The sequence below is a fragment of the Bacteroides sp. K03 genome, from assembly GCF_019734355.1.
Classification (GTDB): Bacteria; Bacteroidota; Bacteroidia; order Bacteroidales; family Bacteroidaceae; genus Bacteroides; species Bacteroides nordii.
The window spans coordinates 115,343-173,013 of the sequence record NZ_JAASHC010000007.1 but is presented as its reverse complement, the minus strand read 5'-3'; the positions used below and the strand labels follow the sequence as shown (position 1 = coordinate 173,013).

37 protein-coding genes and 1 riboswitch (2 of these 38 running past the window's edge) are annotated in these 57,671 nt (G+C 40.4%); of the genes, 19 read left to right on the top strand and 18 right to left on the bottom strand.

All coding sequences use genetic code 11. The features are described from left to right. From HCG69_RS07830 to HCG69_RS07805, 6 genes are all read left to right on the top strand, one after another. A protein-coding gene (locus HCG69_RS07830) for a DUF3857 domain-containing protein (RefSeq protein WP_221649589.1) crosses the window boundary here: on the top strand, nt 1-748 show its 3' portion. Its footprint begins 1,244 nt before the window's first position; only the last 748 of its 1,992 coding nucleotides appear in the window; its start codon lies off the left edge, out of view; the stop codon is at nt 746-748. Between the two features lie 7 nt (nt 749-755). Further along, nucleotides 756-2,666 (top strand): transglutaminase domain-containing protein, encoded by a 1,911-nt coding sequence (locus HCG69_RS07825; RefSeq protein ID WP_221649588.1) that lies wholly within the window; start codon nt 756-758, stop codon nt 2,664-2,666. Between the two features lie 702 nt (nt 2,667-3,368). Further along, a complete protein-coding gene (locus HCG69_RS07820) occupies nt 3,369-4,019 on the top strand; it encodes a hemolysin III family protein (RefSeq protein ID WP_221649587.1) in 651 nt (216 codons plus the stop codon). 102 nt (nt 4,020-4,121) lie between these two features. Beyond that, nucleotides 4,122-4,306: riboswitch (cobalamin riboswitch) on the top strand. A 190-nt stretch (nt 4,307-4,496) separates the two neighbouring features. After that, the gene (locus tag HCG69_RS07815) at nt 4,497-6,890 is read left to right on the top strand and encodes an anaerobic ribonucleoside triphosphate reductase (protein ID WP_221649586.1); all 2,394 of its coding nucleotides are present in this window, start codon (nt 4,497-4,499) and stop codon (nt 6,888-6,890) included. 106 nt (nt 6,891-6,996) lie between these two features. Beyond that, on the top strand, nt 6,997-7,467 hold the full coding sequence (gene nrdG / locus HCG69_RS07810) for an anaerobic ribonucleoside-triphosphate reductase activating protein (protein WP_221649585.1): 471 nt from the start codon (nt 6,997-6,999) through the stop codon (nt 7,465-7,467). An 81-nt stretch (nt 7,468-7,548) separates the two neighbouring features. Continuing rightward, a complete protein-coding gene (locus tag HCG69_RS07805) occupies nt 7,549-8,949 on the top strand; it encodes an MFS transporter (protein ID WP_221649584.1) in 1,401 nt (466 codons plus the stop codon). A gap of 139 nt (nt 8,950-9,088) precedes the next feature. Here HCG69_RS07805 and HCG69_RS07800 read toward each other — a convergent pair whose 3' ends face one another. Further along, a complete protein-coding gene (locus HCG69_RS07800) occupies nt 9,089-9,712 on the bottom strand; it encodes an HAD family phosphatase (RefSeq protein WP_221649583.1) in 624 nt (207 codons plus the stop codon). A 365-nt stretch (nt 9,713-10,077) separates the two neighbouring features. Here HCG69_RS07800 and HCG69_RS07795 point away from each other — a divergent pair, with 365 nt between their 5' ends. Beyond that, on the top strand, nt 10,078-10,962 hold the full coding sequence (locus tag HCG69_RS07795; protein ID WP_002562450.1) for an FkbM family methyltransferase: 885 nt from the start codon (nt 10,078-10,080) through the stop codon (nt 10,960-10,962). A 67-nt stretch (nt 10,963-11,029) separates the two neighbouring features. Here the strand turns inward: HCG69_RS07795 and rseP are convergent, their stop codons facing one another. The 7 genes from rseP to tsaB form a co-directional block, all read right to left on the bottom strand. Continuing rightward, on the bottom strand, nt 11,030-12,382 hold the full coding sequence (gene rseP / locus HCG69_RS07790) for an RIP metalloprotease RseP (RefSeq protein ID WP_221649582.1): 1,353 nt from the start codon (nt 12,380-12,382) through the stop codon (nt 11,030-11,032). A gap of 19 nt (nt 12,383-12,401) precedes the next feature. Continuing rightward, nucleotides 12,402-13,577: a 1-deoxy-D-xylulose-5-phosphate reductoisomerase gene (locus tag HCG69_RS07785; RefSeq protein WP_221649581.1), complete on the bottom strand. Its 1,176-nt coding sequence runs from the start codon at nt 13,575-13,577 to the stop codon at nt 12,402-12,404. A gap of 3 nt (nt 13,578-13,580) precedes the next feature. Continuing rightward, nucleotides 13,581-14,441: a M23 family metallopeptidase gene (locus HCG69_RS07780; protein WP_002562453.1), complete on the bottom strand. Its 861-nt coding sequence runs from the start codon at nt 14,439-14,441 to the stop codon at nt 13,581-13,583. 76 nt (nt 14,442-14,517) lie between these two features. Continuing rightward, nucleotides 14,518-15,057, bottom strand: coding sequence for a ribosome maturation factor RimM (gene rimM / locus HCG69_RS07775; RefSeq protein ID WP_221649580.1), 540 nt, complete (start codon nt 15,055-15,057; stop codon nt 14,518-14,520). Next, complete coding sequence (gene murA / locus HCG69_RS07770) at nt 15,054-16,358, bottom strand: UDP-N-acetylglucosamine 1-carboxyvinyltransferase (protein ID WP_221649579.1); 1,305 nt, start codon at nt 16,356-16,358, stop codon at nt 15,054-15,056. The genes rimM and murA overlap by 4 nt, the downstream gene beginning before the upstream one ends. Before the next feature lie 145 nt (nt 16,359-16,503). After that, nucleotides 16,504-17,118 carry a DUF4290 domain-containing protein gene (locus tag HCG69_RS07765; protein WP_221649578.1) on the bottom strand — a complete coding sequence of 205 codons (615 nt, stop codon included), beginning with the start codon at nt 17,116-17,118 and terminating at the stop codon, nt 16,504-16,506. Nucleotides 17,119-17,166: 48 nt separating this feature from the next. Continuing rightward, a complete protein-coding gene (tsaB, locus tag HCG69_RS07760; RefSeq protein WP_221649577.1) occupies nt 17,167-17,856 on the bottom strand; it encodes a tRNA (adenosine(37)-N6)-threonylcarbamoyltransferase complex dimerization subunit type 1 TsaB in 690 nt (229 codons plus the stop codon). 172 nt (nt 17,857-18,028) lie between these two features. Here tsaB and HCG69_RS07755 point away from each other — a divergent pair, with 172 nt between their 5' ends. The 5 genes from HCG69_RS07755 to nadD all read left to right on the top strand — a co-directional run bounded on the left by HCG69_RS07755 (nt 18,029) and on the right by nadD (nt 23,946). After that, nucleotides 18,029-20,158 carry a sensor histidine kinase KdpD gene (locus HCG69_RS07755; protein ID WP_221649576.1) on the top strand — a complete coding sequence of 710 codons (2,130 nt, stop codon included), beginning with the start codon at nt 18,029-18,031 and terminating at the stop codon, nt 20,156-20,158. Further along, nucleotides 20,155-21,753 carry a histidine kinase gene (locus tag HCG69_RS07750; protein WP_221649575.1) on the top strand — a complete coding sequence of 533 codons (1,599 nt, stop codon included), beginning with the start codon at nt 20,155-20,157 and terminating at the stop codon, nt 21,751-21,753. Before HCG69_RS07755 ends, HCG69_RS07750 begins: the two co-directional genes overlap by 4 nt. Nucleotides 21,754-21,877: 124 nt before the next feature. Continuing rightward, on the top strand, nt 21,878-22,756 hold the full coding sequence (locus HCG69_RS07745; protein ID WP_221649574.1) for a YicC/YloC family endoribonuclease: 879 nt from the start codon (nt 21,878-21,880) through the stop codon (nt 22,754-22,756). A gap of 54 nt (nt 22,757-22,810) precedes the next feature. Then, a complete protein-coding gene (gmk, locus tag HCG69_RS07740; protein ID WP_221649573.1) occupies nt 22,811-23,377 on the top strand; it encodes a guanylate kinase in 567 nt (188 codons plus the stop codon). Next, a complete protein-coding gene (gene nadD, locus HCG69_RS07735) occupies nt 23,374-23,946 on the top strand; it encodes a nicotinate (nicotinamide) nucleotide adenylyltransferase (protein WP_221649572.1) in 573 nt (190 codons plus the stop codon). Before gmk ends, nadD begins: the two co-directional genes overlap by 4 nt. A 187-nt stretch (nt 23,947-24,133) precedes the next feature. Here nadD and HCG69_RS07730 read toward each other — a convergent pair whose 3' ends face one another. Continuing rightward, nucleotides 24,134-25,180: a metallophosphoesterase gene (locus HCG69_RS07730; protein WP_221649571.1), complete on the bottom strand. Its 1,047-nt coding sequence runs from the start codon at nt 25,178-25,180 to the stop codon at nt 24,134-24,136. 121 nt (nt 25,181-25,301) lie between these two features. On the opposite strand from HCG69_RS07730, the gene HCG69_RS07725 reads away from it, so the two are divergent. Next, nucleotides 25,302-26,198: a 1,4-dihydroxy-2-naphthoate polyprenyltransferase gene (locus tag HCG69_RS07725; protein ID WP_221649570.1), complete on the top strand. Its 897-nt coding sequence runs from the start codon at nt 25,302-25,304 to the stop codon at nt 26,196-26,198. Nucleotides 26,199-26,259: 61 nt separating this feature from the next. Here HCG69_RS07725 and rfbB read toward each other — a convergent pair whose 3' ends face one another. Together rfbB and rfbA are read right to left on the bottom strand one after the other, a co-directional pair. After that, a complete protein-coding gene (rfbB, locus tag HCG69_RS07720) occupies nt 26,260-27,393 on the bottom strand; it encodes a dTDP-glucose 4,6-dehydratase (protein WP_221649569.1) in 1,134 nt (377 codons plus the stop codon). Between the two features lie 21 nt (nt 27,394-27,414). Beyond that, nucleotides 27,415-28,281: a glucose-1-phosphate thymidylyltransferase RfbA gene (rfbA, locus tag HCG69_RS07715; RefSeq protein ID WP_221649568.1), complete on the bottom strand. Its 867-nt coding sequence runs from the start codon at nt 28,279-28,281 to the stop codon at nt 27,415-27,417. 152 nt (nt 28,282-28,433) lie between these two features. Between rfbA and HCG69_RS07710 the strand changes: the two genes are divergently transcribed. Both HCG69_RS07710 and HCG69_RS07705 read left to right on the top strand, forming a co-directional pair. Next, nucleotides 28,434-28,994: a DUF5034 domain-containing protein gene (locus HCG69_RS07710; protein ID WP_221649567.1), complete on the top strand. Its 561-nt coding sequence runs from the start codon at nt 28,434-28,436 to the stop codon at nt 28,992-28,994. Nucleotides 28,995-29,007: 13 nt separating this feature from the next. Next, nucleotides 29,008-29,889 carry a hypothetical protein gene (locus HCG69_RS07705; RefSeq protein WP_221649566.1) on the top strand — a complete coding sequence of 294 codons (882 nt, stop codon included), beginning with the start codon at nt 29,008-29,010 and terminating at the stop codon, nt 29,887-29,889. Between the two features lie 113 nt (nt 29,890-30,002). Here the strand turns inward: HCG69_RS07705 and HCG69_RS07700 are convergent, their stop codons facing one another. Genes HCG69_RS07700 through HCG69_RS07670 form a run of 7 tightly spaced genes read right to left on the bottom strand, consistent with a single transcriptional unit; the run spans nt 30,003 to nt 45,911 of the window. Further along, nucleotides 30,003-31,709, bottom strand: a complete 1,707-nt coding sequence (locus HCG69_RS07700) for a RagB/SusD family nutrient uptake outer membrane protein (RefSeq protein ID WP_221649565.1) — start codon at nt 31,707-31,709, stop codon at nt 30,003-30,005. A 32-nt stretch (nt 31,710-31,741) separates the two neighbouring features. Then, nucleotides 31,742-34,933 (bottom strand): SusC/RagA family TonB-linked outer membrane protein, encoded by a 3,192-nt coding sequence (locus HCG69_RS07695; protein ID WP_255585537.1) that lies wholly within the window; start codon nt 34,931-34,933, stop codon nt 31,742-31,744. Between the two features lie 12 nt (nt 34,934-34,945). Beyond that, a complete protein-coding gene (locus tag HCG69_RS07690; RefSeq protein WP_221649564.1) occupies nt 34,946-36,505 on the bottom strand; it encodes a fasciclin domain-containing protein in 1,560 nt (519 codons plus the stop codon). Nucleotides 36,506-36,540: 35 nt separating this feature from the next. Further along, complete coding sequence (locus tag HCG69_RS07685) at nt 36,541-38,358, bottom strand: fasciclin domain-containing protein (RefSeq protein ID WP_221649563.1); 1,818 nt, start codon at nt 38,356-38,358, stop codon at nt 36,541-36,543. A gap of 12 nt (nt 38,359-38,370) precedes the next feature. Beyond that, nucleotides 38,371-39,927, bottom strand: a complete 1,557-nt coding sequence (locus tag HCG69_RS07680; RefSeq protein WP_221649562.1) for a RagB/SusD family nutrient uptake outer membrane protein — start codon at nt 39,925-39,927, stop codon at nt 38,371-38,373. Between the two features lie 44 nt (nt 39,928-39,971). Continuing rightward, nucleotides 39,972-43,286, bottom strand: a complete 3,315-nt coding sequence (locus tag HCG69_RS07675) for a TonB-dependent receptor (protein ID WP_221649561.1) — start codon at nt 43,284-43,286, stop codon at nt 39,972-39,974. 24 nt (nt 43,287-43,310) lie between these two features. Next, a complete protein-coding gene (locus tag HCG69_RS07670; RefSeq protein WP_221649560.1) occupies nt 43,311-45,911 on the bottom strand; it encodes a fasciclin domain-containing protein in 2,601 nt (866 codons plus the stop codon). A 538-nt stretch (nt 45,912-46,449) separates the two neighbouring features. On the opposite strand from HCG69_RS07670, the gene HCG69_RS07665 reads away from it, so the two are divergent. The 4 genes from HCG69_RS07665 to HCG69_RS07650 all read left to right on the top strand — a co-directional run. Next, on the top strand, nt 46,450-50,499 hold the full coding sequence (locus HCG69_RS07665; protein ID WP_221649559.1) for a hybrid sensor histidine kinase/response regulator transcription factor: 4,050 nt from the start codon (nt 46,450-46,452) through the stop codon (nt 50,497-50,499). A gap of 930 nt (nt 50,500-51,429) precedes the next feature. Beyond that, entirely contained in the window at nt 51,430-53,460 is a 2,031-nt protein-coding gene (locus HCG69_RS07660) for a VCBS repeat-containing protein (protein ID WP_221649558.1), read from the top strand. Nucleotides 53,461-53,561: 101 nt separating this feature from the next. Further along, nucleotides 53,562-56,030 carry a glycoside hydrolase N-terminal domain-containing protein gene (locus tag HCG69_RS07655; RefSeq protein WP_255585527.1) on the top strand — a complete coding sequence of 823 codons (2,469 nt, stop codon included), beginning with the start codon at nt 53,562-53,564 and terminating at the stop codon, nt 56,028-56,030. A 112-nt stretch (nt 56,031-56,142) separates the two neighbouring features. After that, on the top strand, nt 56,143-57,671 hold the 5' portion of the coding sequence (locus tag HCG69_RS07650) for an alpha-galactosidase (protein WP_221649557.1). 463 nt of this gene lie beyond the right edge of the window; the window shows 1,529 of its 1,992 coding nt (coding positions 1-1,529); the start codon lies at nt 56,143-56,145; the stop codon falls past the right edge of the window.

Genomic DNA, 57,671 nt, shown 5'->3' with positions numbered 1-57,671 from the left:
CTATCTGGATGGTTCAGTAACCAATGGCTACCTGAATGTACTCCCTCCCGTGCTAATGGTAAACCGGGCACGGGCAATAATAGGAGGCCGCCAAAGCAGATGGGTCGATTTGAGTCAAACCTGTAAGAATCAATTACGCTCCATGGTAAGTGCAGTAATCAGTCCGGATGGCAAAATATACGGTAGCCGTAACACAAGCTATATGGGACAATATGCCTCTGCCTTCAGAAAAAAATATCAGACAGCCAAAGACAGTACCGAATTTGTAAACGGACTGGCATCGAAAGAAGACGTGAAAATAAGTGTATTCAATGCACAAGGTATCAACAAATTCTCTCCGCAGGTCAAAGAGACTATCATATTTGAAAAACAGGCTACCGTTAACGATAACTTCATTTATTTGAATCCGCTTGTATTTCTGCACACAGAAAAGAATCCCTTCACTCAAACCGAACGAAAGCTTCCTGTGGAATATCCCCATGCAGAACAAATCACATTGTCCGTTAATCTGACCATACCCGAAGGATATGCAGTAGATGAACTGCCGGAGGCACTACAGGTAAAAACAGAAGACGGCCAAGGCATGTGTCGTTACAATATTGCCGTACAAGGCAATAAGCTAATAATCAATTACATCTTCAATTCCAACAAATTGCTTTATCTACCAACGGAGTATCCCGGGCTACATCACTTCTGGAAAGTAATAGCAGAAAAGAATAATGAAACAGTAGTACTAAAAAAATTGTAAAGCGATCATGACAAGAAACAAATTATACAGTAGTATTCTGTTACTCTTGCTTGTACCATTTGCCATGCGGGCGCAGGTAAACATTACTCGTGACGCCTACTCCGTTGTACAAAATGCCTCCACAGAGATCATCTGCGAATCGGCTACAAGTGCTCTGCAAAAAGAAAGTTATACTATCACCATTCTTAATGAAAAGGGACGGGATGCTGCACACTTCTTCTGCATGTGTGACAAGTTTCGTTCTCTGCGAAAATTCTCCGGAGAGATTACAGACCCGACCGGTAAGGTCATCCGTAAAATTAAGAAATCGGATTTACAAATGACCGAATACTCTTCGGGGCTAACCAGTGATGACTATACCTATTATTACGAGTGTAACCTCCCACGCTATCCGCTTACGATAAAATATGAATGGGAAGTGAAATGCAAAGATGGGCTAATAGCCTATCCGAATTTTGTTCCTCAAAAAATGTACAATCAATCGGTAGTGAAGGCTGTATATAGCCTCCGGACTCCTCAAAATATGATTACCCGTTACCGGACAATCAATACTCAGGCAAATGTTACACAAAAAACAATGCCGGATGGAAACACCCTCACAGAGGTATCTATGGGACCGATAGCCGCCCTCGAATATGAACCATTCGGTGCATCACTATCCGAGCGTATCCCCCGGATTTATTTTTCGCCAGGGCAATTTACCTTTGATGGCACACAAGGAGATATGAGTACCTGGCAATCATACGGTGCATGGCAAAACGGGTTACTCACGGGACGTGACCAACTGGCCGAACCTATAAAAACAAAACTGCACGAATTAACAGTCCATTGTACAACTCCCCGCGAAAAGGTACAAGCCATCTATAACTACCTGGCTACCACAACGCGCTATGTGAGTATCCAGTTAGGTATCGGAGGATTGCAGCCCATTGCAGCAGCTGATGTCTGCCGTGCAGGTTTCGGCGACTGCAAAGGATTATCCAACTACACCCGTGCTATGCTAAATGAGCTGGGAATCCCTTCTGTATATACTGCCATCAGCACGGATAATGAACGGTTACTGCCCGACTTTTCCAGTGCCAATCAGATGAACCATGTCATCCTGCAAGTTCCACTCCCCGGAGATACGCTTTGGCTGGAGTGTACCAATCCGCAATTACCTTTTGGATATATACACAGTGACATTGCCGGACACGATGCTCTCCTCGTTACACCGGACGGAGGTAAACTTTACCGGTTACCCTCCTATCCCGATTCACTTAATACACAAACAACAATTGCCCGAATCACGCTTACCCCCACCGGAGGGGCCAAAGTAAAGGCTTGTGAAACCTCCTGTCTTTTCCAATATGAAAGCATGATAGGCATTACCCGACTTGACCCCGCCCGACAAAAAGATCATTTGCGCTCTAATATCAATCTGGTACAGGCAAACATAAGTGATGTACAGATAACCGAGAAAAAAGATGCAATCCCCCAGATTGATCTGCAATACGTGGTGGATACCGAGCAATATGGAAATAAGACAGGCAACCGACTATTTATTCCTGCCAATATCTTTCGTAAGGGTTTCACCACGCCCGAACTCAAACAACGTATTCAGGACGTTCATATCAACTACGGTTATCTGGATACAGACAGTATTCTTTTGCAGATACCGGAAGGATATGCCATAGAATCTCTTCCCAAAAGCTATAAAGCGAAAAACAAATTCGGCACCTTTAGCTCTTCTTTACAGGTGAAGGGTAAGGTAATATATATTGTACACCGTTTATTAATGCACAAAGGCGTTTACCCTAAAGAATCTTATAAAGATTTTCTTGAATTTCGCAAGCAGATAGCAGGACAATACAATAGCAAGATTATCTTAAAAAAAGAGGTGCTTCCCGCACAGGGAGGTGCGCCAAGCGATGGTTAATTGAAACTCTGTGAAATTCTGTGATTCTATGGTGAGTTTAGTTCATTAGAATCTATTTTGTGCAAAATGGTGTTTGTCATTACCATCAGTTTCTTTTTCCGGTATCAATAAAGCTCTGTCTCATAGAGGAACGTATGATGCCTCGGTGGGCAACGTTGTTTTAGATGTACATGTAAAGCAGTACGACATGTACATGTGGGACAGTACGACATGTACATGTGGAGCAGTGAAACATGTACATGTAAAACAATACTGCTCATCGGGAAAAGGAACGTTCCTTTCTGAGAAAAACAAAGTACGACACCGGGCAACGGTGACGATGTCGTTTAGGGACACTTCCGCTACCGAAAAGATATACCCATAATCTTCGTTACTGTACGGTTTTGAGTGTATTTCACCACAGAGTAACACAGAGTTCCACAGAGTAGTATTTATCTGATGAAACGCGGATTAACACAGATGAACGCAAATTAAAAAACTGTAGTTCTTTATCATACATTTGTTCCCCTTTGCGAAAATCTGCGTTTATGCGTTTCAAGAAAGATTTAAACTCTGTGGAACTCTGTGTTACTCTGTGGTGAGTTTCGCTCGTTTCTTTTCAGATATGAACAAGTGCTCTTATTATCCATTTTTAAACTGCCACAGGAAAATGTTTTAGAAAAATAGAGTACCTTTACGGCCGAAAGCTAAAAATGTACAGCATTGGATAATCATCGATATACTCATGGCGAAGAACTCGCTAATACACTCAGTCACGCTGCCGGAATTTTGCTGGGAGTTATAGCCGGATACCTCCTGCTGGTAAAAGCGGCTACCGGTAGTGAGCCGAACTGGGCAGTTACCTGCATTGCAGTCTATCTGGCAGGTATGTTATCGTCCTATATCAGTTCAACCTGGTATCATGCTTCCAGGCCGGGACCGAGAAAAGAATTGTTACGTAAATTTGATCACGGAGCTATCTACCTGCATATCGCAGGCACTTACACCCCATTCACACTATTAGTGATGCGGCATGCCGGCGGATGGGGATGGGGAATCTTCACCTTCGTATGGCTCTCTGCACTTGCAGGTTTTATTCTGAGTTTCAAGAAACTGAAAGAACACAGTAATCTCGAAACATGTTGTTACATTGGAATGGGTGCTTCCATCCTAATAGCCCTGAAACCATTAATGAACTGTCTTTCGGAGATAGGAGCCTCACCTGCTTTCTGGTGGTTGATAGGTGGAGGTGCTTCTTACATCATCGGCGCAGTATTCTATTCTCTTCGTAAACCTTATATGCATTCAGTATTTCATCTCTTCTGCCTGGGAGGTAGCGTAGGGCATATTATAGCAATCTGGACAATCTTATAAATCTTAAAAGTTTTCCATTTTGGAAAACTTTCTGTATCAGGAAGAAAGAAAAGTTTCCCGAAATTTAATGTTAAAAGCCTTTATACCTATAAGTAAATCTCTTATCTTTGTCCCGGTTCCGGAACTAAAAAGAGGTTTAGTCACAAGGGAACGCTGTGCAAATCGGCGACAGTACCCGCTGCTGTAATTCTCTGAGAATCCGCACATTATGCCACTGTGCTTTATACATGGGAAGGCGTGCGAAGGAGGGATAAGTCAGAAGACCGGCCGGAACCAATGGACAATTAACAATGGACAGTTGACAATTGACAATTGACAGTTGGCAGTGAGCGATTACTGTTTATCCGATTTTAATTGCCGCCTATTTTTTTTATTAACCACTCAGTTGTCAAACATCAACTGCCTTTTGGTCAGCCAAAAACTGTCAATTGTCAATTGTCCACTGTCAACTGAACAAAGCTTTCGGGAGTTAAAGTTATGAACTACGCTGAAATTTGTATCATCAAACGTGATGGTAAAAGAGAAGATTTCTCTATTAGTAAAATTAAGAACGCTATAACCAAAGCGTTCAATGCCTCCGGCATCACCGAAGAGCAGCAGCTCGTGGCTGACATTACCATGAATGTCATCAGCCGTTTTTCCAATCCCACTATTACTGTAGAAGAGATTCAGGATCTGGTAGAAAAAGAATTGATGAAAGTACGGCCCGAAGTAGCCAAAAAGTACATTATCTACCGCGAATGGCGTAATACGGAACGTGATAAAAAAACTCAAATGAAACACGTAATGGATGGTATTGTAGCCATTGACAAGAACGATATAAATTTGAGTAATGCAAATATGAGTAGTCACACACCGGCTGGTCAGATGATGACTTTTGCATCTGAAGTGACCAAAGACTATACGTATAAATACCTGTTACCCAAACGTTTTGCAGAAGCACATCAGTTGGGCGACATTCACATCCACGATCTGGATTATTATCCGACAAAGACGACGACTTGTATTCAGTATGATATGGACGATCTCTTCGAACGTGGGTTCCGTACCAAGAACGGAAGTATCCGTACTCCACAAAGCATACAAAGCTATGCAACACTCGCCACTATCATCTTCCAGACCAACCAGAATGAGCAGCATGGCGGACAAGCAATCCCTGCATTCGACTTCTTCATGGCGAAGGGAGTAAGTAAGTCATTCCGCAAACATCTGAGTTCATTCATCAGTTTCTACGTTGCAATGGAAAGTAACACAGCTGTAGAAGAAAAAGCGATCCGCGCATTAATAGAAGAACACCTTCCTTCTATCAAAACCAGCGAACTGGAACGCGAAACACTACGTATGGCACTGACTGCCTTGCAGATCAATATAGACAAAGAACATCTGGCACGGATCATAGAGAAAGCCTACTTTCAGACTCGTAAAGATACGCACCAAGCTATGGAAGGCTTTATCCATAACCTCAACACAATGCATTCGCGTGGAGGCAACCAGGTGGTATTCAGTTCTATAAATTACGGAACAGATACTTCCGCCGAAGGACGTATGGTGATTGAAGAACTACTGACAGCCACTATCGAAGGGCTCGGTACCCGCGGAGAAGTACCTGTATTTCCCATTCAAATATTTAAGGTGAAAAACGGAGTATCTTACTCAGAAGAAGATTATCAAAAGGCAATGAGTGATTTTGAAGCAGCAGAGGAAGGGCGCATGACCTTCAGTGCTCCCAACTTCGATCTTTTTCTGAAAGCCTGTCGTACAACAGCCAAGGCACTGTTCCCCAATTTCATGTTCCTGGATGCACCGTTCAACCAAAACGAAAAATGGGATGCCAACGATCCGAAACGTTATCGCTATGAATTGGCAACAATGGGCTGCCGTACACGTGTATTTGAAAACGTTGCCGGAGAAAAGTCTTCATTAGGACGCGGAAATCTCTCATTCACCACTTTGAATATGCCCCGTCTGGCTATTGAGGCACGCATTAAAGCGGAAAGCATCATTGAAGACAAGCGCAATACGGATGCCATCGAGATGAAAGCCAAAGAGATTTTCCTGGAATCAGTACGTGAAATGGCCACTCTGGTGGCAGATCAGCTTTACGCCCGATATCAATATCAACGTACTGCACTGGCACGTCAGTTCCCATTTATGATGGGTAATAACGTATGGAAAGGAGGCGGTAGCCTGAATCCAAATGAAGAGGTAGGCGATGTATTGCGCAGCGGTACACTGGGTATTGGCTTCATCGGCGGACACAATGCCATGGTAGCACTCTATGGCAAAGGACATGGTCACAGCGATAAAGCATGGAATACTTTGTATGAGACTGTGATGGAAATGAATAAAGTAGTAGACGAATATAAAGCTAAATATAACCTTAACTATTCTGTGCTGGCAACTCCAGCCGAAGGCCTTTCCGGACGTTTCACCCGGATGGACCGCCGTAAATATGGTAAAATTGAAGGGGTAACTGATAATGATTACTACGTAAACTCTTTCCATGTAGATGTAAAAGAGCCTATCAGCATCGTAGAAAAAATTAAACGTGAGGCCCCCTTCCATGCCATTACACGCGGAGGGCACATCACTTATGTAGAGCTGGATGGTGAAGCACAGAAGAATATACGTGCTATCGCTAAAATCGTAAAGGTTATGTATGACGAAGGTATCGGCTATGGCTCTATTAATCATCCGGTAGATACCTGTCACAACTGTGGATACAAGGGGGTCATTTATGACAAATGCCCAGTATGCCGAAGTGAGAATATTTTGCGTATGCGCCGCATCACCGGCTATCTGACAGGTGATTTAAGTTCATGGAATTCAGCCAAGCGGGCGGAAGAAAAAGACAGAGTGAAACACTTGTAGAGTTGAAAATTGAAAGTTGAAAATGAAAAATTACTATTCAGCATGACAACGCACGCAGCTAATTTTCCATTTTCAACTTTCAATTTTCCATTTTCAATTAAATCAAATGAAGACTCTCAACTTACTATACACTTATCCGGAAACGATAGTAGATGGTGAAGGCATCCGGTACTCCATTTATCTGGCAGGATGCCGCCATTGTTGTCCGGGATGTCACAACCCGGAGAGCTGGAACCCATGTGCCGGTGAAGAGCTGACAGAAGAACGAATCATGGATATGATCCGTGAAATAAAAGCGAATCCACTATTGGATGGAGTAACCTTCTCGGGAGGTGATCCGTTTTTCAATCCTGAAGCTTTTCTCTTATTAGTGAAACGGATAAAGGAAGAAACCCGGCAAAACATCTGGTGTTACACCGGATATACCTATGAAGAGATACAGGCACAGCCCCGGTTAGCAGCAGCCTTACCTTATATTGATGTGCTTGTAGAAGGGCGTTTCATACAAGCACTCTATTCGCCTCATCTGGAATTCAGAGGAAGTAGCAACCAACGGGTGATTCGCCTGCACCGCTAAAAAAACTTATATTCAACTGACCACAACAACTGAAAATGTTTTTGTTTTGTTTAATTGGCAAGACTAAAGCATTTTTCGTTTATGAACCAAACACTTACTCCAAAAGCTTCTGACAAAGAAGAAACAGACGGTCTGCCCCTTCCGCGACGGATATGGGCGGTAGTAGCCATATCTTTTGCGCTTTGTATGTCGGTACTTGATATTAATATTGTAAATATCGTGTTGCCCACTCTTTCACACGACTTCGATGTATCTCCTTCCGTTATCACATGGATTATGAACGGATACCAGCTGGCAATCGTAATTTCATTATTATCTTTTTCTTCGTTGGGAGAAATATACGGATACCGACGTGTTTATCTCTCGGGAATAGCGCTCTTTTGCATCACCTCATTAATCTGCGCACTGTCTACTTCATTCTGGACACTGACACTTGCACGTATCTTTCAGGGATTCAGTGCTTCTGCCATTACCAGCGTGAACACAGCCCAATTACGTACCATCTATCCACGCAACCAGATTGGACGCGGAATGGGAATCAATGCAATGGTAGTTGCCATATCCGCAGCTGCAGGACCTTCCATAGCAAGCGCCATACTTGCCGTCAGTTCATGGCACTGGCTATTTGCCATCAACATACCTTTAGGATTAACAGCCCTGATACTCGGACACAAATATCTACCCCGGAAAGAAGAACGTTCCAAACGTAAGTTTGATATAAAAAGTGCTATTACCAACGCAGTTACATTCGGGCTACTTATCTATACAATGGACGGATTTGCTCACCACGAGCGAATGGACTACATTGTCATTCAAATAGTTATATTGGTTATAGTGGGCATCTACTACGTTCGCCGGCAATTGGGACAATCCTCTCCGCTTTTGCCGTTGGATTTACTAAAAATACCCATTTTCACTTTATCCATCAGCACTTCCATCTGTTCGTTTACCGCACAGATGCTGGCGATGGTTTCCCTGCCTTTTTTCCTACAAAACACGTTGGGACACAGTGAGGTTATGACTGGTTTACTACTGACCCCATGGCCTATTGCCACTCTGATTACCGCACCTACAGCCGGATACCTTGTTGAACGCATCCATCCGGGAATCCTGGGAAGTATCGGTATGATACTTTTCGCAACCGGACTCTTTTCACTGTCTACACTCACCGCAGAATCAACCGATCTCAGCATTATCTGGCGATTGGCACTATGTGGTGCAGGCTTCGGTCTGTTTCAAACACCCAATAACAGCACGATCATATCCTCCGCACCTACCGCACGGTCGGGAGGAGCCAGCGGAATGTTGGGAATGGCAAGGTTATTGGGACAAACATTCGGAACAACACTTGTTGCATTGCTATTCAGCTTCATAGCACATGAAAAGAGTACTTCCGTCTGCTTGCTCGTAGGAAGTGGATTTGCAGTGGTAGCAGCTATTATCAGCGGATTACGGATTTCTCAACCTTCAACGGTAAAGTAATATCATGTATTTCCTCCATATACCTCAACAAAAGCGATACACAGAGTATATATATTGCCTGCATGCAGGATACGCCCGGCGTACATACAGCCAAGGCGTACTCTGCATGCAGGCAAAGTAGTTCTCACATACCGGTACTTTACAGACCCGCTAACAGCTGTGACAATTCTTTCCGCCAGTCCATACCATTCTCCGGTTGATAAGTATGTAGCCCAAATTCTTTGCCGATATATATATTCGAAGCTCCATCGTCAACAAAAAGTGTTTCGGAAGGAAGCATACCACTATCTTTCAACATATAGTTAAATATTTCCGGTTCAGGCTTGGTGCAACCTATCTGATAAGACAGATACAATTTATCACAATAATCCGTCAAAGGCTTTCCCTGAGAAGAAAATCCGGGACTGCATGCCCACGACATTACATAGGGGTTCGTATTACTTAAAATATATACATGATAAGACTTTCTGAGTTCCAGCATATAATCAAGCTTGCGTATATCTACCCCCGTGAAGAATCCCAGCCATGCCTGTCTGGTCTCCTCCATTGTCAGCTCACGTCTGCACAACTCTCCCAGCTTATCCCGAAATCCTTCTGCTGTCAGTTTACCCTCTTCCAGCTCCTGGAAAATACCAGTCTGATGATACTTATCCAAACGTGTTTCTGCATCTTTCAGTCCTAACTTAATAAAGGCTTGAACCGCTTTATCACGATCTATGTCAGCAATGACACCCCCAAAGTCAAATACGATGTTCTTTACCATAATACTCGATGTTATATTTAGGGCAAAGATAAGTCTTATCCTCCTATGAGACAGTGTATAAGTGCTTGATCTTCATCAAAAAGAAGAACTCATTGTACAATCTGAGATTTGGCATCAATGCCGTAAAAACAAAATCCGACCTATGACAACGATCAAACCAACTGCAAGAATAATAAACAAGGCCTTTTTTCGTATAAAGACAACTACAAAAGAAGAAGAATCATAACTCTATACAAACTAAACAATTATGGTTATCTACATAAAATTCTCTATAAATAGAATAATTATCAATAAAACATATATAATTACTATCTAAATTATACCAGAAAAAGTCGTTATTTGTAAAATCAAGTAAAACAACATCTATGACTCTACTTAACAAACTCAGTTACAAAGTAAAATGTACTTATAATAATTACTTCTGGAAACAAACCCTCAAGAATATGAAGCAGGAAATCTGCGTATATTATTCAACACATCCTTCTGAAGACGATGAAATAAACAAAGCACTTTCATACATGAAGCAACATACACTATGTACTTTCCTTTCTCCTTTTATTGAGAAATACGACAGTAAAAATATAGCAGTGTACAAAGATCCTAAAAACGGATTACTTTATGTTATGCACGAAAAGAAAAAACTCTATTTTAAACGATCTTATAATCCTACAACCGTAAGATTCTGCTACTGTGGACTTATCACGGAACAGGACCCCGATTCTCCTCACTGTTATACGGATAGCAAATTTAAGGTAGAAAATAAAGAAGTTCTATTCGATATCGGGAGTGCAGAAGGCATATTTGTACTTTCAAATATAGAGAAAGTCAGCCATGCAGTCTTATTTGAAAAAGACCGGGAATGGGTAGAAGCACTCGAAGCTACCTTCGCACCATGGGCAGAAAAGATAACCATATTTCCCCAATATGTATCAGATCATAATGATGAAGAAAATATAAGCATCGATACGTTTTGTACAACATATGCTCACCGACCCGATTTTATCAAGATAGATGTGGAAGGAGCAGAACAGACCGTTCTGAATGGAATGGAAAATCATCTGAACACCATCCCGCTAAAGATAGCTTTATGCACTTATCACAAAGCCGGAGACTATGATCAATTCTATGAATGGCTTTCCGAAAAAAAATTCAAAATCACTCCTTCAAAAGGGGTGATGATATTCCTGAATAATATCCGGTTACTCACTCCACCTTATTTTAGAAAGGGATTAATAAGAGCTTATAAATAAAAAGAAGGTACAGAGGTTTTATAATATAATCCTCTGTACCTCCTATATGTTCTGTACTGAAATTATCTTAAAAGAAGAATCTCAATATATCATTAAAGTTAGCCCATATCAACAATCCGAAAAGCAGGAACATACCTACCATCTGTGCATACTCCATAAACTTATCACTCGGTTTGCGACGCGCAATGATTTCGTAGAAAAGGAATAATACATGTCCGCCATCTAATGCAGGGATAGGCAAAATATTCATAAAGGCAAGAATAATAGAGAGAAATGCCGTCATATACCAGAACTGATGCCAGTCCCAGGTAGCGGGGAAAATACTTCCGATTGTTCCGAAACCACCCAACTGCTTAGCTCCTTCTTTTGAGAAGAGATATTTCATATTGCCAACATAGCCTTTCAATGTTTTCACTCCTAAGTGCACACCGGCAGGGAAAGATTCAAAGAAGCCATATTCCTTAGTAACCATCGGCATCACCCGATTCATAGGCTGCGCATAAACACCGATACGGAAAGCAGAATCTGTACCTAAAGTTACAGTATCCATCTCTCCGGCACGAACATAAGTCAACGTGATCTGATGCAGATCTACAGTATCGTTACTCAAAGTTGATGCCTTCTGTTTACGTGCCGCCATCTCTTCAAGATAATCAAAATAAGAAACAGGTTTGCCATCAAGTGCTATAATACTATCACCCGGCATAAGGCCAGCCTGAGCTGCATGTGAATTAGCTATTATACTATCTACCACATAAGGCACTCGGAAAGAAGCAAAACGCACACTATCAGCCATCAAACGCTGCATCATATCTTCGGGAATATAAACTGAAGCTTTCTGTCCTCCACGAAGTACAGTCACTTCACGTGCATCAGCAACCTGGCTCAACACATCAGCATCATAACGCAGAAACTCCACACCATCAGCTGATAACAGCACATCACCATCCTGAAAACCTACAGCCTTAGCAGTCTCATTGAACTGCATACCCAACGGTGCTTCCTGAATTTTAATATATTGATCACCCCAGGTGAAAAGAATCATAGAATAGATGAACAATGCCAACAGGAAATTGAACAATACGCCACCTACCATTATCAACAATCGTTGCCAAGCCGGTTTAGAGCGAAACTCCCATGGTTGTTCAGGCTGTTTCATCTGATCAGTATCCATTGACTCGTCTATCATCCCGGAGATCTTGACATAACCACCCAAAGGCAACCAGCCTACGGCATATTCTGTATCACTCTTCTTTGGCTTAAACTTGAAAAGAGTGAACCAGGGATCAAAGAATAAACAAAACTTTTCGACCCGCACTTTGAATAGACGGGCAAAGAGAAAATGTCCCCCTTCGTGTATAATAACAAGCAACGAAAGGCTCATTATCAACTGGAGGGCACGGATTAAGAATGTTTCCATCGGTTTATTTACAATTTTACTATTTACTATTTACTATTAGTTCAGTGGCTATGCGGCGGGCTTCGGCATCAGTTGCCACATAGTCATCATACGTAGGAACCTGTACGAACGAAGCACGTTCCATCGTCTGCTCTATTACATTACTCATTGCAAGGAAGCCTATCTCATCACGCAGAAAAGCAGCAACCACCACTTCATTGGCAGCATTAACGATACAAGGCATATTGCCTCCGCGATACATAGCTTCATAAGCCAGAGCCAGATTGCGGAAACGTTTGGTATCAGGCTGTTCAAAGGTGAGACTGGTACACTTGGCAAAATCCAAACGATCAAACGAAGAAGCAACGCGGTCGGGATAAGAAAATGCATACTGAATAGGCAAACGCATATCAGGCATACCTAATTGTGCCTTTACAGCACCATCTTCAAACTGCACCATCGAGTGAATAACTGATTGAGGATGCACCACCACTTCTATCTGACTTGGCTGCACGCCGAACAACCATTTAGCTTCAATCACCTCAAAACCTTTATTCATCATAGAAGCAGAGTCGATTGTAATCTTAGCCCCCATCTCCCAGTTAGGATGCTTCAACGCCTGTACTTTGGTGACAGTTTGCAACTGTTCCAGAGTATAGGTACGAAACGGACCACCAGAAGCAGTCAGTATTACTTTTTCAATAGGGTTTCCCACCTCACCGGAAAGACATTGAAAGACTGCTGAATGTTCCGAGTCTACAGGTAAAATAGGAGTACGGTATTGCTGCGCCAATACATTAATTAATTTTCCGGCAACAACCAGCGTTTCCTTGTTTGCCAAAGCAATGGCCTTGCGGGCACGAATAGCATTAATCGTAGGTTTCAGACCAGCATATCCCACCATAGCGGTCAACACAATATCTATGGGTCCGGACTCTACAATCTGGCACAAGGCTTCGACACCGGCATATACTTTAATAGGTAATTCGCTCAGTGCCTCTTTCAGTTGATCATATTTCTCTTCGTTAGCTATAACTACGGCCTCAGGCTGAAACTTTCGTGCCTGGGCTATAAGCATATCTACTTTATTATTGGCTGTCAGGGCATATACCTCATACAATTCGGGATGTTCTTCAATCACCTGTAGAGCTTGCGTACCAATAGAGCCTGTAGAGCCCAGTATAGCTATTTGTTTCTTTTTAATCTCTTTATTCATGATTTAGAATACAATGTACTTTTCGGGATTCACCGGACGTCCTTTATTCCACAATTCAAAATGCAAATGAGGACCTGTAGTAAGTGTTCCACTATTTCCAACCAAGGCAATGGCTTCTCCTGCCTGTACCTTATCACCTTCACGTTTCAATAATGAACCACAATGTTTATATATAGAGACGAAGTCCTGATTGTGCTGTACTTCTATCAAATAACCGGTTTCGGCTGTATAGGTACTCAGAATAACCGTACCATCCAACGTAGCGAGTACACTCTCGTTGGGATTGGCAGCTATATCTGTTCCGTAGTGCTTCTTCTCAGCATCGAAGTGAGCAGAAATCATACCACGCGTAGGACGATAAAAAATCAGTCCGTTCACATTAGGCTGCGAAGTGATAGAGGTAAGGTTGTACTTCTCTGCTTCCTCATACTGGCGGCGGAATTCCTCTTCACGTTTGGTACGTTCCATCAGAGAGTCCTTACGCAAAGTTGTCAGTGTATCCATACTTTGTACGGAGTCAACACGGACTTTTCCGCTAAAGATATCCTGAATATTCATAATATACAGATTCTGCCGTTCTACCAGTTGTTGCAGAGAATCCACACGTAAAGCGTTAGCCACTATCTGGTTACGAACCTCACTATTCATATATCCGGGAAGATAGTTGCGCAAAGGAGTGAAAGCAATAATAATGGCAGCAATCAAAAAAAGAATAGTCAACACAGAAAGCAAAACAGAAAGACCATTCAATTTTGATACACGAATCCCCACCACCTCTTCGAGTGTATTCTCGTTGATAATAGTGAGTTTATACTTGAACTTTATATTGTTCCAAAAGGCTTTACTGCGTTTCTTCTTTGGCATTATTTTATCGTATTGCGTACAAATGTAAGCATTTCGCTAATTCTTTCTACTACTGATTACACAGATTAACACTGATTCATTCTTCTTCAAGTTCATCAAGATTCAGTAACCCTTCGGGCAAATCAACCACAATGAGTTTCCGTTCCTGATCAATACCTTTAATAAACTCTTCCTGTGCAGGTACCAACAGTTCTTCACCATCCGGACGTTCTACCACAAAAAGCGTGTTAACAGTAGATGTGTCTACATCTGTCACTTCTCCCAAATCGCCGTGAGTGTCATCCTTCATACGGAAACCAACAAAGAAATCCCAGGAGAGTTCTCCCGGTTCCGCTTCGTTCACATGCTCTATAGGGAAATATACATCTACATTGGTAAACATACGGGCACGCTCGGCAGTATCTACTCCTTCAAGTTTCACCAAAGCTGTGGAGTCAGAACGAAAACGGTACTCTTCTATAAAAAAAGGAACAAAAATACCGTCGAGCAGACAAATAAAGTAGTCACAATCAACACGGTCGAAGATGTCATCTGTAAAAGTGAACGACAACTCACCATGTATACCATGAGGTTTATTAAAAAATCCTATTTTATATACTTCTTCTTTTCTTATCATATTCGTGTAATTCGCGCACCAATAGCATTCAACCGACCCTCAATATTCTGGTAACCACGATCTATCTGCTCTATATTATGAATACGACTAATCCCTTCGGCACTCATTGCAGCAATCAGCAAAGCAATACCGGCACGAATATCAGGTGAAGTCATATTACCACCACGCAATTTGAAACCGTGATTATGTCCGATTACAACAGCACGGTGCGGATCACAAAGTATTATCTGCGCTCCCATATCTATCAGTTTATCTACAAAGAACAGGCGGCTTTCAAACATCTTCTGATGTATCAGCACACTTCCCTTGGCTTGTGTGGCTACTACAAGCAGTACACTAAGCAAGTCGGGGGTAAGTCCGGGCCAGGGCGCATCGGCAATAGTCATAATAGAACCGTCAATAAATGATTCTATCTGGAAGTTTTCCTGTGCAGGAACATAAATATCATCTCCACGCTGTTCCAGTTTAATACCAAGACGACGAAAACTTTCAGGAATAATACCCAGGTTTTCGTAAGAGACGTTCTTTATAGTGATTTCACTCTTTGTCATAGCCGCCATACCGATAAAACTACCTACCTCAATCATATCAGGCAGTACTGTATGTTGTGTGCCATGCAACTCTTCCACCCCTTCAATAGTCAGAAGATTAGATGCAATACCACTGATCTTAGCCCCCATCCGGTTGAGCATCTTACAGAGCTGTTGTAAATAAGGTTCACAGGCAGCGTTGTAAATGGTAGTGGTTCCTTTCGCCAGAACAGCAGCCATCACAATGTTGGCAGTTCCGGTTACGGAAGCTTCATCCAACAACATGTAAGTACCATGCAGGTTATCTGCAGTAATTTCATAAACACCACGTTCATCGTTGTATCTGAAATCAGCTCCCAGACTCTGAATACCGATAAAGTGGGTATCCAAACGGCGACGACCAATCTTATCACCACCGGGTTTGGAAATCATAGCTTTACCAAAACGAGCTACCATAGGCCCTATCAGCATCACAGATCCCCGCAGGCTGGAACATTTCTTCAGAAACTCATCACTTTCCAAATAGGCCATATCTACATTTTCAGCTTTGAAACTATACGTATCAACACCTTGCTTTGCAACTGTCACCCCCATATCTCTCATCAGCTGAATAAGATTATTAACGTCCAGAATGTCGGGAATGTTATTTACTATTACTTCCTCAGCAGTAAGCAATGTAGCGCAGATAATCTGCAACACTTCGTTTTTAGCACCCTGCGGATGAATCTCTCCACACAGTTTGTGCCCTCCTTCGATTACAAATGAAGCCATATGATTAGTAGTTAGTAGTTAGAATTTAGTAGCTAGTAGCTGGAATTCAGTAGTAAGTAGTTAATAGTCAGATTTTAGTAGTTGGTAGCTCAAACAACACGTCACATGGATTCTAGCGACTTACTACTAGCTACTTACTACTTAATCAATATTTTCTTCTCTGATTATTATTCCGGTTATTGGTATAATTCGTTTTCGGACGATAGTTCTGTGCCAGACGCTCTGCCATCAAACGAACAATATCATCATCCATCTGTAGTTTTCCACCGGAAAGTTCAGACAGATCCTCAGCAATCTTACGATCATCTACCGTATCCTTATTCCAGGCCATATAATCTTTCTTCATATGGTTACAAATAAGAGCGATCAGATTTTTCTTTTCATCTCCTTCCGGAAATTCACATGCTTTATTAATAAGTATCTCAAGCGTACGTCCGTAATGGCGATAGCGAATTTTAGTACTTGGATAAGGGATAGGTTCCGGTTTTGTCCCTAAGTTCTCCTCGCGGATGATCTCGTATGGATATTTAATATCCAACTTGAAGTTGGCCATAATAGCCAAATGATCCCACAGTTTATGTTTAAAATCGGGTACATCTCTTAGATGAGGAAACATATTTCCCATAATATTGATGATAGTATTTGCACAACGTTGGCGTTCGGCCGGATCTTGGATAGTAAGTGCATGATCTACCATATTCTGGATACTTCGCCCATATTCGGGAAGGGGCATTCTCTTCTGTTGGGTGTTATACTGCATAAAATAATAATTAAAAATTAAAAGTTAAAAATAGGAACAAAGCACTTGTTACAATACCTTTTTAGGAAGGGAAGCAACAAACTCTTTCAAATAAAAAGGCTCAAAATAGGCTACATCTTTATAATCCTCTTTTGCTACAGCTTTCTCGGCAAGCGGAAACATCATCTTAGCCAAAGGATGTATATCGTCAATAAAATGTGCATTCGGATGTGTTATCTTCTCTCTACATTTGGCTGCACCATTACCAAAGAAATAAACCGGATGTTCATCCAAAATATCAAGATAGGAATTCTCATCGATAATATCCGCAGAAATAGGACGTATCACATTCAGGCTGCGATCATAAACAGCTGCATATACCTCCATACGGCGTGCATCAATCATCGGACAGAGAAGAACGTTTTCCGGCAACTCATGATACAACAATACCGGTACACACAATACTTCAAGTGTAGGAATACCAATCAGCGGTATATTACGTCCATAGCAAATCCCTTTAGCCATTGAAACCCCGATACGAAGCCCGGTATACGACCCTGGTCCACAACTTACAGCCACCGCATCCAAAGGAATTGCATGACTATCGATAAACGACAAAGCCTCATCAACAAAAACTCCCAACGACACGGCGTGTGAAGGACCTTTCATATCTTCCTGCACAAAAATCGTCTGTCCGTCTTCACTCACCGCTACCGAACACACTGCGGTAGAGGTTTCAATATGTAAGATACACGACATAATTTTCAGATTATTAAACTGACGCAAATTTAACTGATTATTTTCAGATTACCACACGGTAGCATGAATTAAAGCAGATTTCAGTTAAAATTCATTGTTAAAATGTTTTTTTTGCTTACTTTAGCAGACTATTTTATACAAGCAAAAGGCATAAATAAACAACAAACATGACATGAGCTATCTCCGCTGTATCCTATATACCCTTCTCTGCTGTCTGGGGACTAACATTTCTCTAGCACAATCTTTCCAAGAGAACAAACCCGGTATCCCTTTAATTTCTGTCCAGGTAATTCGCGGAGACAGCCTGAAATCATTGCTCAACCAAACTACAAATCCTCATAAACGTATCGATTTGCTTCTCAATCTAAAAGACATTAATGAAGGAAATGTGATTGAAACACAATATACAAGACAATTGTTCGAAGAAGGTAAAAAAGCGAAAGATTCCTATGCAACCTTTGTGGCAGTAACTCATATGGTCACCAAGTACGCCAATCAGCAAGAAAGATCGGATTCTTTACACAACTATTATATCAAAACGCTGGAAGAAATAGAAAAAGGGACTCCTGCCGAAGGAGCAGCCACCTTCTTCAGAATGAATATCTACCACAGATTAATCGGTGCTACAACCGGCAAGCAGGAACGTACAAAAATCTTCCGGAAGATACGTAAAGAATTCAAAACCAGGCAAGTTACTGAAGATAAATATCAGAAAGTGGAGCGTTTGTTTCTTGAAGGATTGATGCAACTGTGGGAGCTCAACGACCAAGGAAAATCTAAAATCTATGTACCTGAAATTCCACTTTGGGAAGAAGCCTGGAAGACAGCACAGGATTTTCCGGGAGAATATGTCCGCAGATATTATTTGGGCTCCATCCACTCCCTTCTGAGTGGTGCTTACAATCAGAAGCAAGATTACGAGAACCAAAAAAGAATCACCTGGCAAGTAATTGATGAATGTAAAGCTTACTACAAACTTTCAGAGGAAGTGTATCCACGTCCTTTTCTCTATAAAGACAATACATACGTGAGATATTACACACAGTTGATACGTGGTGCTATGTATATCAGCGACGAAGAAGCCTACAAGATTTATAACCTTTTCCGCCAGCATATGCTGTCTGCCCAAGAAGAGTTTTTGGACCGGAACAAAATATATCTTTTTGAAACAGCTTATCTCTTCCTGGGAAATATGCATCGGGTAGATGAAGCCCTTGCTAATTGTGACTCACTCATCCACATGATTGAAACCAACCATGCCCCCGGATTCACCCGGGTATTGGAAACCTATAAAAATAAAGCCTACCTTTTCCGCCGTGCCAATCGCCCGGAAGATGCTTGTATCGCTTATGAGCGTGCGATGCAGGTTTCTGATTCTTTAATTAAGAAAGAATATATTGAACGCGTTGAAACATTACGTCTCAAAAATGATATCGACAAACTCAAACTGGAAAAAACGGTACTGACTGCCCAAAACCGACTGATAGAATTTATCTTCACCATCTGTATTTTGATCGTAGTGGTTTCTATCAGTATGTATTACTACAAAAGCCTTAAAAAGACGCGTAAACTTCAAAAGGAAATTTACCGGCAAAGCATCAAAGCACAAGAAAGCGAACAAATGAAGTCTGCTTTCATAAACTCTATTTGCCATGAGATACGTACTCCTCTAAACTCTATAAATGGTTTCTCTGAGATACTAATTGACGAATCGACCCCTTTAGAAGATAAAAAAGAATATCAAGACATCATACAAGAAAATACGCGAATACTGACCTCACTACTCGATAGCCTGATAGAGGTAGCCAATCTGGACAGCCTTACCGAAGCACTCCCTCTGGAGGATATAGAAGTTACCTCAATTTGCCGTATGGAAATGGAATTTCTACAAAAGACAGAAGGTAAAGAAGGCATACAATATTTACTTGATCTTCCTGCGAAAGAGTGCATAGCCCATACCCACGCACAATACCTCTCATTGTTATTACGCTCCTTACTGAACAATGCAAATAAGTTCACCCAAAAAGGTAGCATTTGTTTATCTTGTAGTTGTGACAAAGAAAATAAAAAAATCATTATTAATGTAACAGATACCGGCTGTGGCATTTCGGCAGACAAACACGAATATGTATTCCAGCGTTTCACCAAGCTGAATACGTTTACTCTTGGTAACGGATTGGGACTATACTTATGTCGTCTTATTGCAAGGCATATGAATGGAAACATAAAAATAGATCCAAACTGGTCTAAAGGAAGTAAATTCATCTTCACAATCCCTATGGGAAACAACAAAACAGAATGAACACTACAAAGTATTACATATTATTACTTTTTCTTTTCTGTACACCGTTCGCTTTATCTGCCGAAAACACGTTGAAAGATAGTTTACAGAACGTACTGAAACATACCGTTGATGCCCCTCAACGGGTCACACTATTAATTAATATATTAGACCTGTCCGACTCTGATCCTGATGAAATTTCTATTGCACGCGAATTATATAAAGAAGCACAGCAGGTCAATGATAAGTTTGCTTTATCTGCATCATTGGGGCCAATCACAATCGGTATGATAAACAATCCGGAAAAACGAGACTCTCTGTCGATGATTCTCAACCAGGCAGAAAGCTTTATGAAAAATTCTACCGAAGATGGTATACCGGAATATTATAAGATGACACATAAAGCACGAATCCTGCAAATGGCTTCACGAGATGAGCGGGCAGAAATTTGCGACCGCATTCAAGAAGAGATCAATGCACAAAAGCCTTCTGAGAACAGATATCAGAAAGCTTCCCGACTCTTTCTCACAGGAGTAATACGCTACTTATTTATTTCGTTGACAGAGAGTTCTGACTTTAGCGAAGCATTACCATACTGGGAAGAAGCCTGGAGGCTGGTAGATGAATTTCCACTCCCTGCCCGTAAGAACTTCACAGCCAATATTTACGTCATGCTAAGTTTTTCGTACAAAAACACCGGAAACAGCGATAAACTAATCAGAATCTCAGAGGAATATCTGAAAAGAATGGATGAATACTTCACCCAGAAAGAAGTTATCAACCGCCGTCCTTATATCTACAAAGATAATGCTTATCTGATATGCTATCAACAATTAATGCTTAGCCATAAGCTTATAGGTAAGGTAAAAACAAATGAATATTACACTAAATATTGTAAATTTGCAAGAGACGGAAAAGGGGACGCTCTTTTACGTAACAAACTCTATTTCTACCTGGCCAGTCAACAATATTATGAGAGTCTGGAAAGCAAGGAACAAGCACTGGCTTTCTGTGATTCAGTAATAAACCTTATCGAAAGTGGAAAAGCAATCAACGTGAATTATACTACCCATTATCAGAAAAAGGCAAGATTACTGAGAGAGCTAAAACGACAGGAAGAAGCCTGCCTGGTGTACGAACGAGCTCTCCACGTAACAGACTCATTGGTACGAAAAGAGTTGTTGCAACAGATCGGTGAAATGCAAGTGACCAACGAAGCATCCGAACTTAAACTGGAAAAAGCAGCAATCAGCAGTAATATCCACAGTATTGCATTTTATTGTACTACAGGATTAGTAATCATTTCTATCCTCTTCAGTATTTACTTTTATATTAATCTGCAACGTACTAAAAAGCTTCAGCAAGAATTAATCCGACATACCCGGAAAGCGCAGGAAAGTGAACGTATGAAATCAGTCTTTGTCAAATCCATTTGCCGGGAAGTACGTGCACCATTGGATAACATTAACACCTTCACCAAACAGATAACGGACGATTCGTTAAGTTCCGAAAAACGGGCTCGATACTCCAGTATCATTACTGACAATTGTAAAGAACTAACCTCCTCATTGGACAATATGCTGGAAACTGCTTATAAAGAAAGTTCTTCTCAATAGCACATATAACAACACATTCCCCTTCAATAAAAGGTATAACAGAGGGATATATCGCCATATTTTTTCGGTTTTGAAGCAATAATCTTAAAATATTCCTGTACTTTTGCAAAAAACAATTGATTATATGATACAATCTATGACGGGATATGGCAAAGCGACTGCTGAGCTGACCGAAAAGAAAATAAATGTAGAGATTAAATCGCTCAACAGTAAAGCAATGGATTTATCTGTTCGTATTGCTCCGGCATACCGTGAAAAAGAGATGGAAATCCGTAATGAAATCTCACGGACGCTGGAACGCGGTAAGGTAGATTTTAGCCTTTGGGTAGAGAAAAAGGAAAGTGCCGAAAGTGCTACGCCTATCAATCAAGTGCTGATAGAAGGATATTATAAACAGATAAAAGATATTGCAGACAATTTGAGCATTCCGGTTCCTGTAGATTGGTTTCAAACACTACTTCGTATGCCGGACGTAATGACAAAAACAGAAATACAAGAACTGACTGAAGAAGAATGGGAAACCGTGCACGTCGCTATTGAAGAGGCTATAAAACATCTGGTTGATTTCCGCAAACAAGAAGGTGCAGCACTGGAAAAGAAGTTTCGCGAAAAGATAGCAAATATCTCTCACCTGCTGGAATCTATTACTCCATACGAAAAAGAACGCGTTGAGAAGATCAAGGAACGTATTACAGACGCCCTCGAAAAAACTCTAAGCGTGGATTATGATAAAAACCGCCTGGAACAAGAGCTTATCTATTATATAGAAAAACTCGATGTCAATGAAGAAAAACAACGCCTCAGCAATCATCTGAAATACTTTATCAGTACCATGGAAAGTGGTAGCGGTCAAGGTAAGAAACTCGGATTTATTGCCCAGGAGATGGGACGTGAAATCAACACATTGGGTAGTAAATCCAATCATGCAGAGATGCAAAAGATTGTAGTCCAGATGAAAGATGAACTGGAACAGATAAAGGAACAGGTACTTAACATTATGTAGTGCTTCCCGCACGGGGAAGTGCGGCAAGCCTTGTTTTACTAACACAAATTGTGTATGAAAGGGAAACTTATTATTTTTTCCGCTCCTTCGGGTTCGGGTAAATCTACAATTATAAATTATCTGCTAACGCAAGATTTAAACCTTGCATTCTCCATTTCGGCTACAAGCCGTCCGCCACGTGGTGAAGAGAAGCACGGAGTAGAATACTTCTTCCTCTCTCCGGATGAATTCCGCCAGCGCATTGCGAACAATGAATTTCTGGAATATGAAGAAGTATACAAGGATCGTTACTACGGCACCTTGAAAGCACAGGTGGAACAACAATTGGAAGCCGGACAAAATGTAGTGTTCGATGTAGATGTCGTAGGTGGATGTAATATAAAGAAATTCTACGGAGAACGAGCCTTATCCTTGTTTATCCAACCACCCTGCGTGGACGAGCTTCGTCGTCGTCTTGTGGGTCGGGGCACAGATGCTCCCGAAGTCATAGAACATCGTATAGCTAAAGCCGAATATGAATTGGGCTTTGCCCCCAAATTTGATAAAGTGATTATCAACGATGATCTGGAAACAGCCAAAGCGGAAGCGTTGAAAGTAATCAGAGAGTTTCTGACATTATGAGTAAATTGAAAACCGGAATATTCAGCGGCTCTTTCAATCCGATACACATTGGACATCTTGCATTAGCTAATTATCTTTGTGAATTCTGCGGGTTAGATGAGGTCTGGTTTGTAGTAAGCCCACACAATCCATTGAAAGAGCAAGCTGATTTATGGCCCGACGAATTGCGCCTCCAATTGGTACAGCTTGCCATCGGAGACTATCCACATTTCCGTGCTTCTGATTTTGAATTTCATCTTCCCCGCCCCTCGTATACAGTCCACACATTGGACTGCCTGAAAAGCAGCTATCCCGAACGGGAATTCCATCTGATCATTGGTTCGGATAACTGGCTGACATTCAACCGTTGGCGCGAGCCAGAACGAATTATTGCAGAGAACCAAATACTCATCTATCCACGTCCCGGATATCCCGTAAACAAAGACGAATTACCCGGAACAGTCCGTATCGTCGACTCTCCTACCTTCGAAATAAGCTCCACATTTATCCGTCGTGCTCTGACCGAAGGAAAAGATGTACGCTACTTCCTCCATCCGGCTGTCTATCGCCTGTTGCGTGCTGAATTATAGGGATACTCCTTATCTCAATAAGGGTTGTTGTACGACATGTACATGTCGTACATCCCCAGATGTACATGTGGAACAGTACGAGATGTGCATCTCGTACTGCATGACATGCACATCTCGTACATCGTTAGACTACGCCCTCCCATGCATTCCAATACAATAAACGATACGAAAGGAAGTATGAGCCGTACTACTGCTTCTGTTGATGTAACGTAATAACCACCACTTCTGTCGGAGCACCAATACGTATATTCCTGTTAGAAGTACCCAGGCCATTGGTAACAATCATTGGTATATTAGCCGTATTATACTTTAATCCTGTAAGAAAGCGGCTTCCATAGTGAGAGGGGATAATAGGGGCATAACCAAAGATACGCACTTGCCCACCATGAGTATGCCCGGCAAGAGCAAGATCAGTATTTGCAACAGAAACATCTTCGACGTAATCAGGAGTATGAACAAGCAAAATGACAAAGTCCTCAGGAGAAAGATCAAGCGTAGGCGATTTAGCATTCTGTTTCAAATCAAAAGGGTTGCGCACACCGGCAATAAGTATCTGTTGTCCTTCGCGTTTTAGTGTGTCCACCCGATGTTCAAGAACACGCATACCATAGCGTTGCATTTCACGAACAATGTCATCATGGCAACGCTCGTAATCATTGTTACCCATCACGCCATACGTTCCCATCGGAGTTTTCACCTGAGACAAAGCAGCAAACAATTCGGGTACATATTCACAACCTTCCTGATAGTCCCCTCCCATCAGCAGTACATCCGTCCGTTCAGCTATCAACAAACGAACGAGACCAGCCAGTTCCTTTTCTTTAAAAAGACTCTTATAATGAAGATCGGAGATAAAAGCAATACGGAAACCATCAAAAGCTTCGGGCACATCCCGATGAGTAAAGTCATACTTCACCACTCGGTCCACTCCTTTATAAGCGGAGGACGTACTTACTGCAGAATGCGTAATTAATGTACCGGGAGCCGTTCCTGCCGGAACAGAAGGACGAGCCACAACAGATTTAGATTGCTTCTGATGCTTTTTGTTACGTTCCGGTTTCTTTAGTGTCGAATAATCCGGAGCAAAAAGCGTAGAAGACAGAGTGGAAGTATCAGAATGAAGAGAATCCACATTCAGTATAGGATAGGACGGAGATACTACCAGATTTTTCTTCGATTTACAAGAAGAAAAGAGAAAAGAAAGTAAAAACAGGAAGTATATTAACTTCTTCATATGTCAAAATAATAAGTGAATGAGCAATTTTCTAATTTGTTACCCAAAAGATACCACGAAGACGGGCTGCAAATTATTTTTCGAGAAGCAAAGATACGGATTTTTGAAGTATCTTTGCAGTATGGAAGAGATAAAACAAAATTCGTTGCGTGCATGGATACTTGCTGCACGCCCTAAAACACTGGCAGGGGCAGCTACACCTGTACTTGTAGGTACTGCTCTGGCTTATGCCGACGGACAGTTTCACTGGCTGCCTGCACTGGTATGTTTTCTTTTCGCCGGACTGATGCAGATTGCAGCTAATTTTATCAATGATTTATTCGACTTTCTGAAAGGTACAGACCGGGAAGATCGCTTGGGACCGGAACGGGCTTGCGCACAAGGCTGGATTTCTCCCAGTGCTATGAAACGGGGAATATTATTCACCATAGTCATAGCATGTCTTATCGGATGCATACTGCTGTTTTATGCAGGTTGGCAGTTGATACTCGTGGGGATATTATGCGTAATGTTCGCCTTCTTCTATACCACAGGACCTTATCCCCTTTCGTACAACGGCTGGGGAGATGCACTGGTAATCCTGTTTTTCGGATTCGTTCCGGTAGGTGGTACCTACTACGTACAAGCACTTACATGGACTTCGAATGTAACAATAGCTTCATTCATTTGCGGATTGATCGTAGATACTCTATTAGTAGTAAACAACTACCGTGACAGGGAAGCGGATGCACAAAGCGGAAAGCGAACGGTAGTAGTCCGTTTCGGAGAACCCTTCGGCAGATATCTATATCTGATATTGGGAATTATTGCCGCAATATTGAGCCTGTGGCTATTGTCGGAGACACTCATTCCAGCCATCATAACAGCAGTTATTTATCTTACACTACACATCGCCACCTGGCGCAAAATGGTAAAGATACATAGTGGTAAAAAGCTAAACAGCATACTGGGCGAAACTTCGCGCAATATGCTGCTTATGGGGATACTTCTATCACTGTCATTAGTAATTAGTAATTAGTGATTAGTACCATGCGGCATAATAGCGCAGCCACTAATCACTTATCACTAATCATTAATCACTATTTATACATCCTTTCGTAGTATTTCTGATAATCGCCACTGGTTACTTCTTCCACCCATTCCTGATTATTCAGATACCACTCAATGGTTTTCACAATGCCCACTTCAAACTTTGTTTCAGGATACCAGCCTAACGCATCGGTAATCTTTGTTGGGTCAATAGCATAACGTTGGTCATGTCCCAAACGATCTTTCACGAAAGTAATCAAACTCTCGTTCATCCAATCGATCGTTATTTCACCATTAGCATTCTTTTCCTGCTTTTTCAGTACCTTACGATATTCCGGATGCTCAGTCATCAAACGATGTATAGTAGCAATGGTCAATTTAACAATTTCGAGGTTGGTCTTTTCGTTATGTCCACCCACATTGTACACTTCGCCTTCTACTCCCTGGCGCACTACCAGATCAATAGCTTTACAATGGTCTTCCACGTACAGCCAATCGCGTACATTACTACCGTCACCATATACAGGAAGTTTCTTTCCTTCAATAATATTCTTGATAATCAATGGAATCAGTTTTTCCGGGAAATGATACGGACCATAGTTATTAGAGCAACGAGTGATAGTAACCGGCATTTTATACGTATCATGGTAAGCCATTACCACCATATCCGCACTTGTTTTTGAAGCACTGTACGGACTATGCGGGCAGAGCGGAGTTGTTTCATGAAAATACCCTTCAGCCCCTAACGAGCCATACACCTCGTCAGTAGATACCTGGTGATAACGTACTCCCTTACGCCAGGTTGGATATCCGTTCTCATCTTTTCCTGTCACCCAGGCACGACGGGCAGCGTCAAGCAGGTTCTGTGTACCCAAAATATTAGTAATAAGGAATAACTGAGGGTTCTCAATACTACGGTCAACGTGACTTTCAGCCGCGAAGTTCACAACATAGTCGAACTTATATTCAGCAAAAAGCCGATCAGCCAAATCACGATCGCAGATATCTCCTTTCACAAAAAAGCAACGTTCATTGTCAATGTCTTTTGCAATGGTGCCAAGGTTTCCGGCATAAGTCAGTGCATCGAGCACCACTACACGAATATCATCATGTTTGGCCAGAATGTACTTCAGATAATTAGCGCCAATAAATCCGGCAGCACCGGTTACAAGATAAGTTTTCATATTATTTCTGTTATGTTGATTTTATTGTTCAGCCAGTTCCAAAAGATATTTACCATACTCTGTCTTTTGTAGTTTTTCGCCTAGTACACGAAGTTGCGCTGTTGTGATCCAACCGTTACGCCAAGCTATCTCTTCAATACAACTGACATAAAATCCCTGTCGGTTCTGAATAGTAGCTACAAAATTAGCGGCTTCAAGCAAACTATCACAGTTTCCTGTATCCAACCAGGCAAAACCACGGCCAAAAAGCTCAACCTGCAACGTACCTTCATCGAGATAAAGCTTATTCAGATCAGTAATTTCATATTCACCCCGGGCAGAAGGTTGAAGCGATGCAGCCTTTTCAGTAACAGTAGCATCGTAAAAATAAAGACCGGGAACAGCATAATTACTTTTAGGGATAACCGGCTTCTCTTCAAGAGAAATGACCTTTCCTGACTCATCAAACTCAACTACTCCATACGCACGGGGATCTTTCACATAATAGCCAAAGACACAAGCCCCCTTCTCTATCATAGCCGCCCGACGAAGCATAGCCGAGAATCCTTGTCCATAGAACATGTTATCTCCAAGTATCAAACATCCCGGTTCTCCATTCAGAAAATCAGCACCCAGTACAAATGCCTGTGCCAACCCATTAGGTTGTTCTTGTATCTTATACTGAAAAGACATACCCAGCTCTTCACCCGTTCCTAAAAGATCACGAAACATAGGTAGATCACGGGGAGTAGAAATTATCAATACTTCACGAATACCCGCCAGCATCAATGTAGAGAGTGGATAATAAATCATCGGTTTGTCATATACCGGCATGATTTGTTTCGATATGGCTTTAGACAATGGATAGAGGCGCGTAGCACTTCCACCGGCAAGAATAATCCCTTTCATAAGTAGTTCTTTGTAATTACGAGGACAAAGAACGGAAAGAATTTTGAAATGACAAAATAAAAAGACAATAGTATAAGCAGTATTCTGCTTTTTATTACATTTATAGAGTAGATTGAATCCTATTTGTAATCACCTTCAAGAAATAAAGACTTATGAAAAAACACTCCCTGCAACTACTGATACTTTGTGTATTCTTGGCCGTAACAGCCATGACCTGCGATGACTATGACATCGAATCTAAACAAATTCCCTGTGTTTTGACAGGAATAGAAGTATATTCCTGGGATAATGCAGGAGATACCCCGCAAGTCCCAACAGAACAAAAAATAAAGAAAGAGGCCTATATACTGGAGATACGATTGACTTCGGACGCAGGAACACAGCCTGATAAAGAAATATATGACAGCAATTATAAACTGGAAGACGGTATTGTGAAAATCAATATCTATACAGAAGAACCGTTCAACAATGATTTTCAAAAAGATGCAGACGTGACTTCCTGCTTTCAGGATTATCCGGCCCGACTCACTAAATATCAGATCAAAGATTATACCAACCAAGGAGATACCATTCAGTATGTAACTCCCGTCAATCAGATTTTCAAAGCACTATTGGTAACACCACAAGCAGGGACACATAGCTTCCGCGTAGTTCTGACAACGGCAAACGGAGACAAGATAGAACGTAAGATCACCCCTGTTACATTGTACTAAAAAAACACAACTTATGAATAGAATTTATCTACTACTATTGCTATCGGTGTTTTGTGTAACCACACAAGCACAAAGCAGCTTGAAAGAAATAAATAGAATAATTCAGATAGACTTATCCGGCGGAGCCAATTTCGATCTGAGTCACCGTACAGAAAGAAACATGATGACTACACTTACCGATCGTAGAAAAGTAGTTCCGGCATTAGATATGCGTATACTACATTTTCCTTCCCAAAGATGGGGATGGTATATCAACCTGGAGCTAAAAATGATAGGAGAACAGATAAGAAACTGTTACCAGGAGATATGTCAGCCCCTTGAAGCAAATTATTACATAAAGAACAATATTCCCTATATAAATTCAGAACTCAATAAAACAACTTTCAACATGAGCACAGGGGTTGCTTATCGGATTGAAAACAAAAGATGGGCTTTCTACCCAAGATTGGGTATTGGCATAAACAACCATACCTGCCAGACAATAGATATTGAACTAAAAGGTAAAGGTAACAATGAATTATACAGCATAAACACATATCTCCCGGACAAATACGATAACTACGTAAATATATTTATGGCAACTTTAGGAATCAGTACTAATTACAAGCTTAGCAAAAGATGCTATTTATTCCTTGATATGGCTTATGTACAACCTTTGGAAAATGTCCACGTAACTTATACAAAAAGTAATCTTTATGACAAACTACCAGAAAAACAAACCTATAAAAGCAGCACTATCGGACGTGACTTTACTGTAAGTATCGGTTTAGGATTTCCTATTTATCTGAATAGAGCCCAAAAAACAGCCCAAAAGAAAACCACTCAAAAAGAACGAATGAAAAGGATTATGGAACATAAACGAAAAGCATTCGGACTATTCCCCGGTAACAAATAAGTCCCCATCCACTTTGTACTAATTGAAATTCTAACTTATCAAATATAAAAATGACCGCTGGATTTTATTATCTATAAATAAAATCCAGCGGTCATCTCATCTTCCTTCGTTTTCTATTTCAAAAACCATGCATTTATATCCATCAGTTTACTTTTCATAGCTTCCGGATTCCCATATTTTACAGCAACCTTTTCAGCCATAAATGCCGGATGATCTGCTCTATGATGCGATATACGTAGTAAGTCAAAGAAACGGTTACCTTCATAGGCCGTTTCCGCAGCCATCTCTTCAAGGATTTTTTGCTCAACCCAATCGATAGAATCCTGTAACGCTACAGCAGGAGGGTTCTGTGAGAAATCAGGAATTACGAAGTCAGACATATCTTTCGAAATACCCATCCCGCGCCCACGGCAAGCCGTACCTACATTATAAGACGTAAACGAGAAATCAAGATACGATTCTCCACCAGCCAATTCGGCAGGATTTACCCTTTCCGGATTGGCAATTGTTTCTTCCGTCAACCCATATTTCAACACTGCAAAGGCAAATGTAGGTTTTCCGGCACGGTTTACAGCTTCAGCAAAGCGTAAATAAAGATGAGGATGACGATAAAGAGGAATCGATCTCAGAATATATGCATTCTCCAGCAATCCATTGTTATCCTCAACAGGTATTGTAAATTCCTCTTGTGCACCATTCACAAACTTTTTAATAAGTATCTTCGGACCCACACCTGCAATATTCGCCGATTCAAACGCATCTCCCAATTCTTCATTGGTAGACGGAATTTTTATGTTTCCACGCAAATCGCCTGTAAAGTAAGCCGTAATCGTTCCGTCCAAACGGGTAGCAAAGAAGTGTGTTTTCAATGACATTTCGTCAATAAAGTTTTGTGTGGGCAGCAGACTTGTTACATTATTGAAAGACATGTTAACCAAATCAGTGTGATAGTCTTTCGGTACAGAACTATACGCTATTTTAGTAATCACTTCATCAATATAAGAATTGATATGTTCACCGGTAGCACCGTCTCGAGCCTGAGAATTCCAATAACTAATATAGCCTGATGAGATAGAATAGTTTTTATCGACCATCAATTTATAATACATACCAGCCGCTTCATTATACTGATTCTGATAGAGATATAAATCTCCCAGCAACATCGGAATGGGAATAAAGAACAACGGCGAGTACAGACCGTCAATAGAGCCATAATTCAGACCACGTACATCAATATAAGGAAGCAAATCGGTAATCAACTTTGATGCCAGATCGTCCATCCCGATCACCGGATATTCTTTTAAAGCCGTATCATAATCTAAAATAGGCTCAGTAATGTAACTTACCTTTCCATAAATCTGAGCCAACTGAAAATAGGTCCATGCCCGTATCGCTTTTATCGCTGCAAACTCAGGTAACATCACTTTCTCATTACGAATGGTGATTGCAGTATCCATCCGGGCAATCGCATAGTTGCAATTATTGATGATCGTATAATAATTCCGCTTATTCAAATAGGTATTCTCTGAAGTAATATCGAAGTTATTAATCTCTTTCAAAGAAAAAGACGCATTATCAGACACAGTCATCAAATCACCACGCAACTCACCAAGTAACACATAGGGCTCTCCCACCTTTTGAAGCTGTGAGAGTATACCTATCACAGAATAAATTGAATCGTTGGGCGACTTGAGCTGATTATCATCTTCAAAGGCAACCCTTGAAGAATCCGTATTCAACATATCCTCACAACTCCCTAAAAAGAATAATACTGTGATCAAAGTGAGTAATGCTCCTGTATGTTTGATTTTAGTTTTCATATCTCTTATGTTTTTTTACAGACTAAAGGTTATTATAAATTAACTCTAACTCCTATCAGGAAAGAGCGGGATTGGGGTGTAAGACCTGCATCTATACCTTGATACAATACCGAATTACCATAAGAGAATTCAGGATCCGCACCTTTATATTTTGTGAGAGTAAACAGGTTGTTGACGGTTCCCCACACTGTAATTTCCTGAAGATAAGACAAATTCAGTGGTACTTTGTAAGATACAGACAAGGTCTTGAATTTCAAGAAAGAGGCATCCTCAATCCAACGATCCGAGAAACGTGAGTTCCCCATAGGGTCCTTGTATACAGCACGAGGAATATCGGTCTTCTGCCCATTGGCTACCCAACGGTTTTGCATACTTGTTGCCTGATTATAGATATTACTACCAGACTCCAAATTAGCCCGAAGTCCGTTATAAGCGTCATTGCCATAAGAGTAGGTAAACAGCGTTTCAAGAGTCAGATTCTTATACCGCAGATTGAAATTGAAGTTTCCGTATAAGTCCGGATTAGGATCACCAATCACCTGCAGATCTTTCTCATTGATGATATGATCTTCCACTACCTCCTCAAAACGCATATCACCGGCACTAAACGGAATAAGCTCTCCCGATTCGGAACGAAGACTTAATCCTGCTGCAGCTGCTTCTTCACTGTTACTGAAAACACCTTTAGTCTTGTATCCGTAAAATACTCCCGCAGGACTATTCTCGGCAGTAAGAATCCGGGCTCCCTGAAAATCTGTGGTGTATGAACCACCTGCCAGTGAAACTATTTTATTCTTATAATGTCCCAACATCGCACCGAAGTCAAGTTGCCAATTACGCAAATTAAGCAAACGCACATTCGTCATAATCTCAAATCCTTTATTCTTCAACTTACCATCGTTAGTCAATGAATACTCAAGGCTCGATGTTTCAGGAAGCTGCTTACGTATCAGCAAGTCTTTGGTAGTAGAGGTGAAAAAGTCTGCTCTAACTGACCAACGGTTATTGAACATGCTGAGATCCACACCGAATTTTGCTTTTCCCGTGGTTTCCCATTTCAGTTTGTCATTCTTGTAATTAGCAAGAATTAGGCCGTTGGCACTTCCCATAAAGTTTATAGAGTTGAAGTACGAACGAGTTGCATAATTCTGCAGGTCATCATTCCCGGAAAGTCCATAGCTAACATCCAGCTTCAAGAAATCCAGAAAACGGATATCTTTCATAAACTCTTCGGACGAAACAATCCATCCGGCAGACACAGAAGGGAAAATCCCCCATGCAAGCCCACCCATTTTGAGGGCACCTTCGGCTTCTTTACCAAAACGTGAAGAAGCATCCATAGCAGCAACTACATTTAGCAAATAACGGTTCTGATATTTATAATCCGCATTAAAGTACCAAGACATAGATCGCCAATTCTCTGTTGTACCAGAAGTACTACGCAAGCTGGAAGTTGTATTCGACAAGCTGTTCATACGATCTGAACTGGTATTATGCCCTTCACCGTAGTTTGACTCCAAATTATCAGAGAAAAAGCGATACCCACCGGTCAAATCTAAATTATGAACACTGTTACGTATCGGAGACCAATCAACAAAGGCGTTCCAATGAATCGAAGTCTGCTTTGCCATGGAGTTTTTAACCATATTGCGCGAGTAGGCATATATTTCTCCGTTCTCATTCACCAATGGCTGCTCAGCCAAACCTTCCGACGGCTTGAAATACTCTTCGTTCAGTTTATCCCACGTATAACTGAACATCAATCCTACCTTCAGTTTATCCGTAAAAGAATAAGACGGAAGAGCGTTGATATTAAAACGATACTTCTTAGAAAGCCCTACACTCAAATCGACCAAAGAGATCGGGTTACCAACACCCAACTCATCTACATTACTCAATTTTGTGCTTTGTGAACCATCGCGGTTATATTGATAAGGACTATACACCGGCGACTTGATCAGTGACAGGTAAGACGGTGAAGCAATCTCATCAATACCATCGTTACGCATGTTATTTTCAGACTGCGCGAAAGCAATGTCAAAAAGGAACTTCAATTTATCAGTCAGATGAATATCCGAATTAAAACGTACGTTCAAACGGTTAAAATCTGTATTTTCAATATTCCCTTCACTCTTATTATATCCTACAGAGAAAGCATACAATGCAATTGCATCTCCACCTTTCACGCTGATACCATAGTTCTGGCTCATTGCTCCCTTGTTTATCAGCTTCAGCCAATCCGTGTTATTATGGCTCGCTTTATAGTAAGACTTCGTTTGATCATCATCCAGAAAATGCAAATTATTAACCAGCGAACTGTTATCATACACATCGCTTAATACATCGGATGCATACAACCGGTAATCTGCCGCTCCCATCACGGGAATCGTCTTGTAAGGAGACTGATACCCCAAAGACATAAAGGCGGAGATATCAGTAGCCATACTCTTACTACGCTTTGTATTAATGATCACTACACCGTTACCACCTTTACTGCCATAGATAGACGTTCCGTCTTTCAACACTGTAATATCTTCCACATCGTTGGGATCAATCAATGCAAGCGGATTATTAAAGAATCCAGCATGAATGGAAGCCATTCCTTCCTGCATCTGCCATATCGCCCCATCAACGATATATAAAGGCTGAGCCTTCATATTCAGAGAATTCAATCCACGAATAAAAACAGCCGCCCCATTTCCCGTTGCTCCGGAATGTGATACAGAACGCAATTCTCCACTCAGACGAGTTGAAAAATCCTGATCAATACTTGCAATCGACGGTGTAACCTTTGTTACCACGCTCGCCTTATTGGCCGATAAAACCGTTTTATCATAAAAACTGCTTGCCTCTGTGTCTTCCAACAACTGTATATTAACGTTACTACGTCCTTTCACTGAAATGATCTGAGGCAGATAGCCGGGAGCATCAACAGCCAATGTCACATTCGTATGAGGCACTTTGAGTTCAAACATTCCGTCATCGGAGGTCATTGTCGTGATTCTCGTATCTACCACACTGATTCTGGCTCCGGCAAAATTCTGTTTCGTAGATGAACTTACCACCTGTCCTCTCACAATATGTTTATATTGTTCAACCTTTACCTGGGCAACCGCTGTGGAGTCAGCTTCCTGAGCCATCACAGCACCGCCACCTATTGTCATAAGCAAGCATAGACCTATCGGTTTAAGCATAAATCTCATATTTAAATATATCTTTTTCATTGATCACTGCTCCTATTTATTACGAATGGGTTCAAAAATAATCCTGTCAACACGGAATTTTCGAGTGAAAATATTAGCACTGAGTTCAGTTTTTGACACATTTGTATCTATTCTGAAATTCGTCGTCACATCTTTCGGAAGCAAACTGCTTTCTTCATCAAGCATCCACAAACGATCATAATAATTCGAGACTGGGAATTCAAATTCACTGGCTACCTTAATCCTTGTTTTTTGGGTTCCACTGGTCACAAATTCATCAGATTTAATCGTTTTGAATGTCGATTTACCCTGAGCATTCATATACGTAATGCGGAAAGAAAGCTTGGTACTGTCATTGGCAAAAGACTCTCCGTCAATAACAGCCGGTATAAAATCGGCATAGATATCATACTTACCGGAAAGTACGTCCGGAATATCAAATGTAACAGAAGGCTGTGCAGAAGTATTAGTCGGTTGTACCTCAATATAACGGTTACCGCTAATTTCTCCTATCCCACTATTCGTCCCTACCGTACGAGTATAGATACTGGTATAAATTCCCGTTACACGTCCTTCCTGTTCTTCACATTCCACCGATATGGGCTTATTCCATGTTTCAGTATTATCATACCTGATTTCATCTGCCAAATAAATCACACCGTTAGAAGCATTCACCCGGCTGGTTCCTTTGAAAAGATTGTTAACATCTGTAATGATACTTCCCGATGTTGATGTCAATGTCGTATACTCCGCCGGATCATTGATTCTTTCTCTGTAAATCAAATCATTGATAATGGCAAGTGAAGTTTGTACTCTCTTAATTGAATCTGCCAAATCAGCATCTGCGTTATAAACATTAAAATAAGGAGAGATCCGTTCATAAGCAGCATCCCAGGCAGCATCCGTCGGAATAATCATCGTAAAGACAGAATCTTCGGCAGAAATATTACCTAAACCATACAGTTTATCCTCCAGCAAAGGATTATACCAAGTCGTGATCGTATCATACCCCTGTTCTTCCTGTATCTCCTTGAGATATCTCGAAATAAACGAGGCTATTTTAGTCGTATTACTTTGAGCCGTAATGTATTCAGAGAGATTATGAGCATATACAATTTGCTTGTCTACTGTATGCAAGATACCATTTTTGGCAAGCCGGTCTTTCGATATCAAGCTACTTCCCCCAAAAGTCAAACCATCCTGATGAGAGTAATAATACACCTTACCGTTTATCATACGTATCACTTTAGAATCCGGTTCCGAAGTAGAGTGATTGAAACGTGCAATATGATTGCTAACCAACAGACGTACCTGTTCCAGATCCGATTCATCCACTGCTGCAATCGCCTCATCGCTGGGCGCCCAAACGGTAAACGTCTGAGTTGAAACGAGCAATGTATCATATCCTGCCACTTTGATAAGCTTGGCAAACTTCGATAATGAACTGCTTTCTTTTATTAATTCATAAAGGTTTTGATCCGGCAGCGTTTGATTCCGGTCATAATGTTCGTTCCATTCATCCTTGCACGAATACATCATGAAAGAGACAAAGAACACAGCAAATAGAAACGCTGTTTTTATGGTATTCTTCATAAAAGTATATTTTTTTATTTATTCCTCTTTTAGTATCAATCTTTCCCTTCTTTATCAATATAGCTCACCGGTACGTATTCCAGATAATCGAAATGGAATTCAAGATTGTCAGCTTCCACATTCTTCGCTCTGAAATAGTGCGGAGCATAATCCTGGAAAGTAAACGTACCGATAATAATACGAAGACTCATATTATCCTGACGCAATGTCTTGTGGCCATTCAAACTATAAATAGAATTCGGTGCTTTCATATAGCCGCGGTTTCGCATCATCTTATCATTTTCTACTCCTTCATCAGTTGTTTTGTCATCATCTACCCAACCTACACGAGGATCGGTACCAACAATTCTCAAGTCGACCGGAATACCCACAATTTCATCATCAATAAATAATTGTGCTACTCCGCGCCATGTCTCTGCACGATATCCCAATCTGATTTCGTAAGTTCCGGGAGGAACCGGATGCATCCTTAACGTGAAGTCGTACCACCCGGACATAACCATTTCGTCCGCCTGATAATTGGTCCAGTCTTCACTTGCCCAAAGTTTTAGTTTGGTATCATTGGTGAAATAAAAATAATCCCCGCAATAATCAGCCGTGAAGGTATGAGAATTATCTATCATCTTCCAACGTATGTTATTATTTGTCAACTGAGGAGGAATGGAATAACAGTCAAAACGAATACGTTTATTCAACACATCATTCTCCATAATGTCTTTATCGTACACCAGAATCTCATTCAACGCATGAACATATCCGTTCAATCCATTCAGATTGCTCTGAAAATCACTGATACTAACATGAGTGCCATCCTTTTGTGTGTTCAGCCTATTCCCCGATTTTATTTCAATCATCCGGTATTGAAGCATCGTCTCATAATATTCAAATCTCTCATTTTCAGCACCCGGAGCCGTTGCTGCCCCTGAATACAGAAAATCATTTGTAGACATCTGTCTTTCCAGCATATGATAGGATACAAATTTATTCAAAGCATTTTTTCTACTTGTATAATCATTGGCATCCTCATTCCCATAATAACGGGTAGCATACTCAGCCATTTCTTCTACAGTTTCTATGCCTGCCTTTTTGAAAGCCTCATTCGTTTCAGCGAATATGGTATACCCATATTTTTTCATTTCCGGATACTTAAATGTAGTTCCGCCAAGCACCAAATCCGCTGCCGGCTTTTCATAAGTGAAATCGTATACTTTCATGATCGAATCACACATCCCAGTCTTTTCAAGAGCCTGAGAGAACAGACTGAAATAGTCCTTATCCTGCATAAGCCCAGTCAAATAGGCATTAGACGGATCCACAATATCTCCTATCACATGAATAATTCCATTGTGCACTTCGATATCTTTCCGCAAAATAGGCACTTCCTGATTAACCAGAATTGTCTGATTCCCCTCCGTAAATCCCGAAAACGATATATTGATAAAACGATCGCTCATACTGGGTTCCGGAAGTGAACCCTCCTGAAATGATTCCGTCGCATAATTGGTTAATTCACTCTTGATAACGTGATTATAAACAATCTGCAACTTATCTTCTTTCGTCAAATCATTATAGGTAATTTCTTTTGCCTTGAAATATTCCTGAAAAGCAGAATCCGTAGGCATGAAACAAGTGAAATGTCCGTAACTGGACAATAAAGAAGAGGTTCCGGAATCATTAATAAGCTGATTGAAAACGGTAAAATTAGTTCGGTTGCTACAATAGGAAGCAACAGTTTCTCCCGTAAACGTATAGAATGCATCCCCTTCTACATTGTCGTCCACACAAGAGGGCACCAATATAGTTGCAAATAGCAAGAGAATAAGAACCGATATTGAATATTTTATTTTCTTCATAACGCTTGATTTTTATTCGATATTTGATGATGTTACATAAAACGGATTTTGTTTTAATGCAGTGTTTGCTCTCAGCTCATCCACATTAATCGGCATATACAAAGCATCTAATTCACTCAGTTTACTCTTAGTAGTCGTATTATCCAGTTTACTATATTTCTTAAGCAGATAAGTATTCACCACATTGGCAGGCTTCCCACCTTCCCTACGGATTCTACGCAATAAATCAAAATAACGTTTACCCTCAAACAGGAATTCTCTTTGGCGCTCATCAAAAACCAAGTTTCTCATGGCACTCTGCGTGTAATTGTTAGAATTCGACAATGAACCACTTCCCAAATCCGGATTGGCACGATCGAATGTCTTAGAGACCAAATCGAGAGCTCCCTGCAGATCGGTTCCTATCTCTACCAAAGCTTCCGCTTTCATCAAATAAATATCCGCCAAACGATAAAATATCCAATTAGGAGCCTCCGCATTGAAGACATAGTCACCTTCTCTGACTGTACTCGAAGAAGTTTCTACCCTCAAAGCCATATACTTGGCTATAAAAGAAGAGCCTGTGGTACTAAAAAAAGCATCTTTCCCTCTCAAGTCAGTGGGTTCAAAAAGCGAAGGACTCATTGATTCAAAGTTGTATGGCGACAATTTATGCATATCCTGTCCCGCACGCCCTCCAAACATTCCATACATTTCATTCATCGCATAATTTGGATAATTCTTCAGACTGAACTGTAACTCAAAAATGCTCTCTTTTGAATTTCCCAAATAGTAAACAGATTCATTATACACCCGTGAGCTTTCCAACTGAAGCTGTCCGAGATTGGCCAACACCTTATCACAATAAATAATGCAGTTATTATAATCGTTCTTCCAAAGATACATATCGGCTATAAGGGCACGTATGGCATTCTTTGTTATACGTCCTTTTGTATAAAGCAGATTACTCCACGTCTTCTCGTCCGCAGCCTGATTCTCTACACTCTTCAAATCATCGATCAGGAAATTCAATAAATTATCAGGATTCTCCTGTTCCACTTCAAAAGGTAAACTGTCATCCGCATACGGTTCAGTGATTAACGGAATATCTCTGAAAGTACGTAACAGCATAAAGTAGCATAATGCCCGCACTCCTTTTGCTTCAGCAATATAAACATCCAGATTCTCACGTTTAAAGTTCGGATCTTTCGCCTGTACCTCCGGAGCAAACTTAATCACTGTGTTACAAAAATTAATTACACTATAATATTCTCCCCAATAAGTGTATGAATTGGAGGAATTCAAATTAATATTCAGAATATCCCTGATCGGATCAGATTTACCTGTTCCGGCTTTTACGTTGTCCGAACGCAATTCACCCCAAACGATGGCACGCTCTATAAATCCGGTTTCATTCATTCCACGATAACATGAACCCACCATGCTAAGCACATCGTTTTCATCTTTCCAGAAATCTTCAAAAACAGTCTCCGACTTGGGACGTATATCAAACCAGCTTTCACAGGATGCAAATGTTCCTCCCAATAAAGCCATCATAACTATACGCAATATATATTTCTTTGTTTTCATTTTTGTCTATAATTTGGTCAAATCATTAAATTGAACTCCTGTTATTAAAATCCGACAGTAACACCAAAAGTGAAATATTGAGAACGAGGCGTTTTGCTCCTGTCCGCACAAAGACCAAAACTCTCAATACCTACCTCCGGATCTACACCCGTATATTTAGTAAATGTCACCAAATTGTTCAAAGTCAGATAGAAAGACAATTGGTTGACGAATACGCGCCTTAATGATTTCGGACTGAAATTATACTTAAAGGTCAACGTTTTAAATCGAAGGAAAGAACCATCCTCTACAAAACGGTCACTCCCCAAGTAGTTATAACCGTAGTTATACAATGCACGAGGCATTTCTGTCACATCACCATCTTTACGCCAGCGCCAGTTTACAGCAATGGACTGGTTATTATTAGAATGCATATTTTCCGCATCCATACGTGCATAGTTCACGATTTTGTTTCCGTAACGGAAATTGAAAAATGCGCTGATAGAGAAATTCTTAAAGGTGATATTCGTACCGAAACCTCCGGTTAACTTCGGATTAGAGTTTCCTAAATAAACAATATCCAATTCATCAATGGTTCCATCATGATTTATATCTTCATAAATAGCATCGCCGCCACGGAACTGGTATCTCTTATTACCTAAGTTGAAATAGTCAAAATACATAGGAAGTGGTTTTCCATTCGCATCTTTTACCACATTTCCATTGGCATCTTTCACCACAGGAGCAGTTCCGCCACGTCCCTCTTCATACTTGTCATACTGATAAACTCCTTTATAGCGGAATCCATAGATGGAACCAAACGAGTTTCCTTCTTGTAAACGTGTCAAATAAGAACCATTATCGTAGTTGAAATCTTTATTGTATGCATTCAGCACAGCCGGTGACAATTCTACAATCTTATTTTTGTTATTAGAGAAGTTAACATTAAAATCCACCTTCCAATCTCTGGTTTTAATCAGATTATTGGTATAGATACTCAACTCCCAACCCGTGTTGTCCATCACACCGATATTGACATAAGACAGTGAACCGAATCCGGAAGAACTTGGTATACCCAGATCCTTAAATAACAGGTCTTCCGTCTTACGCTTATAAATGTTTCCATCGAATACCAACTTAGAATTAAACAGGTGCAAGTCAATTCCCAGATTATAAGAGGTTACCTTTTCCCATTTAAGGTCCGACAATTCAATAGATGACGGTTTCACTGTAGGTATATTTATATAGTTGTTGTTCCCACCTCCCCAGCTACTATTATAACGACTGAAGTGCAGGTACTCTTTATCCGGCTGATTACCGGTAATACCCCAACCACCACGAATACCTAATTCGTCAATAACAGCTCTCAGAGGTTTCATAAATGATTCGTCGGCCATGTTCCATTTCAACGATACGGCCGGAAAATCTCCCCAGCGATTATTAGAACCAAACTTTGTGCTACCATCCCGACGGAACGTTGCATCAATTGTATAACGGTTCATAAACGTATAGTGCGCTCTACCCATTATTGCTAACGAACGCCATTGTCCGGCTCCACTATTAAAAGCTTTGTCAAAACCTACGGAAGTTGCATCTGTTATAGAGTTAGAAGGTAATCCGTATTTCTCAAATTCCTGATACTGTGAGTTTCCGGAATTCATCTGCCACACAGCCGATACCAACAAAGAGTGATTATCTCCCCAACGAGGAATCCATGTTATTTTCTGCTCACTCTGAATAGACAATCCTTCAGACTCCTTCATATAAGCACGATTCACGGTCTCATCATTCCATGATTTGGACGTTACTTCTTTGGGGAGGAACTTTGACTCTTTCGTATTCTCAATATTGAAAGATACATATCCATTATAACGCAATTGAGCTTTTTCCGGATTGATAATGTCATACTGTAAACGCAGAGTAGGTACAATATAAAGATTCTTTTGATTGTTGAATGCCAGATTTGCCAACGCCACCGGATTCATCAAATCCTTCTGAGAATTATCCAAAGAGGACGATTGTGGTATATTATAATAGATATCTGTATTATTTCCATTCGCATCTTGCTGGAAAATGGATACGTTAGGCATTTTACGATAAGCCATACTAAGCAAATTTTCCTTATTGTCTCCATCACCCACATCATTAGCATAATTCTTATGATTATCAGTGTATGTCATTGAAAAGTCTGAAATAAACTTTATACGATCCGAAACCTGATATTCCAGATACATTCTATTCGTGAAACGTTCCAGATTTTGCTTAATCACAGTTCCCGATTGGGAATAATATCCAAGAGATGCACGGAAGGTGGCTTTGTCTCCACCACCGGAAACGGTTGCATAATGGTCATGTGTGAATCCATATTGAGTAATAGCTTTCACCCAATCCGTATTATTATTAAAATTCTGGTATTCGGCAAAAGTTGGATCGTAGTTAAATTCGGGAATATTTGCTGCATACTCGTCCTGAAAAGGATTAAAATAGGCCTGTTTCATTAACATTGTATAGTCGTCTCCATTAAGCATTTTTAATCCCCGGGGTTGTTGAGCTCCGGAAAAACGATAAGAATACTGAACCCGGGTAGGACCTTTAACCCCCTTCTTCGTTTTAATCAGAATTACACCATTAGCTCCCTTTGACCCCCAGATAGCAGCAGAAGCACCGTCTTTCAAAACAGTAATCTCTTCGATGTCATCCGGATTGATATTCAACAAATTCGCAAATTGCTCCTGATCTGCCGATGTATAGTCAAAAGAGTCATCCACATTATTTTCGAAAGGTATATCATTTAATACGATTAATGGTTCGGATTTTGAGTTGATTGAAGTAGTACCACGAATACGCATGGACGAACCGGAGCCCAAGTCACCGGAGTTTCCCAATATATCAAATCCCGCAATACGTCCCTGTAATGCGTCATCAATAGAAGCTACTGACATATCTTCAAGATCACGCATACTGATATGTTGCATCGCACCCGATACCTCTCGTTTAGGTATTGCCAGCGTTCCGTCCGAATGCATTGCTTTCGCTGTTACCACAACTTCATCAAGCACTGCGTTTTCCTTCATCTTTATATTAAACCTGCGCTTATCCTTAATAGAAACTTCGACAGGATCGTATCCCACAAAACTGACCTTAAGTTTGTTGTTCACACTCTTTATAGAAAGTGAAAAGTTTCCACTAAAATCCGTTATCGTAGCATTTACAATACGTCCGTTGGCATCTACCTCCGTTACGTGTGCACCAATAATCTCCCCTTCCAGGTCGGAAGAGACATTTCCTGTTATCACCAGCTGTTGAGATTGTGATGCCACAGTCATTGACAAGCAAGAAAAGACAACCAGCAATATGCTTTTTATATTATCAATATTCATAATTTAGTAGTATTGTTTTTTTGACTATTCAAACCTTAATGCCGTATCAATTAAATGAATAACAGAACGTGAAGAAGCAAGGATTGAAGTTTCCTCACCAGACAGACTGGGAATATTGACAATATAATCACGAGCCATCAGATTGTATACTCCTTCAGTAGTTGTTATCACTTTAGCCTTCAACGGTTGTCCGTCTGAAGTGGTAGCCTGGCACTTAATCTCTAAACTGCCACCTTGGGTATTCAATGTCAACTTATGAAATTTACCACTCGGATTACGTGCAGCCGTTTCAAAGTTCATATTTACCATAGGAGCCTTATCATCTACAAAAGCCAGATTATCCATTAAGTGATATTTGAGAAAATTCAATAGGTAGATTGTTTTTTTCTTCTTTTCGTCATGATCTTCCTCAGCATAAATTTCATCCCAGTCAAATAAGTTAGGGTCTTCTCTGAATGCTTTCTCCAACGCTTCTTTGGTTGGGACAAAAACAGTATAACGGAAATTATTGAACGAATTCACTACATATCCCAAACCTATACTTCCGGAGGTCTTCTTCATATCGAAAATCGGAACAATGTCCTTATCAGACTTAAAATAATTGAATACACGGTCATCCCCTTGCAAAAGGTCAAAAAATGCTTTATACTCATTGTGCTCACCCAATACGTTATATACTGATTTAACAGGATCTTGCAAAACACGGTCTACAAAATAAGTACGTCCGTTATCAGAATCATAACGGCTGGGCATTCCGGTCACTTCATTGATAACAATCGAAGCAGGCTTTACATTCACTTCTATATCTCCGCCACCCTGTATCTGTAAGTTTTTCCCTTCTCCACTGATCTTCAGCATAGTGCCACCTTTGGTAAGTGCATAATTCGTCTTTCCGTCATCAATATAACCCGACATTACATTCTGATCCTTATTACCCACTACGATGTGCATATCAAGAATATCATTCAAACGATTGATGATACTATTTTGATTCTTTACTGTCCGCAAAATAGCTCCCGTTTTATTTCCTGCTGCATCTGCTTTATACACATCGGCAAACACCATGTTATCAGCAGGTACATATCTAAATGACCATATTTCACGATAGCTTACTCCCTTTGCCCAAGCAACCGGATCACGGTAGTTTTGTAAGGCCTCGTCCGTAGGTACAATCAGATTATACATATTTTCGATGGAACGCAGATATAAGAAGAAACGCATAGTTCCATCCTGTATCGCCCAATTCATGATCTGCGTGTGGTCACTTGTCAAAGTAGGTCCGTATACACATTGATAATCAATCGGTGGAAACACCTTATCGGATATGTAAATTACCCCGTTACAACCCAGATAAGTTTTTTTTACATTATCAATAGAGATATCCATTTTAAAGCTCGATTCATCGGTTAGCTTCGGCCATGCGTGAGGCAACGAACTCATAAATGACTTCTTTTGATGATTCTTCAGAAACAGGGCAAGAATCGGAGTCGGAATATCCTCCCAACTTCCATAAGCCTCTTTCAAATAACGCCCTTTATCACTATTGATATACTCATTCATAGCCTTGTCCGTGGGTACAAACATAGCGCCCATATCCATTTCGCTACTATACACATTATTACTTGGATCATAGTACAACAAGCCATAACTTTCCATCCACTTTTCTGCTGGATCCAGTCGGTTTTCTACTGTAAAATAACGTTTTACAAAAATAGAATCTGCATTCGGAAGAACGGCATTGCTAAAACCGTCATAAAAATTATGCACCGCTTTATTAACATTTTCTTCATAATAAGGTGCACTAAATTTGTTTAGTAATTGATTGAACAGATTCGTTTCACCGTTATCCCGAATCAACTGCGACATGTTTTTTGCCGGAAGTATCACATCTTCCATAACATGTATATACCCGTTCTTACAAATAATGTCCTTCTCTATTATTTTTACCCCATTTACATAGACATCTCCATCTTCATAGTTTCTACCATTATTCAATATAGAGAAATCTTCCTTGGTCACTCCCTGTACCATCATGTGCTCCGGTGTAAAATAAACCAAGGGTGACGAACTTTCGTCATCCACCAGATAAATCCCTCCTTTCTCTGAGAAACGATTCCAATAAGAGTTCTCAAATAATCCCTGATCTTTAATAAATGCGATACTGTCAAGATAGGTACTTGCATTGAATTTTCGGAAAGTCTGCCCTGTCGCAGGCCCTTCACCTGACACGGTCAGGTTGGAAAACATACCCGATAGATATGCCATATTGATCATGCTCGAGTTCATGATCATTCTTTTCATCGGCATCGAAAGCATCTCGTAACTTCTAATGCCTTGCGTGTTTGTTTCAAAAAAGCGCTTGAATGCTTCATCCTTTGCCGGGAAAAGAGTTTTACTTCCGGTCTTTTGCAATACATCCTTATAATTAAGGTCATTGATCAGACGAACAAAATAAGTGAATTCGCCACTTTCATTCAAATAATCGTAGATATTGCCTCTTAAGAAATCGGGTTCTTTCTCATCATAATAATAGTCGTCTTTACACGACACAAGGCATAAATAACATAAGCTCACACAAAAAAGCGATAAAGCTATGAATCGCTTTCGATTAAATTTGTTATGCATTTCTTTTATAGTATTAAACGTTTATCAATTATAAACTAAGGATATCGAAATACTGAATCCATAAATGGACTTCACAGAAGTTGGCTTACTAAGTTGCATTTTTCATATAAACAAATTATTATTAGATTAATTTCACAGAACAAAAGTAGGAAGAAATAAAACTCCAATAGAACAAAAAGCCGCCATATACTATAAGAAATGTACACTCACCCACCTTTTTAGGGGTAAAATGGACATTTACACCTAAATTGTATACATTTGTAATATTGATTTATACATTTCATTATTGGGTTTACAAAAGTAAATAACTACCAACAAAGCAAATTCATAATTTTCACCGGAAAACAGATACAACCTGTCAAATAAATCACGATATTTGCAACATCCTTTAGGATTAGCCTCTACAAGGGAAGTTTACCAATCGTTATCTTCAAAAACACTAATGCCTGAGGCTTCGCGTCAGTATACGCCCAACTAATACACTAATAATCAATATATAATATATCTTAACACATCGAGTTAACTTAAATCATATATAATGAATAAAATACGTATTTCATTACTATTCATCTGCAACATTCTCTTTCTGAACGTATATTGTCAGACGCTGGCCAAAAATTACTACGTAACTTCGGCTCAAAATCTGTCTCAAAACAATGTTAAAACAATCATTCAGGATGATAAAGGTTTTATGTGGTTCGGAACGAAAAACGGCCTAAATCGTTTTGATGGAAAGAAAGTGAGAATATACAATTGCTATGATGAAAAGAGAGGTATCGGTAACAATAACATCTCCGCCCTGTTTGAAGATAAGAACAAGAATATATGGGTAGGTACAGACCGTGGTATATATATCTATAACCCCCTGTCCGAAAAGTTCAGACATTTCAACATCACTACAGAAAGCGGAATAGGTATATCCGATTGGGTAGCTCAGATAGCGGAAGACAAAGAACAAAGGATATGGATAATAATACCTAATCAGGGTGTGTTCAGATTTGACATTGATGCCAATAGCCTGTCACACTATCCTTTTATTATTGCAAGCAATCAGGCTTCTAAACACCCACAGTGTATTACAATCCTGAAATCCGGTGAAATATGGGTAGGCACCAATAAAGACGGATTGTATCATTACAATACTAAAACCGATAAATTCGAGCAACATATCGTAGACAGGAATGGTATATCCATCAAAAATGACATGATATACAGTACCTGCGAATACGGTGATTATATTATATTAGGTGTACATGAGGGAGAATTAAAAAAATACGATTACAACAATAACACTTTTTTTGTAGTTAATGCCGCCGACGTTCACCACAAAATTATCAGAGATGTCAAGGTATTCAACAATGAATTATGGGTAGGTACGGAACAGGGTATCTATATAATAGATGAAGATGCCGGCAAAATAGAATTAATCCGTAGTGATCCGATGATAGGTAATAGTCTGACCGACAACAAAATTTACGCTATGTATCAGGATAATGAGAATGGAATATGGATCGGGACTGTATTCGGAGGAGTAAATTACATTCCTTCTCAAACACTGACAATAGACAGGTATCTCCCCAGCCAACAAAAAAATTCTATCGACGGAAGAATTATACGCGATCTGAAAGAAGATCAGAATGGAAAGATATGGGTATGTACCGAAGACAACGGCATATCGGTCTTTGACCCTAAAAAGCAATCTTTTGAAAGAATCACTCCGACAGGAGGTACTCAGTTTATTCCTCAGGCTATTATAGAGAATCAGGACGAGATATGGGTAGGTCTATTCAAAAACGGAATAGATATTCACAATCTGAAAACTAAAACCCGAAAACATCTCAGCCCCGAACAATTGGGTATCGACGAATCAAGTATCTGGGCATTATATCAGGACAGAAAAGGAACAATCTGGTTAGGAAATGGATGGGGAGTTTACTCCAGTGATAAGAATAACCTGAAATTTGAACGCCACAATGAATTCGGATACAACTTCATTTTTGACATATATGAAGATTCAAGAGGCAATATATGGGTTTGTACGATGGGAAATGGAGTGTTTAAGTTAAGAGCAACAGATAAAATAGTTGAGCATTATATTTACAGGCAGGAAGATCCCAATACCATAAGTTCTAACTCAGTGAGTAGCGTTACCGAAGATAGAAAAGGAAATCTTTGGTTTTCAACAGACCGTGGAGGCATATGTAAATATATGAAAGAGACAAATAGTTTCAAGTCTTACTCCAAAAACGAAGGATTACCCGATGACGTTGCCTACAAAATAATAGAAGATAATGAAGGCCTACTATGGTTTGGTACCAATCATGGCATGGTGCGTTTTAATCCCGAGACGGAAGCAATCCAGGTATTTACCGAAAAAGATGGCATTAATAACAATCAATTCAATTATAAATCGGGAATCAGAACCCGGTCCGGAAAATTATATTTCGGATCCATCAACGGATTAATGGCCGTAAATCCAAACAATATTAAACGCCCTCACGTCACAGCTCCACTTTATATTACTAAGTTACTGATATTTAACGAAGAATTAAAAGTAAACGAAAAAGGCTCTCCCCTTACCAACAGTATCATTTACACAGACGAAGTCCATCTGAATCACGACCAGAACAGTATTGGTTTTGAATTTGCTTCACTCAGTTATTCCTCATCAAGTAATTATAAATATTCCTATAAACTGGAGAACTTCGATAAGGACTGGACTATCACAAATGATAACCGCAGTGTATCATATACCAATCTTAGCCCAGGCGATTATTCTTTCCGTGTCAGGGCTACCAATAGCCTGGGTGAATGGGGGGACAATGAAACATCTATCAAAATATTTATCAAAGCCCCCTGGTGGCAAAGTACAATAGCCACCTACTGTTATATCCTCTTCTTTCTAATAGGGGTTATTACCTTTATTTATCTGTATGACCGTACACAGAAAAAACGGTATGCCCAAAAACAGATTCTGGCAGACAACCAACGCGAAAAAGATATATATAATGCTAAAATAGAATTCTTTACTGATATCGCACATGAAATACGAACCCCTCTTATTCTAATCAATGGCCCGCTCGAGGCCATATTGGAAGAGGAGGAAATAGATCCGCCAGCTATCAGAAAAAATATGCGCATCATGGAACAGAATGTGAAACGTCTGCTCGATCTGATCAATCAGCTACTCGATTTCCGTAAAATAGATGAACGCAAATTTATATTAAATCCCACAAATACCAATCTCAACAATCTGGTAACCAAAACCATAAACCGGTTCCAACTCACATTTGAGCAAAAAGAGAAACAACTTACACTTCACATTACTGATAATGTATTGATAGCCAACATAGATCAGGAATCAGTCATTAAAATTATCAGCAATCTGATGAATAATGCACTAAAATACTCAAACAAAACAATTCAGGTAGACTTGTATGCTACAGATGATAATATCGCTCATATACGTGTTATCAATGACGGTACTCCTATTCCGGACAATCTGAGTAAAAAGATATTTGAACCATTTTACCGTACGACAAAGGTATCCAATATCCCCGGAAGTGGAATAGGATTGTCTCTTGCCAGTAATCTGGCAAAACTCAATAATGCCGAATTAATACTTGATACCACTGCCTCCCTGACCACGTTTATTTTATCTATTCCAATCAGCGTCAATGCAGACGGACAACATACAGAGGAAAAGGAGCAGGAAGAGGATAATGAATCTACAACTTTCATCGAACAGAATATTCCTCCAACTGTTATTTCCGACACTGAAGAAGACGAAGAATTGGGAGAAGAAGAACCGAAAATAAAAGAAAACAGCATACTGATAGTTGAAGATGAACCGGAGGTTCGAAGCTATCTATCAGAACGCTTGGAAAAATATTTCAATGTCTACATTGCAACAAATGGGGTTGAAGCACTGAAAGTCTTAAACGAGAAGTACATTAACATCATTCTGAGTGATTTGATGATGCCCGAAATGGATGGTCTGGAACTGTGTCAGAACGTAAAATCAAACGAAGACCTTGCTCAGATACCTTTTGTTCTGCTTACTGCCAAAACGGATATGGATAGTAAAATGAAAAGTCTTGAGATAGGTGCAGATGCATATATCGAAAAACCTACGGCTTTCAACTATCTGTATAAGCATATTAATATGTTGCTTAAAAACCGGGAAAAAGAAAAAAAAGCATTCCTGAACAAACCGTTCTTCCCGGTACAGAAGATGAAAGTGAGTAAAAATGATGAGAAGTTCCTAAACAAAATTATTGAGATAATCAATCATGATCTTGCTAATCCGGAACTAAATGTGAAATATCTTGCTGACAACCTGTATATGAGCCGTTCAGGGCTCCATCGAAAAGTAAAACAGATAACCTCACTCTCCCCTATTGAGTTTATCAAACTAATCAGACTGAAAAAGGCTGCAGAACTGATACAGGAAGGTGAATATCAAATAGCAGAAGTTTGCTTTATGGTAGGAATTAACTCTCCGTCTTATTTCGGTAAGATGTTCTTTCAACAATTTGGTATGACCCCCAAAGAGTTTGCAAAAAGTAGCAAAGCAGGAAAAAGCTAAATAGAAAGGTATAGTTTGTTATAAAACGGTGAATGAGCCACAGTGGATATAACTTATCTGTTGTGACTCATTTACCGTTTTATATTAGCCTTTAAAAACAAAGTAAATTGTATTTAACGAATATCTATATCAGGCTTATTTTTGATAATAGAACAAGCTGCTTTATGTCTTTACCCCTATTTCCTTTTTTCCTTACAACAAACTCAAACTATTTTATTTATCTTTTACACCTATTGTCAATCTTACAGACTTTTATTTCATTTCTCTACGAAGATTGTCTCGATCCTCTACGAGAAACGCCTCGATTGTCGTAGAGAATCGCCCCGTTTCTCGTAGAGGAAAAAAACGGATACTATAACATATTGATTTACAGAATATTAAACAATCATGAATCTGTATCATATTTTCAACACACCAAATTCTGCTTCACCTCTCCTTTTGCGTCATTTTATTTTCTGAAATAACTACAATTCTGAGATTATGCTGAATATAATTCCTATCATATAGCTATTGTCAGCAGTACGATTCAGCACTACAAAAAAAATCACCAATATAAAATTTCACATCAGCGACATGAAGCTAAGGCATACTCTGCATGCTGCCAAAGCGTGCCCTACATACAGGCTCTATAGATCGTACAGAGATATCTATATTAGCTAATTTCATATTCCATACCCATTGAAACATTACTCTAAAATCATTTTATTGATATCCTACATGAAGATTTAACTTTTCAAATACAAGGCAGAATACAACAAAACTCTCACCTAATAACACAAATGTAGAAAACGGGCTACAATATATTCAAACGCCGAAAATTTCTACATTTATTATAGTTATCGATACATTTAGTGACAGTCTAAATGAACTATTACGCTACATTTGTGCATCAGTTTTTGAACTATTAACCAAAAATTAAAATTAAAGATTATGAAGAACATTTTCTCTTTAAAGAAAAGTGCGGTCGCTCTATCACTATTAATGACCTGCGGAGCATCAGCACAAGTAACATTCGATAAAATAATGTCCAGTAACGGAGATAATCCTATGTTACCTTTTACTCACCGTACCGTCCCTGCCGTAGGCGACTTTAACAATGATGATTTTATGGATATCATCATGGGTGGACAAAGTCATAAAGATTACGTTGAAGGCGGTAAGTTTGATGTCGGAGGATGGTTTTGTGCAGCCATTGTAATAAAGAATGACGGGAATGACAATTTTACTATTTCAGCAAAATCCAAACACGAAGCAGGAACAGAGGATAATCCTGACGCTCCGGGAACTCCGGTTGAAGACCTTATCAATCTGCCGATAAGTACAAAGTCCTTCTTCCGTTTCCTTGATTTCAATAATGACGGAAATCTGGACCTTATTATAAGAGGAAAAGGAGAACACAACTTCCTAACCAATGAATCCGAATATTTAATGCTTCTTGAGAATCAGGGACCGGAAAACGGCTACAAATTTAAATTAGTAGAAAATCACGGACTCAACCAAGCACATAATGAAGATTATCTTACAGGTATCTCTATAGGCGATTATGACAGAGACGGCTTTGTTGACGTTTTGCTCATGGGATGTGAAAACAAAGATCAGAGTAACGACCCGGAAAATCCAAACTACGATCCGGAACGCCTTAAAAGACGCTTCGTTGAACTTTACAAGAACAATGGTGGCGACGGAACTTTCACTATACAAAAAATAGCAGAAACCTTCGGAGAAGAGGGTTTGGATGGTAATTTTAAACCGATGAGTCATGGTGACGTTGCTTTTGTAGACATTGACAACGACGGTTGGCTGGATATCTTTTGTACCGGATATGCTGACAATGAAGATGGTAGCATTAGAGAGTCCGGAAAAGAAATCCGAATCTATCAGAATATAGAAGAAGGTACTGCATTCTTGGATGTGACACCGTTTGATAATGATACTTTTCAGGGAGGTTATGATATCACTCTTTTTGTAGAAGACTTGAATGGAGACGGCCTAATGGATCTTATTTTGTTGGGTGATGGTGCACCAACTCCCGGCGGAGGAACAATCTACATGAATGAAGGTGACCTTGTCTTTACCCCGGTAGATATGGAAACTTCAGGTTTCGTACAGGTAAGAGCAGTACCTACTGGTACTTTTGCAGATATGAATCATGACGGAAAACTTGATGCCGCACTTATGGGATATTCAAATAGTTTAGGGTATTTTAGTGGTATCATCTATCAAGGTGACAATAATACATACAACTATGGAGGCGTAAAAGAAGTATTTAACGCTGGCGAACGTCAGGGTGGACTTGTTATTGCCGATTTCTCTAATGACGGTAAATTAGATGCATTCGGAGTGGATGGTAATGCTTCAAATGAAGTTGCTATGTTCAAAAACACATCCGACTTCGTGAACCAAGCTCCTACTGCTCCTACCAATGTTGTCGCCAAAATCGAAAAGGGTATGTTGACTGTAACTTGGGACGACGCTACCGATGATGTAACTCCTGCAGAGGCGTTGTTCTACAATGTTTATGTAAAAAACAACAATACCGGAAAGATTTCAATGATTATCCCAGCCAATCCGGAAACAGGACGTTTGAAAGTGATTACTGACTATCAGACAGGTGTACGCAGCGTATTGAAATCATATTCTGTGAAAGTAGATGCTTCCGAAGGTTATAGCTACACCGTTGGCGTACAGGCCATCGATCAGGCACAAGGTGCAAGTACTTTCACAACTCAATTACTTGGTAAAGATACCGGTATTGCTCAGAACGAAGTAGCCAACAACGTTCGCATCGAAACAGTTAAAGAAGGCTTTATCGTAAGAGCAGACAGTGACCTCGATGTTGAAGTAACCGATATGCTTGGAAGAGTAGTAGCAAAAGATAAAGCAAACAACGTGATTCCAGTTTCTTCAAACGGTATCTATCTGATCACAACCGGAGGACGCACCTATAAAGTAGGTAAATAAGGTAAAATAGATTTTTCAGGATATTATTATAAGAAAAGGAACTGTTTCATTTCAGCTATATTGGGGACAGTTCCTTTTTTCAGTTTCTAAAACCTATTATTATGAGAAAGACACACTATCTGATAGTCGGCATTTTATCTTTAATAAGCATCTCTACACATGCCATCGACTCACAGAAAATAGCTGCTAAGCATCCTATTATTGCAGACAAACCCGTTCCCGGTTTCTTTGAAGGAGCTTTGTTAGGAAACGGTGCCTTGGGAGTGGTAGTAACAACCCGTCCCGATGCCATTTGTCTGCACTTCGGTCATAATAACGTCTGGGACATACGCATTGCCGAAAACAACAAAGAGAAGATAGGTACTTTCGACGAAATTTTCACCAAAGCCCAAACAACTCTCACCGGCTTACCCTCTATTTATCACAGTAGCGAATTCTCGGAATATCTGAAACTGACAGCTGAGAACTACCAAAAGCCCTATCCACGCCCTTTCCCTTGTGGCACACTATTATTGGGATTTGACCGGCGTGAAGTGGAATTATTAGGACACACACTCGATATTGCCAACGGATTGTGTACCGTCCAGTTACTGAAAGACGACAAAAAGATAGCACTAAGGATATTCACCGACATGAATAAAGATCAGGTATGGTTGTCATTAACAGACGATCAAGGAAATCCCATACCCTCTTGTTTTAATCGCATCCGCCTCATAGCCGATCCGTCTACTCCCAATGACATCCCCCATTACCAAATTCGGGAACAAGAAAAGTCTCTCGGTTATTTCCAGCGTTTGCCCTATCTTGAACCACATTTGTATGATATACAGAAAGGGCACGCCAAAGACAAAGCTTTTGCTTTGGATCTCACCACTAACGTGTCCTTACTAAAAGGACAACGTACAACAACATTAGGCATAAAAGAAGATCTGGCGGACATGGAGCGTTATCTGGACACTTCTGAAACTCCTTTTTATGCAATGGTATCTTTAAAAGAAGGACTTGCAGAAGATACTTCACTATTCACATTGCCAAAAGAAAAGATTACTGCCAACAGCTATATTGCTGCCGAAAAAGCCAGCATGCAGAAATGGAGTGAATACTGGAAGTGCTCCGGTGTATCGCTGGCAGATAACGATCTGGAAAAAATATGGTACAGAAACCTCTATTTCCTCAATTGCTCAGTCAAGGCCGGTGTCACATGTCCGGGCATCTTTGCCAATTGGAGCTATGGTAATATAGGGACTGCATGGCATGGCGATTATCACTTAAATTACAACACCCAACAACCGTTTTGGGTAACCTACTCCAGTAATCATCTGGACAAAAACATACCCTATGTAGACTTAGTGCATCATCTGCTACCCGTAAGTCGTGCATGGGCAAAAGAGTATTATAACATGCGCGGAGCTTTTTTCCCACACTCCGCCTACCCGGTAGATATGACTATGCACCCCTATCCCGTACCTGATTGGGGATGGGAAGTGTTTGAGACTCCATGGATGGTACAAGGCCTGTGGTGGCACTATCTTTACTCAGGCGATACTGATTTTCTAAAGGAAAAAGCATTCATCCCCATGAAAGATGCTGTCATGTTCCTGGTAGACTACATGAGCCGTCCGGATGCCAAAGGAGAACAATGGGGAGATCACAAATATCACATCTTTCCTTCGATCCCTCCTGAGTTGTACGGGTTACAACCGGATTTTAAATTCAACTATGACACGCAAATAGACATCGCTCTTAGTAAATTCATATTCAAAGCCTATCTGGAAGCGATTCAGATATTAAAGATCGGGAAACAAGAAAAGAATTTAGCCGGACAAGTAAATAAAATCTTGTCCGGTATGCCTGCCTACCCCACTTATCAATCACCCGAAGATGGAGAAATATATGTATCAGTCCCGGGAGAAACGGACCAGATCGTATATAATGTCCCAGCTAATATGACTCATGTATTCCCCGGCGAAGAATATGGCATGAATGCTCCGGAAGATATAAAACGCCGCTTAGAAAACACATACCGTGCCCACCAAAATGAGGGCGGCAATGACATTGTTTTCGTAAATCTACAAGCAGCCCGCATGGGATTGCTGGACTTAGAGAAATTCAAGCGCCAAGTAAACTATGCCACACTGCCGAATCAGACGGTAACAGATGCTGTATTGCAGATAGGAGGACGTTATAATGACCAGACCGATTACTTTTACATGGGAAACATGGGCATCTGGTTTGAAAATTTCGCCTTGCCGGTGGTAATCAATGAATGCCTGATGCAAAGTTATAACGGAGAGATTGTTTTATTCCCCAACTGGGACTGGAAAAAAGATGCTGCCTTCACTTCCTTACGTGCCAGAGGGGCTTTCCTGATCGACGCTACTTTGAAAAATAAAGAAGTAACCCAAATAAATATAACCAGCGAAAAAGGTAATATGTGCGTCATTTGTAACCCATGGGATGGAAAGAAAGTATCATTGTCACGAAAAGACAAAAAAGAGATATTGTCGGGCAGTAAACTGCGAATCAAAACAGATCCCGGTGAACAATTCGTACTGACAGCAATCGAATAACTCAATTATGAATATCTTCCTTTCAAGAGGAAGAGCTATCAATAGTCAATTTTCAATTAGTATAAACAAGAGGCTGATTACAACAGTCTCGCAATAAAACAATCTTCACAACATGAAAAGCTTTATTAAATATCTCTTTCTAAACTTTCTCGTGGTTGGTTGCCTGTCTTCTTGCAGCAACACGAAAATCAATCTGGATCAGTGGACTTTTGAATACAACAAGCAAAGTAATACCATTGATATTAAAGCTGGCGACAACTATTCCCTGAACGGCTTGTACGCCTCCTTCCTGTACGATGGCGATACAATTACGTCTAAAGATTACACCAAAGTCCGGATGACCACAGAGAAAGTGGAAAATGCTTTCGGGCAAATACCGGTAGTCAAGATCACTTACACCGGAAAAGATCTGCCACAACTGGAACAACAATTTTACCCCATCCCCGGTAAAAACTACTTCCTGACGGAGTTCACACTGAACGGCGAATCAGCCGAAGTGGAATCAAACCTTATGGCCCCAATTAACATAGATGAAATGCCGCAGCTATTGGATAAGGGAACCAATAGAGCTCTGTTCATTCCTTTCGATAACGACAAATGGGTACGCTACCAGTCGCATCCACTCACCTTTGATAAGCTAACCAGTTACGAAGTCACAGCTGTTTTCAATAATGAGAGTAGAAAAGGCTTCGTTGTAGGTTCTATAGAGCACGACAACTGGAAAACAGCCATCGAAATGCAATCCGGAGACGCCAACAATTTAAAATCATTGATCTGCTATGGAGGTGCTGCCGACGAATTGACACGCGACTCCAAGCCACACGGTGCCCTAAAGGGTAAAAGCATTAAATCACCGTTAGTTTTATTCGGACTTTTTGACGATTGGCGCACAGGACTGGAAGAGTATGCCGATGCCAATGCTCTGATAGCATCTCCCAAAGCATGGGACAAAGCAGTACCCTGCGGTTGGAACAGCTGGGGAGTATTGCAGTTCGGGCTTACTTACCCCAAAGCATTGGAAGTTTCGGACTTCTTTAAGAACAATCTTCAAAACAACCACTTCTGCAATGCAGACAATACCGTATATATCGGGCTGGATTCCGGTTGGAACAGTTTCTCAGAGCAAGAACTGACCGCTTTTGTTAACCGTTGCAAAGCAAACGGACAGATTGCCGGTGTATACTGGACTCCTTTCACTGACTGGGGCCGACAGGCTGAAAACGTACTGCATGATGCACCTGCATACAAATATAAAGATGTATACTTGTATGCAAACGGCAAGCCACAGGAACTGGACGGCGCTTATGCCGTAGACCCTACCCATCCGGCAATAGAAGCACAAATGAAGAAAACATCCGAACTCTTCCGCCGTTGTGGTTTTGAATATGTAAAGATGGACTTCATGACGCATGGAGCTATGGAAGCAGATCATTGGTATAACCCCGAAATACAGACAGGTATACAGGGCTATAACTACGGAATGGCTTTACTGAACAAGTACTTTGGTGATATGTATATCAACCTTTCCATCTCACCGATATTCCCAGCTCAGTATGCCCAGTCAAGACGTATTGCCTGCGATGCCTGGAACAAGATAAAAGATACGGAATATACCATGAATGCCGTTTCGTACGGATGGTG

Excerpts from the sequence above, each read along its gene's own strand:
- nrdG (WP_221649585.1), top strand. The coding sequence starts at position 6,997 with ATGAAGACTCTCAACTTACTATACACTTATCCGGAAACGATAGTAGAT.
- HCG69_RS07695 (WP_255585537.1), bottom strand. The coding sequence starts at position 34,933 with ATGAAAAAGATATATTTAAATATGAGATTTATGCTTAAACCGATAGGT.
- HCG69_RS07670 (WP_221649560.1), bottom strand. The coding sequence starts at position 45,911 with ATGCATAACAAATTTAATCGAAAGCGATTCATAGCTTTATCGCTTTTT.
- HCG69_RS07805 (WP_221649584.1), top strand. The coding sequence starts at position 7,549 with ATGAACCAAACACTTACTCCAAAAGCTTCTGACAAAGAAGAAACAGAC.
- HCG69_RS07675 (WP_221649561.1), bottom strand. The coding sequence starts at position 43,286 with ATGAATATTGATAATATAAAAAGCATATTGCTGGTTGTCTTTTCTTGC.
- rfbA (WP_221649568.1), bottom strand. The coding sequence starts at position 28,281 with ATGAAAGGGATTATTCTTGCCGGTGGAAGTGCTACGCGCCTCTATCCA.
- HCG69_RS07665 (WP_221649559.1), top strand. The coding sequence starts at position 46,450 with ATGAATAAAATACGTATTTCATTACTATTCATCTGCAACATTCTCTTT.
- HCG69_RS07750 (WP_221649575.1), top strand. The coding sequence starts at position 20,155 with ATGAACACTACAAAGTATTACATATTATTACTTTTTCTTTTCTGTACA.
- nadD (WP_221649572.1), top strand. The coding sequence starts at position 23,374 with ATGAGTAAATTGAAAACCGGAATATTCAGCGGCTCTTTCAATCCGATA.
- HCG69_RS07755 (WP_221649576.1), top strand. The coding sequence starts at position 18,029 with ATGAGCTATCTCCGCTGTATCCTATATACCCTTCTCTGCTGTCTGGGG.
- HCG69_RS07800 (WP_221649583.1), bottom strand. The coding sequence starts at position 9,712 with ATGGTAAAGAACATCGTATTTGACTTTGGGGGTGTCATTGCTGACATA.
- HCG69_RS07680 (WP_221649562.1), bottom strand. The coding sequence starts at position 39,927 with ATGAAAACAAAGAAATATATATTGCGTATAGTTATGATGGCTTTATTG.
- HCG69_RS07700 (WP_221649565.1), bottom strand. The coding sequence starts at position 31,709 with ATGAAAACTAAAATCAAACATACAGGAGCATTACTCACTTTGATCACA.
- HCG69_RS07655 (WP_255585527.1), top strand. The coding sequence starts at position 53,562 with ATGAGAAAGACACACTATCTGATAGTCGGCATTTTATCTTTAATAAGC.
- HCG69_RS07825 (WP_221649588.1), top strand. The coding sequence starts at position 756 with ATGACAAGAAACAAATTATACAGTAGTATTCTGTTACTCTTGCTTGTA.
- HCG69_RS07730 (WP_221649571.1), bottom strand. The coding sequence starts at position 25,180 with ATGAAGAAGTTAATATACTTCCTGTTTTTACTTTCTTTTCTCTTTTCT.
- HCG69_RS07815 (WP_221649586.1), top strand. The coding sequence starts at position 4,497 with ATGAACTACGCTGAAATTTGTATCATCAAACGTGATGGTAAAAGAGAA.
- HCG69_RS07745 (WP_221649574.1), top strand. The coding sequence starts at position 21,878 with ATGATACAATCTATGACGGGATATGGCAAAGCGACTGCTGAGCTGACC.
- HCG69_RS07690 (WP_221649564.1), bottom strand. The coding sequence starts at position 36,505 with ATGAAGAATACCATAAAAACAGCGTTTCTATTTGCTGTGTTCTTTGTC.
- HCG69_RS07725 (WP_221649570.1), top strand. The coding sequence starts at position 25,302 with ATGGAAGAGATAAAACAAAATTCGTTGCGTGCATGGATACTTGCTGCA.
- HCG69_RS07685 (WP_221649563.1), bottom strand. The coding sequence starts at position 38,358 with ATGAAGAAAATAAAATATTCAATATCGGTTCTTATTCTCTTGCTATTT.
- HCG69_RS07795 (WP_002562450.1), top strand. The coding sequence starts at position 10,078 with ATGACTCTACTTAACAAACTCAGTTACAAAGTAAAATGTACTTATAAT.
- HCG69_RS07785 (WP_221649581.1), bottom strand. The coding sequence starts at position 13,577 with ATGAATAAAGAGATTAAAAAGAAACAAATAGCTATACTGGGCTCTACA.
- HCG69_RS07660 (WP_221649558.1), top strand. The coding sequence starts at position 51,430 with ATGAAGAACATTTTCTCTTTAAAGAAAAGTGCGGTCGCTCTATCACTA.
- HCG69_RS07765 (WP_221649578.1), bottom strand. The coding sequence starts at position 17,118 with ATGCAGTATAACACCCAACAGAAGAGAATGCCCCTTCCCGAATATGGG.
- tsaB (WP_221649577.1), bottom strand. The coding sequence starts at position 17,856 with ATGTCGTGTATCTTACATATTGAAACCTCTACCGCAGTGTGTTCGGTA.
- HCG69_RS07705 (WP_221649566.1), top strand. The coding sequence starts at position 29,008 with ATGAATAGAATTTATCTACTACTATTGCTATCGGTGTTTTGTGTAACC.
- rseP (WP_221649582.1), bottom strand. The coding sequence starts at position 12,382 with ATGGAAACATTCTTAATCCGTGCCCTCCAGTTGATAATGAGCCTTTCG.
- rfbB (WP_221649569.1), bottom strand. The coding sequence starts at position 27,393 with ATGAAAACTTATCTTGTAACCGGTGCTGCCGGATTTATTGGCGCTAAT.
- rimM (WP_221649580.1), bottom strand. The coding sequence starts at position 15,057 with ATGATAAGAAAAGAAGAAGTATATAAAATAGGATTTTTTAATAAACCT.
- murA (WP_221649579.1), bottom strand. The coding sequence starts at position 16,358 with ATGGCTTCATTTGTAATCGAAGGAGGGCACAAACTGTGTGGAGAGATT.
- HCG69_RS07780 (WP_002562453.1), bottom strand. The coding sequence starts at position 14,441 with ATGCCAAAGAAGAAACGCAGTAAAGCCTTTTGGAACAATATAAAGTTC.
- gmk (WP_221649573.1), top strand. The coding sequence starts at position 22,811 with ATGAAAGGGAAACTTATTATTTTTTCCGCTCCTTCGGGTTCGGGTAAA.
- HCG69_RS07710 (WP_221649567.1), top strand. The coding sequence starts at position 28,434 with ATGAAAAAACACTCCCTGCAACTACTGATACTTTGTGTATTCTTGGCC.